General features: G+C 50.0%; 47 protein-coding genes and 1 CRISPR repeat array (2 of these 48 running past the window's edge). Of the genes, 27 read left to right on the top strand and 20 right to left on the bottom strand.

Features of this window, described 5'->3' with window-relative positions; all coding sequences use genetic code 11:
• The 6 genes from KEF85_RS04525 to KEF85_RS04500 form a co-directional block, all read left to right on the top strand.
• Positions 1-1,315, top strand: the end of a protein-coding gene (locus KEF85_RS04525) for an HD domain-containing protein (RefSeq protein ID WP_215583530.1). 2,279 nt of this gene lie to the left of the window's left edge; only the last 1,315 of its 3,594 coding nucleotides appear in the window; the start codon falls outside the window, past its left edge; the stop codon is at positions 1,313-1,315.
• 65 nt (positions 1,316-1,380) lie between these two features.
• Positions 1,381-1,521 carry a hypothetical protein gene (locus KEF85_RS04520; RefSeq protein WP_215583529.1) on the top strand — a complete coding sequence of 47 codons (141 nt, stop codon included), beginning with the start codon at positions 1,381-1,383 and terminating at the stop codon, positions 1,519-1,521.
• A 325-nt stretch (positions 1,522-1,846) separates the two neighbouring features.
• A complete protein-coding gene (locus KEF85_RS04515) occupies positions 1,847-3,262 on the top strand; it encodes a hypothetical protein (protein WP_215583528.1) in 1,416 nt (471 codons plus the stop codon).
• A gap of 11 nt (positions 3,263-3,273) precedes the next feature.
• Positions 3,274-4,182, top strand: a complete 909-nt coding sequence (locus tag KEF85_RS04510; RefSeq protein ID WP_215583527.1) for a type I-F CRISPR-associated protein Csy2 — start codon at positions 3,274-3,276, stop codon at positions 4,180-4,182.
• A gap of 25 nt (positions 4,183-4,207) precedes the next feature.
• Positions 4,208-5,380, top strand: a complete 1,173-nt coding sequence (csy3, locus tag KEF85_RS04505; protein ID WP_215583526.1) for a type I-F CRISPR-associated protein Csy3 — start codon at positions 4,208-4,210, stop codon at positions 5,378-5,380.
• Entirely contained in the window at positions 5,380-6,018 is a 639-nt protein-coding gene (locus KEF85_RS04500) for a type I-F CRISPR-associated endoribonuclease Cas6/Csy4 (RefSeq protein ID WP_215583525.1), read from the top strand. The genes csy3 and KEF85_RS04500 overlap by 1 nt, the downstream gene beginning before the upstream one ends.
• A 76-nt stretch (positions 6,019-6,094) precedes the next feature.
• Here KEF85_RS04500 and KEF85_RS04495 read toward each other — a convergent pair whose 3' ends face one another.
• On the bottom strand, positions 6,095-6,484 hold the full coding sequence (locus tag KEF85_RS04495; RefSeq protein WP_215583524.1) for a type II toxin-antitoxin system death-on-curing family toxin: 390 nt from the start codon (positions 6,482-6,484) through the stop codon (positions 6,095-6,097).
• Positions 6,485-6,899: 415 nt separating this feature from the next.
• A CRISPR array of direct repeats spans positions 6,900-11,849; the repeat unit is 28 nt; unit sequence GTTCACCGCCGCTCAGGCGGTTTAGAAA.
• A 543-nt stretch (positions 11,850-12,392) separates the two neighbouring features.
• Between KEF85_RS04495 and KEF85_RS04490 the strand changes: the two genes are divergently transcribed.
• The 4 genes from KEF85_RS04490 (at position 12,393) to KEF85_RS04475 (ending at position 18,674) form a co-directional block, all read left to right on the top strand.
• Positions 12,393-13,552, top strand: a protein-coding gene (locus tag KEF85_RS04490) for an IS3 family transposase (RefSeq protein WP_215583523.1) whose coding sequence is annotated in 2 segments (ribosomal slippage) — positions 12,393-12,663 and positions 12,663-13,552 — 1,161 coding nt in all. Because the reading frame shifts where the segments join, the coding sequence is not laid out codon by codon here.
• A 655-nt stretch (positions 13,553-14,207) separates the two neighbouring features.
• Positions 14,208-16,208: an Ig domain-containing protein gene (locus tag KEF85_RS04485; RefSeq protein ID WP_215583522.1), complete on the top strand. Its 2,001-nt coding sequence runs from the start codon at positions 14,208-14,210 to the stop codon at positions 16,206-16,208.
• Between the two features lie 534 nt (positions 16,209-16,742).
• Positions 16,743-17,774: an agmatine deiminase family protein gene (locus KEF85_RS04480; RefSeq protein ID WP_215583521.1), complete on the top strand. Its 1,032-nt coding sequence runs from the start codon at positions 16,743-16,745 to the stop codon at positions 17,772-17,774.
• 12 nt (positions 17,775-17,786) lie between these two features.
• Positions 17,787-18,674: a carbon-nitrogen hydrolase gene (locus KEF85_RS04475; RefSeq protein WP_215583520.1), complete on the top strand. Its 888-nt coding sequence runs from the start codon at positions 17,787-17,789 to the stop codon at positions 18,672-18,674.
• Between the two features lie 512 nt (positions 18,675-19,186).
• Here the strand turns inward: KEF85_RS04475 and KEF85_RS04470 are convergent.
• Positions 19,187-20,380, bottom strand: a complete 1,194-nt coding sequence (locus KEF85_RS04470; protein WP_246535036.1) for an acetyltransferase domain-containing protein — start codon at positions 20,378-20,380, stop codon at positions 19,187-19,189.
• Between the two features lie 313 nt (positions 20,381-20,693).
• Between KEF85_RS04470 and KEF85_RS04465 the strand changes: the two genes are divergently transcribed.
• The 3 genes from KEF85_RS04465 (at position 20,694) to KEF85_RS04455 (ending at position 23,617) form a co-directional block, all read left to right on the top strand.
• Entirely contained in the window at positions 20,694-22,022 is a 1,329-nt protein-coding gene (locus KEF85_RS04465; RefSeq protein ID WP_215585005.1) for an IS4 family transposase, read from the top strand.
• Between the two features lie 99 nt (positions 22,023-22,121).
• Positions 22,122-22,904 (top strand): GlcG/HbpS family heme-binding protein, encoded by a 783-nt coding sequence (locus KEF85_RS04460; RefSeq protein WP_215583519.1) that lies wholly within the window; start codon positions 22,122-22,124, stop codon positions 22,902-22,904.
• A gap of 59 nt (positions 22,905-22,963) precedes the next feature.
• Positions 22,964-23,617, top strand: coding sequence for a HEAT repeat domain-containing protein (locus tag KEF85_RS04455; RefSeq protein WP_215583518.1), 654 nt, complete (start codon positions 22,964-22,966; stop codon positions 23,615-23,617).
• Between the two features lie 860 nt (positions 23,618-24,477).
• Here the strand turns inward: KEF85_RS04455 and KEF85_RS04450 are convergent.
• The 5 genes from KEF85_RS04450 to KEF85_RS04430 all read right to left on the bottom strand — a co-directional run bounded on the left by KEF85_RS04450 (position 24,478) and on the right by KEF85_RS04430 (position 29,561).
• Entirely contained in the window at positions 24,478-26,298 is a 1,821-nt protein-coding gene (locus KEF85_RS04450) for a cytochrome c peroxidase (protein ID WP_215583517.1), read from the bottom strand.
• A 75-nt stretch (positions 26,299-26,373) separates the two neighbouring features.
• Positions 26,374-27,687: a methanethiol oxidase gene (gene mtoX, locus KEF85_RS04445; protein WP_215583516.1), complete on the bottom strand. Its 1,314-nt coding sequence runs from the start codon at positions 27,685-27,687 to the stop codon at positions 26,374-26,376.
• 59 nt (positions 27,688-27,746) lie between these two features.
• The gene (locus KEF85_RS04440) at positions 27,747-28,019 is read right to left on the bottom strand and encodes a DUF4242 domain-containing protein (protein WP_215583515.1); all 273 of its coding nucleotides are present in this window, start codon (positions 28,017-28,019) and stop codon (positions 27,747-27,749) included.
• A gap of 94 nt (positions 28,020-28,113) precedes the next feature.
• Positions 28,114-28,710 carry a TetR/AcrR family transcriptional regulator gene (locus tag KEF85_RS04435; RefSeq protein WP_215583514.1) on the bottom strand — a complete coding sequence of 199 codons (597 nt, stop codon included), beginning with the start codon at positions 28,708-28,710 and terminating at the stop codon, positions 28,114-28,116.
• 98 nt (positions 28,711-28,808) lie between these two features.
• On the bottom strand, positions 28,809-29,561 hold the full coding sequence (locus KEF85_RS04430) for a PGAP1-like alpha/beta domain-containing protein (protein WP_215583513.1): 753 nt from the start codon (positions 29,559-29,561) through the stop codon (positions 28,809-28,811).
• Between the two features lie 480 nt (positions 29,562-30,041).
• Here KEF85_RS04430 and KEF85_RS04425 point away from each other — a divergent pair, with 480 nt between their 5' ends.
• The gene (locus tag KEF85_RS04425) at positions 30,042-30,971 is read left to right on the top strand and encodes a ZIP family metal transporter (RefSeq protein ID WP_215583512.1); all 930 of its coding nucleotides are present in this window, start codon (positions 30,042-30,044) and stop codon (positions 30,969-30,971) included.
• A gap of 91 nt (positions 30,972-31,062) precedes the next feature.
• Here the strand turns inward: KEF85_RS04425 and KEF85_RS04420 are convergent, their stop codons facing one another.
• The 6 genes from KEF85_RS04420 to KEF85_RS04395 all read right to left on the bottom strand — a co-directional run bounded on the left by KEF85_RS04420 (position 31,063) and on the right by KEF85_RS04395 (position 39,660).
• A complete protein-coding gene (locus KEF85_RS04420; RefSeq protein ID WP_215583511.1) occupies positions 31,063-31,836 on the bottom strand; it encodes a VPLPA-CTERM sorting domain-containing protein in 774 nt (257 codons plus the stop codon).
• An 81-nt stretch (positions 31,837-31,917) separates the two neighbouring features.
• Complete coding sequence (locus KEF85_RS04415; protein WP_215583510.1) at positions 31,918-32,577, bottom strand: hypothetical protein; 660 nt, start codon at positions 32,575-32,577, stop codon at positions 31,918-31,920.
• Positions 32,578-33,443: 866 nt separating this feature from the next.
• A complete protein-coding gene (gene rnd, locus KEF85_RS04410) occupies positions 33,444-34,625 on the bottom strand; it encodes a ribonuclease D (protein ID WP_215583509.1) in 1,182 nt (393 codons plus the stop codon).
• Between the two features lie 299 nt (positions 34,626-34,924).
• Positions 34,925-35,419 (bottom strand): DbpA RNA binding domain-containing protein, encoded by a 495-nt coding sequence (locus tag KEF85_RS04405; RefSeq protein WP_215583508.1) that lies wholly within the window; start codon positions 35,417-35,419, stop codon positions 34,925-34,927.
• Positions 35,420-36,706: a peptidylprolyl isomerase gene (locus KEF85_RS04400; RefSeq protein ID WP_485020544.1), complete on the bottom strand. Its 1,287-nt coding sequence runs from the start codon at positions 36,704-36,706 to the stop codon at positions 35,420-35,422.
• 2 nt (positions 36,707-36,708) lie between these two features.
• Positions 36,709-39,660, bottom strand: a complete 2,952-nt coding sequence (locus tag KEF85_RS04395; RefSeq protein ID WP_215583507.1) for an LPS assembly protein LptD — start codon at positions 39,658-39,660, stop codon at positions 36,709-36,711.
• Between the two features lie 94 nt (positions 39,661-39,754).
• Between KEF85_RS04395 and KEF85_RS04390 the strand changes: the two genes are divergently transcribed.
• The 9 genes from KEF85_RS04390 to KEF85_RS04350 all read left to right on the top strand — a co-directional run bounded on the left by KEF85_RS04390 (position 39,755) and on the right by KEF85_RS04350 (position 46,863).
• Positions 39,755-40,756, top strand: a complete 1,002-nt coding sequence (locus KEF85_RS04390) for an aminoglycoside phosphotransferase family protein (RefSeq protein ID WP_215583506.1) — start codon at positions 39,755-39,757, stop codon at positions 40,754-40,756.
• Positions 40,753-41,427 (top strand): N-acetylmuramate alpha-1-phosphate uridylyltransferase MurU, encoded by a 675-nt coding sequence (murU, locus tag KEF85_RS04385; RefSeq protein WP_215583505.1) that lies wholly within the window; start codon positions 40,753-40,755, stop codon positions 41,425-41,427. The genes KEF85_RS04390 and murU overlap by 4 nt, the downstream gene beginning before the upstream one ends.
• Before the next feature lie 251 nt (positions 41,428-41,678).
• A complete protein-coding gene (locus tag KEF85_RS04380) occupies positions 41,679-42,239 on the top strand; it encodes a MarR family winged helix-turn-helix transcriptional regulator (RefSeq protein WP_215583504.1) in 561 nt (186 codons plus the stop codon).
• A 45-nt stretch (positions 42,240-42,284) separates the two neighbouring features.
• The gene (gene pdxA / locus KEF85_RS04375; protein WP_215583503.1) at positions 42,285-43,280 is read left to right on the top strand and encodes a 4-hydroxythreonine-4-phosphate dehydrogenase PdxA; all 996 of its coding nucleotides are present in this window, start codon (positions 42,285-42,287) and stop codon (positions 43,278-43,280) included.
• Positions 43,281-43,371: 91 nt separating this feature from the next.
• Complete coding sequence (gene rsmA, locus KEF85_RS04370; RefSeq protein ID WP_215583502.1) at positions 43,372-44,190, top strand: 16S rRNA (adenine(1518)-N(6)/adenine(1519)-N(6))-dimethyltransferase RsmA; 819 nt, start codon at positions 43,372-43,374, stop codon at positions 44,188-44,190.
• Positions 44,191-44,414: 224 nt separating this feature from the next.
• A complete protein-coding gene (locus KEF85_RS04365) occupies positions 44,415-45,281 on the top strand; it encodes a prepilin peptidase (protein ID WP_215583501.1) in 867 nt (288 codons plus the stop codon).
• Between the two features lie 3 nt (positions 45,282-45,284).
• Entirely contained in the window at positions 45,285-45,896 is a 612-nt protein-coding gene (gene coaE, locus KEF85_RS04360) for a dephospho-CoA kinase (protein WP_215583500.1), read from the top strand.
• On the top strand, positions 45,893-46,663 hold the full coding sequence (zapD, locus tag KEF85_RS04355) for a cell division protein ZapD (RefSeq protein WP_215583499.1): 771 nt from the start codon (positions 45,893-45,895) through the stop codon (positions 46,661-46,663). The genes coaE and zapD overlap by 4 nt, the downstream gene beginning before the upstream one ends.
• Positions 46,663-46,863, top strand: coding sequence for a DNA gyrase inhibitor YacG (locus tag KEF85_RS04350; RefSeq protein ID WP_215583498.1), 201 nt, complete (start codon positions 46,663-46,665; stop codon positions 46,861-46,863). The genes zapD and KEF85_RS04350 overlap by 1 nt, the downstream gene beginning before the upstream one ends.
• On the opposite strand, the gene KEF85_RS04345 is transcribed toward KEF85_RS04350, so the two are convergent.
• From KEF85_RS04345 to KEF85_RS04315, 7 genes are all read right to left on the bottom strand, one after another.
• Entirely contained in the window at positions 46,860-47,801 is a 942-nt protein-coding gene (locus tag KEF85_RS04345) for a Nudix family hydrolase (RefSeq protein WP_215583497.1), read from the bottom strand. The two genes, KEF85_RS04350 and KEF85_RS04345, sit on opposite strands and share 4 nt — an antisense overlap.
• A complete protein-coding gene (argJ, locus tag KEF85_RS04340; RefSeq protein ID WP_215583496.1) occupies positions 47,802-49,016 on the bottom strand; it encodes a bifunctional glutamate N-acetyltransferase/amino-acid acetyltransferase ArgJ in 1,215 nt (404 codons plus the stop codon). It lies immediately after the preceding gene.
• Positions 49,017-49,133: 117 nt separating this feature from the next.
• A complete protein-coding gene (locus KEF85_RS04335) occupies positions 49,134-49,358 on the bottom strand; it encodes a sulfurtransferase TusA family protein (protein WP_215583495.1) in 225 nt (74 codons plus the stop codon).
• On the bottom strand, positions 49,355-50,398 hold the full coding sequence (locus KEF85_RS04330) for a tRNA (5-methylaminomethyl-2-thiouridylate)-methyltransferase (protein WP_215583494.1): 1,044 nt from the start codon (positions 50,396-50,398) through the stop codon (positions 49,355-49,357). The genes KEF85_RS04335 and KEF85_RS04330 overlap by 4 nt, the downstream gene beginning before the upstream one ends.
• Positions 50,399-51,717: 1,319 nt before the next feature.
• Complete coding sequence (cysG, locus tag KEF85_RS04325; RefSeq protein ID WP_215583493.1) at positions 51,718-53,103, bottom strand: siroheme synthase CysG; 1,386 nt, start codon at positions 53,101-53,103, stop codon at positions 51,718-51,720.
• A 101-nt stretch (positions 53,104-53,204) separates the two neighbouring features.
• Positions 53,205-53,555 carry a hypothetical protein gene (locus tag KEF85_RS04320; RefSeq protein WP_215583492.1) on the bottom strand — a complete coding sequence of 117 codons (351 nt, stop codon included), beginning with the start codon at positions 53,553-53,555 and terminating at the stop codon, positions 53,205-53,207.
• Between the two features lie 2 nt (positions 53,556-53,557).
• Positions 53,558-53,749, bottom strand: coding sequence for a hypothetical protein (locus tag KEF85_RS04315; RefSeq protein WP_215583491.1), 192 nt, complete (start codon positions 53,747-53,749; stop codon positions 53,558-53,560).
• A gap of 324 nt (positions 53,750-54,073) precedes the next feature.
• Here KEF85_RS04315 and KEF85_RS04310 point away from each other — a divergent pair, with 324 nt between their 5' ends.
• From KEF85_RS04310 to KEF85_RS04295, 4 genes are all read left to right on the top strand, one after another.
• A complete protein-coding gene (locus KEF85_RS04310; RefSeq protein ID WP_215583490.1) occupies positions 54,074-55,648 on the top strand; it encodes a nitrite reductase in 1,575 nt (524 codons plus the stop codon).
• Positions 55,645-55,953: a c-type cytochrome gene (locus KEF85_RS04305; RefSeq protein ID WP_215583489.1), complete on the top strand. Its 309-nt coding sequence runs from the start codon at positions 55,645-55,647 to the stop codon at positions 55,951-55,953. The genes KEF85_RS04310 and KEF85_RS04305 overlap by 4 nt, the downstream gene beginning before the upstream one ends.
• Complete coding sequence (locus KEF85_RS04300) at positions 55,940-56,245, top strand: c-type cytochrome (protein ID WP_215583488.1); 306 nt, start codon at positions 55,940-55,942, stop codon at positions 56,243-56,245. Before KEF85_RS04305 ends, KEF85_RS04300 begins: the two co-directional genes overlap by 14 nt.
• 377 nt (positions 56,246-56,622) lie before the next feature.
• Positions 56,623-57,671, top strand: partial view of a cytochrome D1 domain-containing protein gene (locus tag KEF85_RS04295; RefSeq protein WP_215583487.1) — the 5' portion only. The gene runs 124 nt beyond the window's last position; the window shows 1,049 of its 1,173 coding nt (coding positions 1-1,049); its start codon is at positions 56,623-56,625; its stop codon lies off the right edge, out of view.

Below are 57,671 nucleotides of genomic sequence, written 5' to 3'. Positions count from 1 at the left end.
GCACTTAAAATCCCAAATTTACGCTGAAATTCTCCAGGGCTGTTACCAACTCCACCAAATTAACGCGCAGAAAATCGACAACATCAACGTTTCCATCGGTTTTATCCGCTTTAATACCGCCAAACAAGCCTGGCGCTACAGCCGATGGCTATTAGAACGCCAAAACCATCAGGACGCATACAACTATCAAGTAGTCTGTTACCACGCCAAACATCCGCGTCTGGTGCTGGGTTTAATGGATGCCAAGCTGAATCAGCTTAACAATCGCAAACACGACTCAAACTGGCAGGACTTGCCCGAATTACAGGCCGCACTGGCCCAAACTAAAACCAAGACCAAACAGGACTTAATGATCATAGTCGTTACCACCACTTTACAAGAAACCGGGCGCGACCACGATTACGACTGGGCCATTCTAGAACCGCGCTCAGTGCGCGGCGAAGTGCAAGCAGCCGGACGGGTACGCCGCCACCGCCCCCAGCCCTGGGATAAACTTAATATATTAATCCTGAGCCAGCCGTTACGAGCATTTTCAGCACAGTATGATGCTGACAAATATAAAACATTTGGCTTAGACAATGTATTTCTGTGGGGGAAACCTGGGATTGAGACTAAGGACAGATTAGTCTGCCTACCAGTTTTAAGTGAAATACCGGAATTTTTCCCCAATCTGGATATCAACTTTGGCAAAGGCAAAGCCCACCGTATCGACTTGGCTAAACAAGCCTTGCCTATTCAACTTTGGCAACAACAAGGCTTGAATTCCAGCTTATGCTTGTTAGCACCGGATAAAACTACTTATAGTTATGATGAAAACCCCATCGGCACACTGGAACATCTCGATGGTTATGAGAAACTTTGCGATCATTATGATGATAACTCTGAGTCTGGCAAACAATCGCTAAACGCCTATCTATCGCCAACAACAAACACGGGCAATCCAGCATTGGCTCTGACCAAAGCTCAATATTGTTTAAACCGCTTTCGAGAAAGCTTGACTAAAACCATTACCATTTACTGCTGCTATACCGATCTGGATAATCTATTTAAAAAATTCTATGTGCAGGACTGTGATGACAGGCTTTGCCCGGACAATAGCACGGTTGAACTGGTAAGTTCTGAGCAAACCAAAATGCTTGAGGAGAGGATATTTTTTAATGCTCTGGCCAATGATGTCCGCGCTCATTTTGCCGTAACCCCGCAACCGGCTTACGAAGCGTATCAGGCCTTATTTTGTGATCTCGATTACTATCAAAACCCAGCCTACTACTTTCATTGGGCTTTGGGTTATTGTCCACGCAGCCCTACCAACTAACACCAAATCTGCCGGGTAATAGCGCCCTGGACAATCATTCCTGCCCCCCGGCAAAATCAGTTAAAATGCAGAAGCGCCGCCTAGGCGATTTAGAAAAGATTGATGTTTTACTCACCGCCGCTCAGGCGGTATCCGGTCGCGTTCAACAGAGCGCGACTGTAACTCTCAGTCTGATTTTTAATGCTAAAAAAATCGCAATTATTTAGCGTAAATTTTTTATTATCCTTTTTAAATAGGTAGTTAGCTTCGAATGATGCGCTGCACTGCGTTTAGCACATCCTACAACTGCCTGTTTTTTAAAGTGATAATTGGACGCTGAATAGTTACAAAAAATAAACAAGATAAGATGGGTAGAGCGAGAGCGAAACCTATCCGCTTAATAGTTAGGCGCAGCTTACTAATAAAAAATCCAGATTAATGTTTTAAATATAGTTGACTTACTTCTAGCAGATATTCTAAGCTATTGCTTCGCTTTACCCATTCAAGGAGTAAAAAATGACCAGCCCAAATTGCATGACAGGAGGTGTTTAAATGGCAAGCCCATCCAAAAAACTCAAATCCGAACAACCCAAAGCCTTGCCTGCCCTATCCATATACCAACAGCAAGGCAACACCCTGGCAGCCTTAACCCTAGCCCTACAGCACGGCCTAGCCAACAAGGAAAAAGATCTGGCAAAAACCTTTCAAAAACAATTATTTCAGGCTGCCGGACAAGATCAGTATAGATTGCATTTGCATGATAACCAGGAATTGAACACTGCCTTGAGTCTGGCGCTGGCGCTGGTTAACAAGACCGATAACGTAACAGACTGGTTAGACATACTCCAGCAACCCGATTATTGGCATGCCATACGACTGAGCCGCATTACCCCGCTACTCAACAAGGCCGTAGCTCGTCTGGCAACTCACATCCCCAAAGTGCGCAATCCCGCCAACGAAGGCGCCCCCAAATTTGCCAAAACGCCCTGCCCTGATTTGTCTGTGATTCCCGCCAGCGCCGCCAGCCTGGCTACCAGCACAATTGAAGGTGATGCCACTTTAGTCGGCGCCCGGTTTTTCTTTGAGTTTGTGTTTTATCTCGCCGGCAAACCGGCATCGGTATTCAGCATGTTGCTGAACAAAGACCCAGTGCTAACTGATTTCCTCCAGCAAATTGGTCTGGACGAAATCATAGTTAAACAATGGCACAGTAAAGCAAGCCAACTACCCGCCGAGTTATCGCCCCTCCACGCCCAATTACTGTTTAAAACTACAGGCGATGAGCAAACCATTAGCATTACGCCCATGCTGAGTGTGGCGGCGGCGGCCTGGCTGGGACAATGGCGCAGAGAAGCACTTGTTCATACCGAAGAAAATCAGATCGGCAACCGTCCATTATTCAATATCGAAGCCGCCGAATACGGTGGCACCAACGCCCGTAATATCGCGGCGATACTAATGGATTTTTCCGGTAAACAACAACATCCTAAAATCCTGCCGCCGCCAGTCCGACGGGATACGCCGGACAGGTTGATACGTCTGATCCATCAGCCCCAATATTTGATCAATGCCAAGCCATTGAAAGGCAAAACCCTCAGCAAATTAGCCAGCCACTCCACCTTACCTACCAATGACCAGCTAACCCAACGGCTGACCAATATCATCCGGCAATTGCTGGATGAATTACTGGAAGACGTACTACTAATTAAAAGCCTGCTGGATAGCCAACATCCAGAAGCACTTAAATTCCAGGCCTTTTTTAGCGGCATAACCAAAACCCATCGTCATCTCCAGTTGGTAAGCGGCACAGCCAACCGCGCACAAATCAAAACTATTGCCATCCACATAGCAGAAGCCTGGTTAGGCATTAACCAAGACTTTAAAGGCGGCGGAGAACGTTACCAGCAAATAGTAGCCATTATTGATCAACAACTAAACGCATCCATACAGGGGGAGTTGAGCTTATGAGCAGCCGTTGCATGTTAGTGATCGGCGAGCTTGGCATCGCCCAAGCTAATGCCTTATCGGATGGGGTATTTTTAAGCGCCGTACCACCACTTACCGCCTGGGTGGGATTGGCAACCGCGTTAAATTTACGTTTGGGCGCAGATATAAGCATAAACGGCATCGCCCCGGTAATCGGCGAAGCCCAGTTGCACCGAGGCCATGCCAAATACGTGCGCTACCGTTCCGGTCAACTCAGTGATGTCAGCAGCCGTGGCGTACAACATCCCACCATAGACGACCGCCGCACCAGTTTAAATGCTTATCTAATGCTGGATGTCAGTTATAGCGATACTTTAGAGCTTGATCTGATCAGCCAGGCCTTGATCGGCTTGCGCCTAGCGGGCGGCGTTATTCAGCCGCTATCCGGACACCGGGATATTACCATTAAGGAGTTTCAACATGATGGACAGAACACAGCTCTGGCGCAAGCATTACAACGTTTACCGTCTTATTTTTACCTGCTTGAAGACGCCAGCCGTCTAGTCGAAGCCGCTCAGCAACAAACCGATGGCCCGCAAGGCTTTGCCATTCTCACCGCCTGCATGCAACGCTGGGCGGGTGATGAAACGCCCGAAGAGCGTAAAAAGCAGCTGACCCTACCAGAACGGCCTGAATGGCTACCAGAACGAGGCTATTACCGGCCAATGGCAGTGGGTTATCAATTATTGGAAGCCGCCAAACACCGCTCAGGAGCGCGGGATAACTTGCTTCACGCCTTTGCCGAACCGGTTTTTAGTCTGATTCGTTTCCGCAGCGTGGCGTCAGTGCGGAAAAATCATAACCCCAGAAATGACGGTAGTTATGTCTGGCGGCAAGGTGAACGCAGCACACACATCTATGGTGCTTGCGCCGTTAATTTAAACAAAAAAGCCAAACTTTAATAAATCATTTACTCAGGAACCGACCATGACCGAAAAATACAAACACCCATCCACCCTGGCTTTCACCCGTTCATTGGAACCCGGCATTTTTGCTTTTTTTGCTGAACGCAGCGAAAACCCCACAGACAAGCTACCCGTACTGGTCACGCTGGAAGCCTTGCGCGGCACCATCAGCAATTTTCTGGACGATGCCACCCTGAACACGCATTTAAGCAAATCCGCCGACGAAAAAAGCGAAAAAAATCCACGTAACGCTAATTTGCAAAGCGTGGAAAAAGCCACTTTGCCGATAGGCTACGATACCTTAATTGTAGAAGGCCACATCAGTTTTTTGGCCAACACTGCGCAATCCTGCATGAGCAACGATCCGGCTTTTATGGCCACTTACACCCCCTATCACCAACACTTTACCGAGCAAGGTGGGTGGCAGTTATTGGCGGAACGTTACGTCATGAACATGGTGAACGGGCGCTGGCTGTGGCGCAACCGCAGCCAGGTGGCCCAGGCTGACAACGGCAAGCTGAGTATTAACTTAAGCTATCAAGCCGGCAATACCAAGCAAACGGTCAGTATTACTGTGGATGCCCTGGGCATCCCTGCACGTGAATGCCTGAAAATCGACAGCATTGGCGATGCAGGCATACGCGCCAAGCTTGAAGAATTACGCGACCATATTGCCGCCGCGCTTAGCGCCCAGGGCGCCGACGCCTGGAAACAGGGTTTACGTGTCAATTTAAGCGCCAAAGCCGTTATCGGCGGCGGGGCGACCGTCTACCCCAGCCAGGAATTTGCCACCAACAAAGACAAAGATAGCGAAGGCCGTGAAATCAGCAAAATTCTGGCCAAACGCCGCATCAATACCGATCAATACCAGGCCATACTCCACGAGCAAAAAATCGGCAACGCCATCCGCACCATAGACACCTGGTACGATGCCGATTTAGGCGACAACCGCGCCATAGCCGCCGAACCCTACGGCGTGGTAACCACCGAAAGCATAGTGTATAGAGACAATAAAAAAGCCCGCCATTTTTACAACATTATCGACAAACTGGACAAGGAACTGATACGCCTGCAAAAAAACCCACAATTGACCGGCGATGATTATTTCTTTATGTCGATAATCGTGCGCGGCGGTGTATTGGGCGGCGAAGGCAAAAAGGCCAAAACTCAAAATGTCGTAGAAGGTGACGAATAATGTACTACACCGACATCCTGCTGTTTCAGGGGGCCGAGCCAGACGGCATCAGCGATGCCACCTCACGGTTGTTGGCGGTACTGCACGGCATCAACCGTGCACATGGCAGCGCTGAAGCCCCAGGCGGTTATCCCCTGGCAATTGCCTTTCCGCGCTGGCAAGCTCCAACTATCTCGGCAAACCGCACCCTAAGCAACGGCACAACCGGCCCCATCTTGCGGGTGTTTGGCCCGCAAGCCTTGTTGACGATGCTTAACACCCATAAACTAATGCACAGCCTGATGCTGGAAGGTCGGGCCGATCCCGGCAAAATTATCCCGGCACCGGAAAATGCAAGCTCATGGGTGGCTTATCGGCGTTATCACCATAAAGAAAAAACCAAGAGCGCCAGTTATCAGAAACGCCATCAGGCCTTTTTGGAAACCAAGCGCGCCAGCGCCGAAGCAAGTGTGTCACTCACAGAGCTACCCAAACCCAAAAACCAGCACCTGTCCTATATCTATTTAAAAATCCCCAGGGAAACTCATGTGGTAACGTTTCCGGTAGTTGAAAAATTGGCAAGCACTAACTCACCTGAGCAAGTTTTGCGCATTAATAGTTGGGGTCTTACTACCAACGGCTGGCTGCCATATTTTTAAACGCAAGTACAGGTGGGTATCATGGTGTACCCACCTGGTTGGTCTAAGTATGGCTTTGCCATTTGTCCGCTGCACCTTAAGAACCAGCCGGTTTGATATTGGTTCTTATCCAACTGGCACATTCATTTTCGGGCTGACTGCCTTCAGCCAATTTTAATACGGTGATAACGCATGAGGCATCATCGGCCAGCAATTCCTGTCCATTTAGAGCCAGGAACAGCTCCATTGTTGTAAATGCTGTTCTTTTGTTGCCATCAAAAAAAGGATGATTAGTGATAATACTATAGCCATAGGCAGCAGCAAGATCGGCAATATCGGTAGATTGGTAAGCAATTTTATTTTTTGGTTGAGACAATGCAGACTCCAACATGCTCTGGTCAAGTATGCCACTTGCCCCACCATGTTCTGCCAAATGCTCTTCGTGTAACGCCAGGATTACAGATTTTTCAACCCAAATGACAGGCACTATTTTGCCAGCTCATGCAAAACAGCACGACGATTTTTCATAATCTGCCTAGCCTCAATCATTTGCTTTTCAAATTCCGGATTGTAGGGTGTTAGTCGATAACCCTCGGGCTATTCAGTCAGATAGACAGTATCGCCTTTTGCAAGATGGCGTTTATCCAAGACTTTCTTGGACAATACGATGCCTACGGAATTTCCAACAGTTGTAAGCTTGAATGCAAAAAATAATATTGTGACCTTGATTCTATTTTGCCAGTATCGGGCAAATAAATCCGGCAGTAAAAAGGAATAATTTTTGATGAAAAAATTAACCAATACAAATCAATTGGTTAAGAAACAACCTAAAAACATTCGTTTTTGATGTGAAAAAGCCTGTAGCTCTTATATACTGTGGCTGCTGGGATATAACAGATCGGGTTCACCGCCGCTCAGGCGGTTTAGAAAGTCATCCGGCCATCTGCTGGCTGCCCGGAAATGTTCACCGCCGCTCAGGCGGTTTAGAAACAATTTCGGCGAGGCCGAATTCATGACGTAGAGTTCACCGCCGCTCAGGCGGTTTAGAAATAATTTGTATGCGGCTCAAATTGCTACGGGCCGTTCACCGCCGCTCAGGCGGTTTAGAAAATAATCAGCAGCCGTTTGTAAATTTGAATAGTGTTCACCGCCGCTCAGGCGGTTTAGAAACGTTTGCGCCTGTATTGACACCGGCGCAATAGGTTCACCGCCGCTCAGGCGGTTTAGAAAATAACTGTTGAGGGTTGGAGTAGATAATGAGTGTTCACCGCCGCTCAGGCGGTTTAGAAACCGCTGTGCCTGGCAGTAACTGCCCTATGCCAGTTCACCGCCGCTCAGGCGGTTTAGAAAGTTGTTATAAAAAATGCAATCAGACGTAGCTTGTTCACCGCCGCTCAGGCGGTTTAGAAAAGTGTCATTGATCGGTACAATAGCGCCATTTCGTTCACCGCCGCTCAGGCGGTTTAGAAATTACCATCACGCCAGAAATGCAGTGTTGGAAAGTTCACCGCCGCTCAGGCGGTTTAGAAAATAACTGTTGAGGGCTGGAGTAGATAATGAGTGTTCACCGCCGCTCAGGCGGTTTAGAAAGTAAACGCGGACGTACTCGCCTTTAACACCACGTTCACCGCCGCTCAGGCGGTTTAGAAATTAAACAACCGGGCCACCCCGATTCGTTGAGTGTTCACCGCCGCTCAGGCGGTTTAGAAAAAATTATATTTTATTAAGCAGCATTTTTAATGGTTCACCGCCGCTCAGGCGGTTTAGAAAATTATTAAATGGTGCCCTAGCAATTACTGATCGTTCACCGCCGCTCAGGCGGTTTAGAAAGTTTGCTGAAAAATTCTTCGCCAGTTTGCAAGGTTCACCGCCGCTCAGGCGGTTTAGAAAATCGACATCTGGACTGAGCGCTAATAACTGGGGTTCACCGCCGCTCAGGCGGTTTAGAAATTTAGTATCAAACACAAAAACCGGCGCGTTTGGTTCACCGCCGCTCAGGCGGTTTAGAAAGGTGGCAGTCAGTGACCCCAGCCCCGAACCGGGTTCACCGCCGCTCAGGCGGTTTAGAAAGGTGGTAGTATTCCCGCGTGGGTGGCTGATCAGTTCACCGCCGCTCAGGCGGTTTAGAAACCGTTGTTGAAAACCTGCGATTCATCACCCGCGTTCACCGCCGCTCAGGCGGTTTAGAAAAAATAAAAAATCATGGCGGCGATTCCGACAAAGTTCACCGCCGCTCAGGCGGTTTAGAAATAATAATCGCGCGGTTGAGAAATGTGTTGGACGTTCACCGCCGCTCAGGCGGTTTAGAAACTGGTTAGGAATAATAGAACCTAAATTACTTTGTTCACCGCCGCTCAGGCGGTTTAGAAATCTGGGAGTAAAAACCTAATGTCATTTGATTTGTTCACCGCCGCTCAGGCGGTTTAGAAAATATTGATTATGCTATGCAGGACACTAGAGCAGTTCACCGCCGCTCAGGCGGTTTAGAAAATCGCTCAGTTTGGGATTAACCTACGAAATTGGTTCACCGCCGCTCAGGCGGTTTAGAAAAATGGTGTCAATATTATTGATGTCCTGATAGCGTTCACCGCCGCTCAGGCGGTTTAGAAATAGACGACAACGAGACGATCATTAGCACAATGGTTCACCGCCGCTCAGGCGGTTTAGAAATTCTGGAGCCGCTCCGATTCCCGGCGGCGCAGGTTCACCGCCGCTCAGGCGGTTTAGAAAAACTCAGGTATAGACGCAAGCACAGCGGAAACGTTCACCGCCGCTCAGGCGGTTTAGAAAGCCTGCTCCGGCATACAGCCACGGGCAGATCAGTTCACCGCCGCTCAGGCGGTTTAGAAACGCTGGGAGAAATTCTTTGTTTTGTGCAGTATTGTTCACCGCCGCTCAGGCGGTTTAGAAATTGCCAACCCCTTGCCCACCGGCAATGAGCAAGTTCACCGCCGCTCAGGCGGTTTAGAAATAATGACGGTCCAGGCGGTGATTATTCAATGGGTTCACCGCCGCTCAGGCGGTTTAGAAACAATATCGGTTATATCCTGACTAGTTAAGGTGGTTCACCGCCGCTCAGGCGGTTTAGAAATGATAGTCTGGATTTTGGCTGTATAGGCTATCGGTTCACCGCCGCTCAGGCGGTTTAGAAACGTAAAATAGAGCCAGGTAGACCGGGCATTTAGTTCACCGCCGCTCAGGCGGTTTAGAAAGCTAGCGGGGCAAATATTGTGCCTAATGGCACGTTCACCGCCGCTCAGGCGGTTTAGAAATGGACGCAGTCGTACAACGGTTTATCAGCTATGTTCACCGCCGCTCAGGCGGTTTAGAAAAGCAAGCATTAACGCAATCTCTAGCAAATAGTGTTCACCGCCGCTCAGGCGGTTTAGAAACATTTAGGCGCGTCAGTTTGCAAATAAATAATGTTCACCGCCGCTCAGGCGGTTTAGAAACAACTCACTGCGCAAAAAAAATCAATCATCACGTTCACCGCCGCTCAGGCGGTTTAGAAAAAATTTATTTGTTCGGCTATAATCCTCTTTTTGTTCACCGCCGCTCAGGCGGTTTAGAAAAGCAGGCGCTAACGCAATCGCTAGCAAATAGTGTTCACCGCCGCTCAGGCGGTTTAGAAATGGTCAAAATGCCGATCAAGCCAGGCCCGGCCGTTCACCGCCGCTCAGGCGGTTTAGAAAGGAGGGAGAGGCACAATTAGGGCGGCGTCAATGTTCACCGCCGCTCAGGCGGTTTAGAAAATCATCCAGCAAAAACAACGCCGGATACGTAGGTTCACCGCCGCTCAGGCGGTTTAGAAACGCCGCACAAACCGGCGGCCTTCAGGGGTAGCGTTCACCGCCGCTCAGGCGGTTTAGAAAACCTAAAAAAAGCGAGACACCTGAGTAGGACAGTTCACCGCCGCTCAGGCGGTTTAGAAAACCAGATACGATGTCTCCCACGCTATTAAACAGTTCACCGCCGCTCAGGCGGTTTAGAAAACCATCAATCCAAATTGTAGGCGTATTCGTATGTTCACCGCCGCTCAGGCGGTTTAGAAAAACCACAGTTCCTGTTTGTGCACTGTCACCCCGTTCACCGCCGCTCAGGCGGTTTAGAAAGGTTTACCAATGGCCATATAACACGCCTCAACGTTCACCGCCGCTCAGGCGGTTTAGAAATCAAGCGCAATCCACCCATTATCCGTCATCAAGTTCACCGCCGCTCAGGCGGTTTAGAAAACGGTCTGGAATCTCAATAACGGGAGGGAGAGGTTCACCGCCGCTCAGGCGGTTTAGAAATGTTGGCCAATCTCGTCCAGCAGCTCACACGCGTTCACCGCCGCTCAGGCGGTTTAGAAAATGGATATTCGATATCAAAATATTAACGTAAAGTTCACCGCCGCTCAGGCGGTTTAGAAAAGGTAGATAATGTGATGTTTTGGTGGTTTGGGGTTCACCGCCGCTCAGGCGGTTTAGAAAAACCGTGGGCACGTTTTCCCCCGCTGCGTTAGGTTCACCGCCGCTCAGGCGGTTTAGAAATCACCACCGCGCTCGTATCTTGCAATTTTGTCGTTCACCGCCGCTCAGGCGGTTTAGAAATCCAACAGAACACGCAAATCCAGCTCCACATCGTTCACCGCCGCTCAGGCGGTTTAGAAAAATTAGGGGTTCACGGGTTCTTGGCATTTCAAGTTCACCGCCGCTCAGGCGGTTTAGAAAACATTAGCAATGTATACAGGCGCGGATGAAGAGTTCACCGCCGCTCAGGCGGTTTAGAAAGCAGATCCCGCTACCGTGGCAGCTGCCGCTATGTTCACCGCCGCTCAGGCGGTTTAGAAATTCGCTATTCTGGAAATGGCGCATCATGTTGAGTTCACCGCCGCTCAGGCGGTTTAGAAAAATAATCTCTGATGGCGCCATTAACCCTCTAAGTTCACCGCCGCTCAGGCGGTTTAGAAAGTTGCGTCATTGGCATTCATGTACGGCTGCACGTTCACCGCCGCTCAGGCGGTTTAGAAATCATACATGCCATGCAATACTTGATAGGCATTGTTCACCGCCGCTCAGGCGGTTTAGAAATAATTTTTCTCCAATTGAGCCGGCTTTCTTAAGTTCACCGCCGCTCAGGCGGTTTAGAAAATCAATCGGCAGCATAAATGGCCTAATTGCTCGTTCACCGCCGCTCAGGCGGTTTAGAAAACTCGTTACCGCAGACTGACCATTAACGGTATGTTCACCGCCGCTCAGGCGGTTTAGAAAGTTGGCTGGGATGATGCGCGGTAGCCACGCGGGTTCACCGCCGCTCAGGCGGTTTAGAAATGGTTGCACACTGGGGATTCATTTTCTCAAGGGTTCACCGCCGCTCAGGCGGTTTAGAAAAATGGTTAACATGTCTTGCTCCTTAATTGCCGGTTCACCGCCGCTCAGGCGGTTTAGAAAAAAACGATGCGCTCGATGTGTTGTCAGGCGGCGTTCACCGCCGCTCAGGCGGTTTAGAAAAATTGTTACAAAATTTACCGCATTGATATTTAGTTCACCGCCGCTCAGGCGGTTTAGAAAATCGAGGCGATGGCGGAGCGGTTGGCGGATGAGTTCACTGCCGCTCAGGCGGTTTAGAAACCAAGGCCAACAAATCCAAAACCTCAGTCTCTGTTCACCGCCGCTCAGGCGGTTTAGAAATATCTCGCCCAAATGAACGGTGGATTTAACGAGTTCACCGCCGCTCAGGCGGTTTAGAAATGAACCAAATCTACTGCGCCACCCTCAATCGCGTTCACCGCCGCTCAGGCGGTTTAGAAACATAGTGGTCGCCGTGATGGCGTTCCGCAAAAGTTCACCGCCGCTCAGGCAGTTTAGAAAGATTTGTTCAACATACAATCAAGAGCGAGCAACCTTTGATAAAGGCTACGCTGCGAATTCCTCGATTCCACTGCGTTGCATCGAGGCTACGGGTCGCGATGGTGCTGGGTGTTTTGCGATAGCTAAACACTCTGCACTCGCGAAGTTTTGGTGGCTTGCCTGGCGGCTAAGCCACCCTACTGGCGGTCGTTTTGATTAAGGTTATGTTGGTGTTTGCAGTTGATTTTGGTTGAAGCGGTGGTGGGTATTGGTGAATTCTGCTGACGCTGGTTTGATTTAGGTTGCGCTGCGAATTCCTCGATTCCACTGCGTTGCATCGAGGCTACGGGTGGCTTTGATTAAGGCTGTGTTTGTGTTGATAGCTGATTTTGGTTGAAGGGGTGGTGGGCATTGGTGAAGTCTACTGGCGCTGGTTTGATTTAGGTTGCGCTGCGAATTCCTCGATTCCACTGCGTTGCATCGAGGCTACGGTGTAGTGGTCTAATAAAAACGGACACATTGATAGGTTGTTAAAATAACTTTATCAAAACAGCAGGATTATCCATGAGTAAGAAACCACGTCGCAGCTACGATGCAGCGTTCAAACTCCAAGTTGTCAATATGATTACCACCCAGGGCCTAAGCATCAGCCAAGTGTGCCAAGATATGCGTCTTGGCGAGAGTATGGTTCGGCGCTGGTTGCAACAATTTAAGGCAGAGCAATCAGGTCTGCCAGGTATAGGTAAACCGTTAACCCCAGAACAGCAAAGGATTCGTCAATTGGAGGCCGAGGTTCGGCAACTGAAATCGGACAACGATCTACTAAAAAAGGCCTCCGCCTTCTTTGCCCGGGAGCTGAGGTAACTTATCAAGTTATCAAGCCGTTACAAGCAGAGAAGGCGCATTCTCTAAAACAATGTTGCCGTGTTTTGGAAGTGAGTCGTTCGGGTTACTACACTTCGGTCAAACGAGAACAGGACGTTAAACCAGTGAGCGAGGTGGCGGTGCAGCTCACAAGCGTATTTGAGGCCAGTGGGCGTTGCTATGGCAGTCGCCGGATACGGGCAGCCTTGGTAAATAAGGGGATACCGATTGGCCGGTATAAGGTTCGAAGCCTGATGCGTCAGCATCAACTCAGAACAGTCTGGAAGCGTAAATTTGTGCATACCACAGACAGTAACCACCCATTGCCGGTATACGACAACGTATTGAATCGTCAATTCAGGCCTGAGGCACCCAACCGGGCCTGGGTAGCGGATATAACATACATTCGTACCCTGGCAGGTTGGCTCTATTTGGCCGTGGTGTTGGACTTATATTCACGCAAAATAGTGGGCTGGGCGATGGCTCCCAGCATGCCGGCAGAGCTGGTCTGCAGCGCCTTAAAAATGGCCTTGATTCAACGGCAGCCACAGCCGGGCTTAATTGTGCATTCGGATCGAGGCAGCCAATATGCCAGTCACGAATACACGCAACTGATTGAGGATTATGGCTTGATTGGTAGTATGAGCCGCAAAGGTAATTGCTGGGATAACAGTGTGATGGAACGCTTCTTTCTGAATTTGAAAATGGAGCGTGTCTGGCGTCGACAATACGCTAATCATCCAGAAGCGGTCAAAGATATTACGGATTACATCGTTTGCTTTTACAACAGCCAGCGATTGCATTCCGGACTGGGCAACGTGCCTCCCAATGTCTACGAACAGGAAATGGCACGCGCATGACCTTATGATGTGTCCGAAAAAACTTGACCACTACACGGTTGATTAAGGCTGTGTTTGTGTTGATAGCTGATTTTGGTTGAAGCGGTGGGGGGTATTGGCAAAGTCTGCTGGCGCTGGTTTGATTTAGGTTGTGCTGCGAATTCCTCGATTCCACTGCGTTGCATCGAGGCTACGGGTGGCTTTGATTAAGGCTGTGTTTGTGTTGATAGCTGATTTTGGTTGAAGCGGTGGGGGGTATTGGTGAAGTCTGCTGACGCTGGTTTGATTGAGGTTGTGCTGCGAATTCCTCGATTCCTCTGCGTTGCATCGAGGCTACGGGTGGCTTTGATTAAGGCTGTGTTTGTGTTGATAGCTGATTTTGGTTGAAGGGGTGGGGGGCCATTGGTGAATTCTGCTGACGCTGGTTTGATTTAGGTTGCGCTGCGAATTCCTCGATTCCTCTGTGTTGCATCGAGGCTACGGGGGTTGCTTTGGACTGCGTTTCATTGGGCTGTGGGTTTAACTAGCAGTTTATTTCTTTGTGCGCTGTGTCACAGTTTAGTTTTTGCTATACGCAAATTGCCAACAAAGCCACATTTTTATTCAGGGCTTTCTTTTATAGTGCTAACCACTCAAGTGTTATTCCATTTTTTTTATAATAATAGAGGTTAGTTACATGACAAAACGTTCATCCTTACTTTTGCTGCTAGCCAGTATGGCAGCGCCGGCTTATGCCCAGGTGTTCGGCTCGTTGGCCAATTTTGATGTGGTCAATGATACCGGCAAAACCGCGCATGGTTTTGAAATTGATATCGAAGGTATCCATTCCAGCGACATCACTTCTTTGTTTGGCGCCGCCAATCGCTGGCCCAATATGGAGCGCTATGGCAATCCCACTGTGACCGATACCGGTACCGGGGTTAAAATTGTCTATGAAGCCACTTATAACGGCAGTTGGTCGGCAGGCACTCCGTCCGGCGGTTTGCCGGTCAGTCCATCAGACAGTTGCTGGCCGCTGGGTGCAAAGGCCTATGGCCCGCTTTACCCTTGCGACCATTTTGGGGTTAGTACTTCAGTATCGACGCCTAATGTCACTTATTCCTGGCTGGTGGAAACTTCGCCCGGCGCCAGCACTTTAACCCCGGTACAAGCGACTGTGCCCAATCCGGTGTGGACCGTAACCCCAGTGCCGCCGGTGGCCAATATACCGCAGCCACCTAAGGTTAATGTACTGATCGTGGCACCGCAGCCCAATACCTATGAATTTGGTGAGCCACGCTGGGTTAAAGTAACCGCTACCGGCACTTTGAAAAATGTCGCTGTTGAAGATTTAGTGGCCGAAAACGCTATTATCAAAAAAGCCAACACCCAGACTCAATTGGAATGGCAATTATTGCAGGTTGACTCCGGCGCTCCCGGTTCCGGTCAAATTGATTTGACCGGTGTAGCACTGGACCCAGGCGCCACGGGTGTGGTGTATCGTTTTGAATTTTATAAATACACCGGTCAGCGCGATCCGGCCACCAATGAAGCATTGGTTGGGCCGAACGGTGACACCCCCGGCGCCAGTGGCCCTAGTGCGGGTGATTTAGGCCAGTTTATTGTCGCCCAAAATGCGGGTATCAATTTTGACGGCAAAATACCTGCTGCACCGCCGATTCCTGTGGCACCCAGCCTGAATGCCAGTATTGCCGGTGCAGTGGTGGGTACACCTTATAGCCAGCTTATTACTGCCACGCCAGGCAATGCCGGCGACAGCCTGAGTTTTACGGTAACCGGTTTGCCGGCAGGTTTAAGTTTTAACACTTTGAGCAATACTATCGTTGGCACGCCAACCACGGTAGGGACTTATGCGTTGACTATTACTGTCACCGATAAAGTCAACGGCACCAGCACCACTGGAAAAACCCAGTTGCAAGTTGCCGATGCGCCTATCGTGTTTAATTTAAGTTTTAATCCGGCGGCGATTAACTGGCCATTTAGCCAGACTTTTAGCTCTAAAGGCGGCTATGGTGCCATTACTTACAGTATCTTCGGCAGCTTACCGGCCGGCCTGAAGTTGAGCGGCAATACCTTAAGCGGTAAGCCGACCAAACTGGGTACCTATCCGTTAACCGTAACTGCCAAAGACTCGCTGGGTTATTCGCAAGTAGCCAACGCTAATCTGGTGGTGGGTACCACGTGCGCCGCCAGCAATAAAATTATCAATAATGTTACGGCTCGCGCGCCGGTCTGGATTGATATCGACGGCGGTGTGGCAAATGGCGGGGAAAGTGTCATCATCCCTGCGGCTAATGCCACCACCATCAATAGTCCTTTGACAGCAGCAACGGCTTTTAAACCGGGCAATCTGGCCAGCTTTACCGGCACTTTGGATCAGGCACATACCTTCTGTGTGGCAAGTAAATTGACCTTGGCGCAAGGTTTGACCTTACCGGCCATCACTCTGGCTAACGGACAGGTGAATCACAGCTATCCAGCTGTGAGCGTGGCACCAACCGGGGGGATAAAACCTTATACCATTGCGGTTGCCAATCTGCCGGCCGGTTTGATATTTAGTGCCGGCAAAATCAGCGGTACCCCGACCAAAGCAGGTACCTATAGCGTAGGCTTCTCGGTTACCGACAGCAATGGTCAAAAAGTGTACTTTACTTCGAGCTTGCTGATTAAGCCATGATGATAGTTTATAAACAGTGGTAATGACTTTGTGTAACTTTGTATGATTCTGGTTAACAATTACTTGGCTTCGAATGATGCGCTGCACTGGGTTTAGCACAGCCTATAACCAGTAATGATAGCTTTGAAACACTGTTTATTGTTTTAGAGATTAGGGAGACGAAAGTCTCCCCTTTTTTTTGTGATCTGACCTATATCGTTTCTGGCCTTATCTATTTAGAAGCTTGGTAGTTATTCAGTGTAACTTTGTATGATTACTTTTTTAAGCAAGTAGTTAGCTTCAACTGATGCGCATGACTTCGTTCAGCACATCCTACGCCGTATCCGGCAAAATATGATTGGTGAACTAGTAGGATGTTTTCACTTCGTGCTCAAGCGAGTCGTGATAGCGAGTGGCTCGGCTAGCGGCGAAGCCACCCTATCCTCTAATGAGGGTCTAGCACCGGCCTGCCGGAGCAAAATTTTCACCGCTATCCCCTTTCAGCGACCGGCATTGATACAATAAGCCTATTTTGTTGAGCTATTGGAGTTGTTCATGATCCGTTTTCCAGCCGAATGGGAACCGCAATCTGCTGTTATTATTGCCTGGCCCCATGCCAGCGGCGACTTTAGTAATTTGTCTGCGGTGGAAGATACTTACCATTTTATTGCTACTACGATTACCCGCTTTGAGCCTTTGCTGATTTTATGCCGGGATGGCGAACATCAGGCGCATATTCAGGCCCAACTGTCTGGGGTGACTAATCTGCATTTTATTCAGACTACTTATAATGATATCTGGTTGCGCGATACGGTGTTTTTAAGTCTGGAATGGCAACATCCTAAGGTCCATACTCAATTGTTGAACTTTCGGTTTAACGGCTGGGGTAATAAATATGCCCATGAAGCTGATAATGCGCTGAATCTGCAGTTGTTCGCCCATCCGATTTTTGCCGGCCACCCTACTGCCACCTTGGATCTGGTGCTGGAAGGCGGCAGTATTGAATCTGATGGTCAGGGTACTTTGTTAACCACTAAGAACTGTTTGTTTAATCCTAACCGTAATCCGCATTTGTCGGCGGCGGCCATCGCCGGTGAGTTAAAGAATTATCTGGGCGTGCAGCGGATTTTATGGGTGGAACAGGATAATTTGGCCGGGGACGATACCGATGCCCATATTGATACTCTGGCGCGTTTTGTTGATGCTCAGACGATTGCTTACAGCAGTTGCGATAATCCGGAAGACCCGCATTATGCCGGTTTGAAAAACATGGAGGCCCAGTTACAAAGTTTTACCCAGCAAAATGGCGATCCTTACCAGCTGGTGGCGTTGCCTTTGCCGGAACCCATAGCGGACGAAGATGGCCGGCCTTTACCTGCCAATTACGCTAATTTTTTGATTATTAACGGCGCGGTGATGGTGCCGGTTTATGATGACCCTAAGGATGCGGTGGCGCTGGAGCGTCTGGCGGGGGTGTTCCCCGGTTTGGAAATTATTCCTACGCCTTGCCGGCCGCTGGTACAGCAATACGGCAGTCTGCATTGCGCCAGTATGCAAATTCCGGCGCTGGTTAAATTAAATCTGTAGTTTTAGTTATTTATGAAAAATAATCTGATAGCCTGCGCGGTGCAGCAAGGCTGTAATAGCGGACGCGAGACCAATTTGGCCTATTCTTTACAACAGATTGAGCAGGCTGCCGGCCGCAATGCCGATCTGGTGGTGTTGCCGGAATTGCATCTTGATCATTATTTTTGCCAGAACGAGGATACCGACTGGTTTGATCTGGCCCAGCCGATACCGGCTGGCCCTGCCTGTGTCAGCCTGAGTGCTGCTGCCAAGGCTCATCAGGTGGTGGTGGTGTCGACGATTTTTGAAAAACGCGCACCGGGGCTGTATCACAATACCGCGGTGGTGTTTGACAAAGACGGCAGCATCGCCGGCACGTTCCGGAAAATGCATATTCCTGATGATCCTGGTTTTTATGAGAAGTTTTATTTTACGCCGGGGGATTTGGGCTTTAAGCCGATTAATACCTCGATAGGGAAGTTGGGGGTGCTGATCTGTTGGGATCAATGGTATCCGGAAGCGGCACGGCTGATGGCGCTGGCCGGGGCGGAATTGTTGATTTATCCCACTGCTATCGGTTGGAATCCTGATGACGATGCCGGTGAAAAGCAGCGTCAGCTGGATGCCTGGATTACTATTCAGCGCAGTCATGCGGTTGCCAATGGTATTCCGCTGATTTCTTGTAATCGTATCGGTTTTGAAGCGGCGCCGGATCAGGGCAGCGGTATTGATTTTTGGGGGAATAGTTTTATTGCCGGGCCGCAGGGCGAAATAATTGCCAGCGCTGATCATGTTCAGGATACTTTGCTGTTTGCTGAGCTGAGCGCTGAGCGTAGTGAGCAAGTGCGTCGTATTTGGCCGTTTTTACGTGACAGGCGGATTGATGAATATGCCGGTTTGGTGAAACGTTATTTGGATTAGTTTTTGGTGTTGTTGAATTTCGCTGACCTTGGTTTGATTGAGGCTGCGCTGCGAAGTCCTCGATTCCACTGCGTTGCATCGAGGCTACGGGGGCGGGGTGCGATGCGTTGTTACCAAAGGGGATTTATTGTTTACGCCAATAAAAAATGGTGCTGAGAAACACTGTTTAGCTATCTCCCGACCTAAACAAAGCTTCGCCAACACCATTATTTAACCCCTCAAACCCAGTTCAAACACCTGTATTTAAGGTTTTTTGTCACTATTCACTGTAAGCAAGCCGGGATAGCTTGGCTAGCCTTGGTACATCAGGTTTGCTTAAGGCTACCCTAGCGGTTTTGTTTGCTTTGAATAGTGGCGTTTTTTCTATTAAAGAGCATGAGGTTGCCGGCGACTTTGTCTGATAACGTCTAAAAAAATGCTTCACCAACAAACTCATAGACAAAGTTTACCGCGCACTTTGTTTAAATCAAGTCCTATGCTAAATCGATTGCCCGACCCGCTGCTTCGCTAAATTATAGATAGTTAAGCCAGCTCCATTCCGGCTTGCTGATTTTCAACTGTTCAAAACTTCGGCACAGTGGGTAGAGTAGCGCTAATACGCTTAGCCAGAGTAGATAAACAATCGGTAGGCTATAGCCATAGTCCTGCGGCAATTCCGCTACCCAAATCCCGCCGGTCATTAAGGCCGAAACTGGTCCATCATCGGCCCAGGCTACGGTAAGTGCCAATAGATGAATCAGATATAAATGCAGTAAATAGAAAAACAGCGGTGTTCTGCCGAATAAGCCCAAAAACGCCGGCCCTAGCCTGGGTAGCGCTTCAAATAGGGCCAGAACCACAAGCGCCGGTCCCAGGGTCATTAATATATACAGTAATGATGGCGGGTATTTATGACAATTTAGGAATGATAGCAGGGTAAATTCTGGTGTGGGGTATGCTTGCCAGGGTTTTGGGTCACCGTACTGATTGCTGTAACGCAGTATGATAAACGTGCCCATCAGCGTTATTCCCAGGCTAAAAAGCCGTGCCGGGCTGCGCCAGTACGGTATGCTCAGCCACTTGCCAAACCCAAAACCGATTGCCATGACGCCCAGCCAGGGAATCAGCGGGTAGTAGGGGTGCAGCAGCCAGCCATCGGCCAGTCTGATTTTAGCGCCGGTATGCAATACCGACCACCACGGGCCAAACCAGCCCAGTTCACTAGCTGACAGTGAGTCTAAGCTGTTATGTCCAATAATCATCACGCTGCCGAAAGCAATTATCCAGCTGAGCGGCAATTTGACCAGGCCGGCCAGCACTAGCATGGACCAGGCGATTGCCCAAAGTACGCCACCGTCTATCTGGCGAAAATCATGGTGAAAATTCCAGGCCAGCGCTTCGACTGTGGCGGTCAACGCCAATATAATTAAACCGCGTTTGACTAGGAAGGTGCTGATAGCGGCCTCAGTACCGCGCTGTAACCACCACAGATAGCTGCCGGCACCAGCTAAAAATACGAATACCGGCGCACAAAAATGGGTGATCCAGCGCGTCATAAACAGGGCAACCGAGGTCTGATCCAGATCGGTGGGGCTGAAGTGGGCGTTACTGAAAAAATCACGGGTATGATCCAGTGTCATTAACACCATAACCAAGCCGCGCAAACTATCTATTGAGGATATCCGCGAACCGGAAGCCTGCATATGTAATTTAGTATCTTTATTCATCAGGCCTTTTCTTAGCAACTGGAATGCGCTTTTGCTTAATATTTTTGTGACGCTATTAACCTTATTGGTGATGCGGTTAGACAAGCCTAAATTACTTTGCTATAAATGCCGCGCCGGTCAGCTGGCCTGACGGGCCATTATAAAATAATAAATTGGGCAGGAGTTCTGATGAAAAATAATAATAAAATCGCAATGATATTAGGTGCAGGTGTTTTAATGCTGGGTACCCCATACGCATCAACTTAGTATAAATTAGGCGAAATATACTGTTTAACCATATGATAAAATAGATATTATTTACTTGTAAACTAATATTCGAAATGGAAATTTTTTTAGGCTGGCGCAAACCCTGCAGTTTGTTCTGACCACTAAGTCTAACGAACTCGCCAAAGAGGGATTCATCAAACGCCAGCGTAAAATCACGGGGTCTAATTTTGTGAAAACGTTGATCTTTGGTTGGATGCAGTACTTCACACCGTCAGTCGAAGGCTTGGCTAGAGCCGGCTATACTCATGGATTAAAGATCAGCGCTCAGGGGTTGGACAAGCGCTTCACCCAAGAGGCTTGCGAATTGATGAAACGTGTTTTGGAAACAGCTCTTGCCCAAGTTGTGACTGCGAGTGTGCAAGTGGACGCTGGTATTTTAAAACCCTTTCCGGCCATTTATCTTGCGGATTGCAGCACCGTTGCTTTACCCACTGAATTGGAGACGATTTGGCCCGGGGTCGGCGGTTCCGAGAATGCGAGCAAAGCTGCCATTAAGGTTGATACGAACTTGGAAATAAAAACCGGGCAAATCCATTTTAACTTGTTGCCGGGCCGCCATTCGGACAGCCGTAGCCCTGTCGCCGAGTCTGTTTACGAAAAAGGGAGTCTACGCATACAAGATTTGGGCTATTTCAATCTAGGACGCATGAAACAACAGGCTGAACGAGGTGAATATTGGATTTCTCGCCTGCAACCCGGTACGCAAGTTTTTTCAATGGCCGGTGACCCGATAAACTTGAGTAGTCACTGTCTAAACTTACTCAAACAAGGACTGATGCGAAATGAAATCGCGGTCAAAGTGGGCGTCAAGGAACAATTGACTGTACGAATGCTATTCTGGAAATTACCGGCGGAAGAGGCGGGTCGGCGACGGGCAAAAATGCTGAATAACGGCAGAAAGCACAGCAGAATGCCTAGCGAAGCGAACCTTGCCGGGTGTGATTGGAATATACTGATCACCAATGTCGAACCTGAAAAACTTAACCATGAAGACTGTTTTGTCATGTACGGTGTTCGTTGGCAAATTGAGCTGATTTTTAAATTGTGGAAATCCCATAGCGGCCTAGGACATTCGCGCAGTGAAAAACCGGAGCGTATACTCTGTGAAATCTATGCCAAATTACTAGCGATCATCTTTCAGCACTGGATTGTGTTGACCGGACTCTGGCAAAAGCCTGATCGTAGTCTAGTCAAAGGCAATCAAATGATTAAGGAGCAATCATCGGGTTTAGCCAAATGCATGAATGATCTGGAAACATTGGCTAACTTTCTAAAAGAACTGGCGGACAGGTTCGATCATGGCTGTTCAATGAATAAGCGAAAGAAAACGCTAAACACCTGTCAACGGATAGAACTTAGGTGCGCTTATGCATAAAGGGGGACGAGCACAGATCAAACGCATAGCGGGATTGAAAGGATGTAATTCATCAGCATTTATAACATACTAATAAATAACGATTGTTTTTTAAAGTTGATGCGTATGGTTTTAATGCTGGGTACCCAACCGGTATTGGCAAAATGTAGTGATATTACCGCATCCAAACTCAACAGCGCTATTTCTACCGCTTCGAGTAAAAACGCGGTGAAATCTCAGGGTGGTTATGGTCTGAAGATGTGGATTACGGTTGTGGATGAATCCGGCAAAATTTGTGAAGTTACCACCAATGGCGCAACGGGTGCCTTGGCCGGCAATTCCGAGTGGCTGGGCAGTCGGGTGATTTCCGCTCAAAAGGCCTTTACGGCTAATGCTTTCAGTCTGGACGGTTACGCGATATCTACCGCCAATCTGTATGCTGCGGTGCAACCCGGCGGCAGTTTGTTTGGCTTGCAACACAGCAATCCGGTTGACGCGACGCTGGCCTATAGCGGCAGCCCTAGCGCTTACGGCACTAAAAGCGATCCACTGGTGGGTAAACGCATCGGCGGTGTCAATGTGTTTGGCGGCGGTTTGGCTTTATATTCCGGCGGCAAAAAAATCGGCGCTATCGGCGTTTCCGGTGACACATCCTGCCGTGACCACGCTTTTGTCTGGCAAATCAGGGAAAACCTGGGCTTTGTTCCCGGCGGCACCGGCATTACCACCAGCAATTATGATGCTGCCGGCGCTAACCCTACGCCTTTGAGTGGCGCAACACGCGGTGATGAGCTGATTCTGCAATCCGGCAGTTCTAGTTATTGGGAAGCCTGGGCGCAACCCGCCTGCCCTAATTCGGCAGTTGCGGTTGGCGCAGCAAGTGGCACTTTGCAGGACAAATAAGCGCTATCCGGCAAAAAATTCCTCTGGAGCAGGGACGCTCCTTCCAAGTATTGTTGCCAATGAAACCAAGTCCGCAATTAAAATTAGCTCTGGGGCTAGTATTGGCCCTGCCCTGTGTGCTGTTAACCGGCATACCGATCTTGGCCGCTCGTTCACCTCATTGCCCCTCTCCTCCGACAGCCACTGCCTCAATAGCTGAGGTAAATCCACCGGATTTGCCGCAATTGGCTGCGCTGGCACTCAGCGGCGGCATGGTTGCGCCTGATCCTGAAACTTTGCAGGAGGAGCAGGACATGCTGAATAATCAAGTCGAACAGGCTAAAGCCTGGCTGGATGATAGCGATGAACAGCAACGCTTAATCGGTGCCGAGCAGTTTTCGGCTTTTCCCACCCCGGAGGCGGAATTGTATCTGCGCGAAGCCCTGCAACATGATCCTGCCGATGCGGTACGCGCTGCCGCAGCCGATAGTTTGGCGGCGTTTACCAGTATTAAGCCGGAAACGCTGGATGTGCTGTTGTCTGCGCTGCAGGATTTTAATGAAGAGGTGCAAGGCCGCGCCTTTAGCACCTTACAAATTTTATATAAGCGCACCAATCCGGAAACAACCCGCACTATCCATTTGCGCCTTAAACAGTTAGTTACTTCCGGTCAGTTGAATTACGATAATCGCGAAGCTATTAATGAGTTTTTACTGGATCAAACGGGTAGTTAAGCAGTATTTTGGCTGGGTTTTATGGTTTTAGTAGTTGATTTGGGCTGGGTATTGTTGCTTTCCGCTGATGCTGGTTTGATTAAGGTTGTGCTGCGAATTCCTCGATTCCACTGCGTTGCATCGAGGCTACGGGTGGCTTTGATTAAGGCTGTGTTTGTGTTGATAGTTGATTTTGGTTGAAGCGGTGGTGGGTATTGGTGAAGTCTGCTGACGCTGGTTTGATTTAGGTTGCGCTGCGAATTCCTCGATTCCACTGCGTTGCATCGAGGCTACGGGTGGCTTTGATTTAGGCTGTGTTTGTGTTGATAGTTAATTTTGGTTGAAGCGGTGGTGGGTATTGGTGAAGTCTGCTGACGCTGGTTTGATTTAGGTTATGCTGCGAATTCCTCGATTCCACTGCGTTGCATCGAGGCTACGGGTGGCTTTGATTTAGGCTGTGTTTGTGTTGATAGTTGATTTTGGTTGAAGCGGTGGTGGGAATTGGTGAAGTCTGCTGACGCTGGTTTGATTGAGGTTGTGCTGCGAATTCCTCGATTCCACTGCGTTGCATCGAGGCTACGGGTGGCTCAGTGAGTCGCTATTTTTGCGAAAGCTTGTTTAGGGGCATCCCAGCCCCAACAAGCGGCAAAAATTACGCGACCGCTAATGCCTCCGGCGGCCCCGATTCGTCCTCCTCACCTCGTTCCGACCCAACAAGGGGATCGGAACTTCGGCTCCAAGTGACTTGACGGCGTTTCGCGATGCCTTGCAGGTTTTCTCCGCTTCGCTTCGAAAACCCGCCCGGCGCTACGCCTATCGGGGACTAAAAATCTTCGCTCCACTTACGTTCCGCTTCCAAGATTTTCAGCGGATGAGGTTGGTTAGGGTTGGCCCACATCCCCTACCGGCGCGGCAAAGCCATCCTCTACCAGGGCTTGGATGTTGCTGCCGGTGAGTGTTTGTAAAAATGCGACCAGATCGGCGCATTCTGTGGTGTTCAAGCCTAGCGGTTTAATCAGTGGTGACAGGTTTTCATTGGCGATGCCGCCCTGGTTGTAAAAATTGACCACATCGGTGAGGCTGGCCAATGCGCCGTTGTGCATATAAGGTGCGGTCAGGGCGATGTTGCGCAAGGTGGGGGTTTTGTAGCGCCAGCGGTCTGCGGGGTTCTGGCTGATTTCGTAATAGCCGAGATCGGAGGGCGCTACGCTGCTCACTGCTTGTAAACCCGCGCTATCGGCATCGATAAATTGGCCGGGGGCAATTTGCAGATGCTGTTTAGCCGGGGTTGTGCCCATTGCTGCGCCATAGCCGATGCCGGTATTGTGGGCCAGTTGGTCGGTGAACAATGCTGAGTCGGCACTAAGCAGGTGGCATTGGTTGCAGCCGGCTTTGCCGGTAAACAGGGCAAAACCGCGCTGAGCCGCTGCCGAAATGGCCTGGGTTTGTTTGGCGTAATACCAGCGATCAAACCCGGAATCTGCTGAATTGAGTGTCCGCAGGTAACTGGCCAGGGCCGCACCGATATTCTGCATATTGGCCGGTTGCCGAAACGCGGTTTTAAATCGGCGTTGATAATCCGGGTTAGCGCTGATTTTGGCGACTACACTGGCAATGGCTGGATTAGCCATTTCATTGGCGGCCAGCAGCGGCCCCCATACTTGCTGTTCCAAACGATTTTCCCGGCCATCGTGAAATAGCTTTTCGGCATAGGCTACGTTGTATAAGGTCGGGCTGTTACGTCTGACACTTCGACCTTCAATGCCTACTGCGGTGGCCATTTCATTATTGGTAAAGCCTTGCTCGGGGATATGGCACATGGCGCAGGACATGGTGTTGTTGAGCGACAGGCGGCGATCGTAAAACAATAAGCGACCCAGCTCGATTTTAGCCGGGGTGAGCGGGTTATCGGCTGGTACCGGTAATTTTGGTAAGCCTAAGGGCGGATGTTGGGCATAACTGATCAGTTTGGCCGCTTGACCGTGGCGCTGGGCTAATGCCAGCGAATGGGTCTGATAATCATTATGCTGATAATTCTGGCGGTTATCACCGGCCTGCTGCCAGGCCTGGCTCGCTGCCGGGAGTGGCGCAGCGGGACTGGGGTTAAGCAGGGCCTGGAGATCGGCGCTGACCAAGTCTGCCCGCAAAAAATCCAGGCTGTAAATATTACGAATTTTGTGCTGGGCATCAATCAGATAGACCCGTAATAAATGTGTGTATGTGCCGGTAAAACGGCCTTGGCTGTCATAAATTTTTTGCACGCTTTGTCCATAGCCATCCAGTATCGGCTGTAAAGCTGCCTCGGATGCGGTGGTTAGAAATTGCCAGTCCAGTTGTTTGGTATTAAAGCCGGCGCCGTACTGGCGCATCACTTCCGGGCTGTCATGCTGTGGATTGAAGCTTAGGGTCAGCAAGCGTAATTTACCCGCCAGTTCCGGCTGACTTTGCAGTTGACTACCGATTTTGTGCAGGATTTGGGTCGCCAAGGGACAGCCGTTGACATCATTACAGGTGCTGTAAATAAAACTCAGTAACACCGGTTTGCCCGCCATCAAGTCGTGTAGCCGCACCGGCTGATGTTCGGCAGTTAATACTTCACCATCCGCCGCTTCTCCAAGCACCGGCAAGTTGTAGTTTTCAGCAGCCAGCGCTGTGCCTACGGCTAGACCCAGCGTTAAAATACAGGCATACACGATGTTCATAAAGGCGGTATCTGGGTTATAGAGGGCGGTGGATTGCCTGGCGGCGAATCCACCTTACCGGGTCAATCTGGGCAATTACGGGGCTGTTTGCCCATATAAGGCATAGGCGCCAAACCGCATCTGGTGGGCGCGGCCCAGTTTTTCTTTGGTAAAATCAATGGCGAATTGTTCGCTGAGTTTATGGCCATCCCATTGGTAGGCTTTGAAATATTGTTCGTTATCCAGGCCTTTTTTGTCCCAGTTTGCCAGTAATGATGAGGTGTAATACAGGCGTTTGCCGTCCCAGCTGGATGAGACCATATTGACTTGGGCGCCGATTTTTTGTTCGAACACTTGTTTGGGGTGGAACGGGTCGCTGATATCAAATGCCCTGGTTTTACCATCCATGAAGGTATTAACCCATAGAGTGTTGTCGTCGCTGGCGATGGAAATATCCACCGGCAACGGTATTTTGCTGGGATCACCGATATCGGCTACGGCTTTGGCCTGCCATTGTTTTTGCTCATCCAGATATATCAGCCAGATTTTTGAGGTTAGCGCTGTACTGGTAAAGCAATAGTTGTGGTTTTCTGCCCAGGCGCAACGGATTTCCAGTGGCGCACCGGGGACATCAAATACTTTTTTGGGCCGGCGGCTGTTTAAGTCCCATTGCACAACGGTGTTGCCGAAACGTTGCATGGCGGCGGGGTCGGCCAGCATTTTGCCGAAGTCCATCATGTAATTGGACCAACCGGTAAACGAGGATGTCAGCAGCAGATTTTGACGCGGTAAAGCCCGTACATCATAGTTGTAACCATCGGCATACTGGCCGGATTTGATGGCGCCTTGCAGATTGTCGTCGGTGGGTAGCCAGTAAGTGGCTATATAATCGCCGGCATTGCTGTATTCGACCAGTGCGGTACGGCCACCGTGATCTTTATGATTTGACAATCCGGTGATCAGCATCCGCCCCGGCAAGGCGTATAAGCTGTGCGGGCCGACCACGCCACCGGACTTGGCAACGAAGTCGTTGATGGTTTTTACCAGTTTGGGTTGGCCTGGATTGCTGTGTACATCAAATATAAAAATTTTGTTGGTATCCAGGCCACCGGCCCAGAGAAATTTGCGGTCGTCGGTAAAATCGGCATGATGGGCTTCGTTACGTCCACCCACTGAAACAGTGGCGGCCACTTTGCCATATTGGGCCGATTTGGGATTGACGGCGATGGTTACCAGTTTGTCCTGTTCGTCACCCACGCCTTCGGCACCCAGGGTCCAGACGTAAACAAAATCTTCCTGTCCGGTAATTTTGGGCATATAGGGTGATGCACAGGTTTCGTCGGCGTGGGCCGAAAATTGGACGGTGCCTAGCAGTAAGGCAGCGCCGATGGCGCTTAGTTTGTATTTCATGTTGGTTCTCCCCCGAGAATGATGTGTTGCATAAAAATGCTGATGGCAGCGCGGCGATTTTATTCGGCGCGGGTCGGATCGATTATGGTTTTAATTTCTTCGATACGATTGGCCGGAAACCCGCCTAATTCGGCATGTTCCCGTATCGCCTGTTCACTGGGCGCTATATAGATGCAATAAATCTTGTCTGCGGTGACGTAGCTTTCCAGCCACTGTACTTGCGCCCCCAACTGGCGCAACACGCCGCAGGATTTAGCCGAAATACCCTGCAGTTCGGCTGCGCTGAGTTGTCCGGCACCGGGTATATCTCGTTCGATAATGTATTTAGGCATAGCTGCCTCCTTATAATAAACGACCGGTCGTCTTTAATAAGACCCCATAAATACCGGACCAGTCAACTGACTCTATCCGGCTATCACTCCAGGCTCAGGCCCGGAAATACTGATCCAGCAATTCGTCGCATACTGCCTGTAAAGGTGCCAGCGACTGTTCTACTTTCATTCGCAATAAAGCGCCCTGCCAGGTATTGAACAGTAAATCAGCCATGTTTTGGGCATCGCGATCCTTGCGCACTTTACCCTGCAGCTGACCACGTTCCAGCGCGGCTTTTTGTAAGCGGCTGTATCGGGCCACGGCATCCAGTAAGGCCTGACGGCAGATTGGGCTAGTGTCGCCGATTTCGGCCATCAGATTACCCAATAGGCAACCGCCTTTAAACCCGCTTTGCGCCACTTCCGCCACCAAATCGTGGTAATAAGCCTGCAATGCTGCCAGGCCATCCCGCTCTGGATCTTGCAGATGCCCGGCCAAACGCTGGATAAATGGTTCGATGTAATGGCTGACGGCCTCGGCGGCAAATTGTTCTTTGCTGGCGAAATAACTGTAAAACGAACCTTTCGGAATGTTTACCGTGACCAGAATTTCTTGCAAGCCGCTACCGTGATAACCTTTTTCCAATAATAGGGTGACGCCTTGATCCAGCAGTCTGGTTTTTTTACTGTATTTGTCGGCAACTTTGCGCATGGCAATAATATACGACCGGTCGTCTACAAATGTCAAGCTATCTTATGATTACCAACTCGCCAGCTTGCTGCGATTGCTTATGGCGGCTTTATTAGTTGTTATAATATATCGGCGATAGCCCGATAGCGCGCCAGGTGACTGGGTTCGCGAAACGGCAGGAAGGCATCAAAACTCCAGCCGATTTCGCCAAAATGATCTACCGGCCAATCGGGCAAATGTTCGTGGCCGGGGCGTAAGGCTGATTGTCTGGTGACGACGCCGTCGTTTATTTCACCATAAATATCGCCTATATAGGCAGCCAGTTTGAACAGTAGTAATTCATGCCCGGCCAGCGCTGCGTTGCCGGCTACTTCGAGATAGCGGATGTTCGGCACATCGGCCACTGTGGCATTAAATTGCAGCGCTGCCGCACTGCTGAGATCATGCAATGCACCGGCATTGACTTGCAACCAATCCCGTATGATTTGGGGTATATGCTGAAACAGCGGTTCAGTTGGATTCAGAATGGCATCTGCCACTGGTGAACCTTGATGCGGGGTGCCGATTGTAACCAAGGTTTTGACTTGCGCCGCCAGTTGCGAATCTGCGGCTAAAGCTTGCCGGGCATCTAGTCCGCCCATACTATGGGCAATGATATGCACCGGCTGGTTTTCTGGCCAGGCATTTTTAATTGCCGTAGTTAATTGTGCGGCACGTTGTTGTACACTGCCAATTGGGTTGACCTGCGGCGCCAGTACCTGGTGACCTTGCCGGCGCAAATGTCCCAGCACGCCGTTAAAATAATCTATCGGCAAGCGGCCATTACCGCCAAACCCTAAAACTCCGTGTGCAAGTACTATATTTTTAGCCATAAAACATCCTCTGTCCAAAAGCGTTTACATGAATTGTTGCGCCTGTCTATTATAGAACATCAATAAACAAAGTTATTTTTCGCTGCTGAGCATTTTGCCTAGTTTTTAATTTAAGCCAATAATTAAAGCCATGTTTGGGTTAATTGCGATTTGGACAGCAGTAGAGGCCATTGTAAACCTCCCTTGCCTTTATTTGATAACGGCTACGCTGCGAATCCCTCGATTCCACTACCTTGCATCGAGGCTACGGGCCTGCTTAAATAGCCGATTTTTCTGGTAAAGAAAAAGCTGAACTTGTCGGCGCCAGGTTTTTTGCGGTAGCAAAATGCCAAACTGTCTGTGAAGTTTGGCGGCTTGCCTGATAGCGCAGCCAGCCTACCGGGTTGACGGGCAAATGCGTGAACTCAATTAATATTAGCTTGCTTGCAGTCAAGCTTGAGTATAATTCGCGCTGGCTTTTTATTGATTGGGAATTGCAAAATGTTACGCATTGAATCAACTATCTTACGGCTCTATTATCGTCTGGCTGCCTGGCCGCGCTATCAACAGGTGTTGGACTTGCCGCCTTTGCAGCGCTGGGGTACATTTGCCGGGGTATTCCTACTCCTGCAATTACTGGTGTTTGGTAGTTTATATCTGATTTTTGATGGCGTGGTTGTGCTTGGTTTTCTATGCAGTATTCTGGCCGGCTTAGGTACCGGGGTAGGTGCTTTACCAGCCTTGTACATGAAGGATATTTCCCAACGTCTGTTTAGCAGTATGCTGGGCGCTGCGGCCGGGGTTATGCTGGCAGCAACGGCGTTTTCGCTACTGATGCCGGGTATTGATTTTGGTAATCAGCTCTGGCCGGGACTGGGTATTTGGGTCGTTGCTGCCGGTATAGCGCTGGGCGCCTTGTTTATACATGTGGCTGATGAACGTCTGCCGCATTTGCATTTTGATACTGTTGCCGGTAACAGCCTGGATTCCATGGAAAAAATCTCGCTGTTCATTATTGCCATTACCATCCATAATTTTCCGGAAGGCTTGGCTGTGGGGGTGAGTTTTGGCAATGGCGATATGAAAAATGGCTTGGCGTTATCTATCGCTGTCGGTTTACAGAATATACCGGAAGGTCTGGCCGTTGCGCTGCCGCTGGTGGGCTTAGGCTTTAATAAATGGCGGGCTGTGGCGCTGGCAACATTGACCGGACTGGTGGAGCCGATCGGCGGTTTTCTGGGAATTACCATGGTATCGCTGTTTTCGGCCATTTTGCCGGTGGCGATGGGTTTTGCCGCTGGGGCGATGTTATTTGTGATTACTGAAGAGATTATTCCGGAAACCCACATCAACGGCAAATGCCGTTATGCCACTTTCGCTTTAATGTTGGGGTTTATTGTGATGATGTTGCTGGACACAGTTATGTTTTAAGCAGTTAAAACATAACTTCCGTCCCGTACGGCGTGTGGGCATTACAATATTTTGCTTGGCCCACCGACGTTTATTTTCAGCAAAAAAACGCTTATGCCTTATGTGTATTGTAACGGCGCCGCATCACTGTAAATGCTGCCAATCCGCTACCAAATAATAAGCTGCTCATGGGCAGCGGCACGGCTGATAATGAACTTAAACCCCGGACGGTCAAACCGCTAACTGAGCTTAAATCCTGATTGTTAAACGCATCAATCAACGGTTTAAGCCTGCCGGAATCGGGAACATTCAACACATTGCTGTATAAGTAAATCGATTCGCCAAGATTGCCGCCGGTAAAACGCACTTGATTCGACCATGAGGGTAAAAACTCTGTGGCAAAACCAAAGGTATTTTGTGCGGTACTGTAGCCAAAGTCGGTGACCGCTGCATCATACAATACCGCAGATGTCGTTGGTACTGACACTCCAGTATCTCCAGCCAGGACAACAGCAGCTTTTGGTGAAAACTCACCAATAATGCTGAAACGATCACTGTCACTGGCCACAAAATGCCCCGCCGCATCGAAATTTGCAGTTAAGGTAAACGTGGTGGCCTTTCCAGTATAAACACCAGAGTTATCCGGGGCGAAAAAGTTAAAGGCTGCACTACCGTTTACAGTGGCGCTAACCGTTAAGGTATAGCTATTGGCATTATTTTCAGTAACATGCAAGGTTTGGGCTCGGTTAAAAAAGCTCCAGTCATTGACATTTGGCACTTTACCCGAAGTTAAAACCGAGTTCAAATCCGGTATGACAATGGCGGCCTGCACCGGATGACCAATGCACAGCAATACCAACGGTAAACTAATTAATTTGGATTTCATAAACTATCCTCCTTATCCTTAGGGAATGAACCGAACCGATTAGATTAACTAATCCGGTTGCGGTTTTATAGCATGGAGCGCTTAGTTTAAGCCTGTTGATTTACGACGCTGAGCTGCGCTTAACAGAGCAAGCCCCGCCACCATCATCAGCCAGCTTTCTGTTTCAGGCACCGCTACAACAGCTGATTGCAATCCGGAAATCGATAATGCCGAACCGTAAGAGTTATCAAATTGATTGCTTACTACAAAATACAAAGGCCCATTGTAACCACTCCAAAAGATGTGGCTAAAGTGACCGGAAATTTCGCCAGCAACCGGCTCACCCAGAATAGAACCGGTGGCAGAAGGGTTGGCTGTGGTGACATCACCTAATTGATAGCTTGTGCCCCCAAACAAAACCTGTGAAAAATCGTTGGCAACTGTGTCAGTGGTTGAAAAAGTCCAGTCGAAACTCACCTCGGTGTGGGGTGCCAGGTTGATATTGCCGGAAAGCTCGGAACCGAATGTGCCTGGGTTACCAAAACCGTCAGTAAAACCTGAGGTATCGAAACTTGATGTATAGGTGGCACCGCTGTCATCGCCGGTATAAAGTGTCGCTGTGTTGCCGACAAAGCTAACCAGATTGCTGTCGCTGACGGTTGAGCCGGTCAGATCTATTACACCAGCAGATACATTACTGATACCACTCACTAATAGTTGGCTAACGAAAACCACGCTTGATAATAATTTAAATTTGTTCATCACTAACTCCTTAAATTTGTCCGGTTTATGCTAAATTAAAATTTGCCGCTCTTTAACAAAAAGCAAAAAATATACCAAATATTATATTCTTCCCTATTGCTTTATCTTTACACCAATAATACTTACATAACTGATGGTTAGGAATCGCCATAAACCACCAATGCAAAGTTTACCTGCTGCTCAGGGCCCGAATTTAATTGAGCTGTGTTATTTGACGCAATAAAATTAGGTCATTTACCACACTCAATACCATCCTCGCTGAGGAGTGATTCACTAACGCAATCGGGCGCGACGAACGGATAAATAACTGGCATAGACTGTTCGTATATCTATTTTAGCCAGCTAATGTGAAGATTGTGTTAAATGAAGATTTATTTTTACAAATAATTGATGGGGCCGCAATCAAAATACAATAAGCAATTAACATACCCAAATTTTTCAGCTTATGTTTTGTTTAAACTTAAAGACCTGCGGACAAGGTTTTTACGGTCAAAATAGATAGTAATCAGTTGATTTAAAACAATTTTAAATTTATTAATCAGACTAAATATTAAATTTTCCGGCCATGAAAATGGCTATTGTCCACCTAGTAAATCCTTGATTTTGCCAAAAAAGTGTTGGAATATCAGCAGCAAACAAGCAGCACCTGCTATAAAACCAACACTTCATCGGTTAGGTTTTAGTAGATAGTCGTTTTTGTTTCGCTAAACAAATCAAAAAACCAACTGAGCGCCGATTGCCGCAACGCGGAATAGCGGTTGTGGGCTACCAATTACCGCGACCACACAAACATAGTCTTGCAAAAGACCGGGGCCAGGGTTTGAACAAGTTTGGCTTGAACCGGCAAAACCAACGCCGATTATCAATTAAGCTTCTGTTATCTCAGTCAATTCGTAGTTACTGACTTTGGTAATGGAGACGCTGTTCGGGGTCAGGCTGAGGGCGTATTCACCGTTTAACAGCCCCTGCAATTCACGACCGGCCATATTATAACGCCATCCTTGCAGCAATAAACAGTCTTCTTCCTCGAACAAAAGCTGTTCCAGATCTTTACGGCTGGCGAGTATCACTGGATTTAGTGAGTTTTCCTCGGCACGCACCCTTACCACAGAGCTTAACACATCCAGAACTGCTTCATGTTGTTGGGTTTTTTTGATCGGCCGATCTTTTTCATTCAAAGGTTTGGGTGGCCGCTGCCGAGCAGCATCTATGAGTTCACAGACTATTTTGCCGTAGCGGCTGACTGTGCGTTCGTTGATATTGCGAATTTTTGCCAGTTCCGCCAAGGTCACCGGCTGTAATTTAGCTAATTCCAGCAGAAAATCATCTTGCAATAGCCAGTTGCGGGGTTTGTTTTCCGCTTGGGCGGTACGTTCACGCCATTCGCTGAGGGCTTGCAAGATGGAAAGTTGTTTGCCGGTAAGTTTGTTTTTACCGCGAATCCGCAACCAGGCATTTTCCGGAGACATTTGATAAAGCTCGGGATCGTTCAATAATTGAAAATCGCTGTTTAGCCAGTCACGCCGTCCCAGTTTTTCCAGTTGTTCGCTCATCAAGGTGTATATTTTGCACAAATAGATGACGTCATCGGCAGCATATTGAACTTGATCGGCACTGAGCGGGCGTTCTGACCAGTCAGTGCGGGTATGGGCTTTATTCAGGTTAACATTCAAAAAGCTGGAAACCAGCATGGCGTAACCAGGGTTTTCCTGAAATCCAAGTAAGGGCGCGGCGATCTGGGTATCGAATATCGGCCCGGGGATTTTGCCGGTTAGCTGGTAAAAAATCTCCAGATCCTGACGGCAGGCATGCAGCACTTTGACGATTTGGGGGTTATAGATGGCGTCTAGTAAAGGCTGTAAATCGGTTATCGCAATGGGATCGACACAAGCCACCCAATCCGGGCTGGCGATTTGCAACAGGCAAAACTTGGGATAATAGGTTTTTTCTCTTAAAAATTCGGTATCTAAAGCAATCCAGGGCTGCTGACTGATAGCCTCACAAAGTGCGGGGAGTTGGGCCGAGGTATTAATATATTGGATAGTCATGGTCTATGGCGATGTTCAAAGCGCAGCCGCTCAGTATGGCGGCTTAATATGGGCTTATTGTACTATTCTGAACTTTTAATTTATCAACTATTTAGGCTATTTCTGCGAAAATTGGCCTGGAATTTGTAAAAACTTGGCTTTTTTGCGGTGGAATTGGTCTGTTTGCGGACATAATCTCTGATTGGAGAGCAAATTTGCGGATATGTTCCGACTTGGCTGGGGCTGATGCGGCTTGGTAAGCTATGATTTGCCGGCATTATAATTCAGTGATTACCCTGATTTTTATCAGGTTTATGTGTTTAATTTTTAACTGGTTTGCGTTTATTTTTGATGCGTTTGATGGCCAGTTTGCGCTCATTGATGCTGGCTTCGGTCAATAATTGAAAAATATCGGCCGGCATACCGTCCGGTAGCTCAACCAGGGTATGATCGTGGCGGATTTCGATTTTGCCGATGCGTTTGATATCCACGCCCGCTTCGGAAATTAACACGGCTTGTATTTGCTCCCTGGCAACCTGATGCTGGCTGCCAATATCCAGCCGGTACCGCACAAAGCGGTAGTTGTTTTTGGCCGGTTTCGGCACCGGCAACTGATTACTGGTTTTGACTGGCGGTGGCTGTTGTTTATAGAGTAACGCGGCGGCACAATCCAGTACGCTGATGTTCAGGCGTTCCGCACTGCGCTGAATTAAGTGGCGCTGCTTATCCAGATTTTGTAAAACGATAATCTGCTCAAGACTGGCCGCCAGGGCTGCGGCCTGTTGTTCGGTATCGTCCGGTACTGTACTGACCATTTAGAGCCTGTCCATATCAACTTCAACAAAAGCTTCGTCCCGCAATCGCCTTAACCATAATTCGGTTTCTTCTTCGATTTTACGTTTGCGGATTTCGTCCCTGACCCGGTCTTTCTTGAATTGCTCACTATTGTCCTGACTTTCGCGGGCCATGACCTGAATGATGTGCCAGCCAAACTGGGTTTGTACCGGCGGGCTGGTTTCATTGATTTCCAGCTTGTTCATGGCTTCTTCAAAAGGCTGCACTAAGGCGCCGGGTACAACCCAATCCAGGCTGCCGCCGTTGATGGCAGAGCCTTTGTCGTCGGAATGGGTGCGGGCCAGGGTGGCAAAGTCTTCACCGGCTTTGAGGCGGTCGATGATGGTCAGCAAGCGTTTACGGGCTTCATTATCGTCGATCAATTCATTGGTTTTGATCAAGATATGCCGCACTTTGGTTTTGGTCACTATATGCTGGCCTGCGCCTTCAATTTCCAGGATTTTGATGATGTGAAAACCGCTGGGACTGCGAATCGGATCGGAAATTTCACCTTGATTCATGCCGATGACGCTGTCGGCAAACAGTGTGGGAATCTGGCTCAGGGTACGCCAGCCCAAATCTCCGCCTTTTAAGGCGTTATCGTCATTGGAAACACTGATTGCGGTTTGTTTGAAGTCTTTGCCGGCCCGCAGATCACTGACTACCTGATCGGCTTTTTCTTTGGCTTTTTGAATGGCACTGGCTGAGGCAGCTTCTGAGACGGCAATCAGAATGTGGCCAAGCCGATATTGGGAATTTGTCTGCCCGGCTCTGCTTTGGGTTTCCATGTAATGCGCAACTTCGGCATCGGTAACTTTGATGCGGGAACCGATTTCACGGCCACGCAGTTGATTGACGGCAATCTCATTGCGCAGATTGTCTTCAAATTTTTTAAATTCCAGGCCTTGCCGGCTCAGCTCCTGCTGAAAATCCTCGACTGACATGCCGTTACGGGCCGCAATGTCGGCAACGGAATTGCGCAGCATTTCATCACTGACCTGAATCCCGGAACGGGTGGCCAGTTGGCGCTGTAATTTATCGATGACCATGCGTTCCAATACTTGTTTGCGCAGCACAAAATCCGGCGGCATCATGACATTGCTGCTGCGCAGTTTGGCGCTGACGGCGGCGACTTCCTGATTAAGCTCACGCTCCAGTATTACATCATCTTCGACTACTGCCACGATTCTTTCCAAAGTTTCGGCCTGGGCAACCAGGCCCAATCCTTGCGCTAACAGCCATAGGCCAATAATAAATATCTTCATCATGCTTAGTTAAAGTATCCGGCTCGGTGATAACCGTTCAGGTTGGTTTGCAGGAAAGTATCGACGTCGTCGCCAAAACCGGACAAACCTTTTAACTCCAATTGGACGAAAAAGGCATTTTCCGGAGTCAGGTTGGAGGGTACATAGCTGGAGGTGGTGGCACCATTGATGTAACGTCTGCCGATCAGGCGCAGCCGCCAGCAACAGTTTTCTTTTTCCAGACCAATAAAGCTTTCGGTAGTTTTATCGAAATTTAAGGAATATTGCCAGCGCCCCAGAATAACCCACTCGTTAAATAAGGGCCAGCGGAATGAGGCATCGGCCAGCGAGATGGTGGCTAGGGCATTGGTGGAACCGGATACTATGCTGGGCGCCAGCAAGGGGTTGGCGGTGGCACTGCGGTAACGATAACCGATATCAAAAATTTTGTCCGGCTGATCGCGGTATTTCAATACCGCCTGGCCGCGGGCAAAGCGGTTATCCTGAGCATTCCACTGCGCCCCGGTCAGGTAGGACAGGTGTTCATCAATCTGGCCACTGACTTCGGTGATTATATTGGAGGTTTTACTGGTCTGGATCGGCACTGAGGTCAGATTGGTCTGGTTCAAGGATGTCAGGGTGACGGTACGATCCTGGAAGTAAAAAATCTGGCCTAGACTGACTTTTAACGGCTCTAAACCGGTTTTGTTGTTGATATATCGGCTGGTTCCGGCTACTGTCACCTGATTGGCGTCTTGTAAGCGGTCGTAGCCGCTATAGCTGTTTTCGCGGAATAAGCTGTTGAAGTTGGGATCATAAGCGGTGGTATCAAAAACCGGTATATCGCTTTGATTTTTGCGCGGGATATATAAATAAAATAAGCGCGGCTCAATAATGTTGTTATAAGCGCCATCGGTAAAATCCATCGATTTTTCCACCATTAAGCCACTATCCACCGAGAATATGGGTAAGGTGCGGTTGATGGATGCCGCCAAGCCGTTGACATTTTGATTGCTTAACTGGTATTGCGTGGATTGCACTGAAAACTTGGGTATAAAGAAGCCGGCACTGGACTCAAACGGTGTGGAAATCGACGGCTGCACCATCATCCGCTGACCGTTGACCAGGCTGGGATGGTAAAAGTCGCTATACTGAGTATCCATGCCTATCCGCAACGGCATACCTTCAAAATTGTGATTCATTTTCAGGCTTAATTTGGGCAAAACGTCGTAAGGCAGTGCGCTGCTTTGGATGGTGGGGTCGACCGATTGATAGTGCTGGATAGCGGTAGAAACACTCAGGTCTTGTATGCCGTAGTTAAGATTGGCCTGACTGTGCAGAAAGCTGTTTCTTTGCACGCCCAAGGCGTTGTTTAAATCGTTGAAATAGGTTTTGTCGGAAACAAAGTTTAAATCAACCATTGAGTTTAAATGATTGGTAAAATTGGTTTTGTCCTTGAGGCTGACCTGATAGCGCGAGGTATGCAGTTTTTGGTCATTGGGCATAAATTCGGCACCAAAACTACCTTGAGATATGCTGGTCAAATAACGCAGTTTGTTGCTTAGCATTTCCCCCCGTCCGGAGAAATAACGCGGGGTGATGATGGTATCGACATTGGGGGCAATATTCCAGTAGTAGGGGGCGGCGACATAAAAGCCGGAACGCTGAGTACTACCCCAGGTGGGCGCCATGAATCCGGACAGCCTGCGTTTGTCGGTTGGGAATGAGATGTAAGGGGTGTAGATCACCGGCGCGCCCTTAAACTCCAGCCAGGCATTTTTAGCCGTACCCTTGCCGCTGTCTTTGTCTATCTTCAGGCTGGAGGCGTGGATAATCCAGTCCTGATTGCCGGGCGCACAACTGGTAAATTCGGTTTGGGTGTAACGCGACTGGGATTTATTATCTCTGAACATGGCAGCGGCCCGCCCCCGTAATGGGCCGTCGCCGGAGATAAACAGCGCATTTCTCATCCGCGCTTCGTCGGTATTCATCCGTAATGCCATACTGTCGCTGGCCAAAGCCAACGTACTTTCCCGATAAGTGACATTACCCTGAGCATCCATGGTTTCGGCTACAGTATCATAACTGGCTTGATCGGCTTTAAGATGCTGGTCGGCACGTACCAAGTCGACATTACCGGCAAAATTAAGCACTTCACCCTGAAAAGCTTCGCTAAAATCGGCCGTGACATCGGTTACGGCATTGTCACGTGCTGCAGCGGATACGCCCACCATTTTGGGTTTTCTACCCGACCAGTTCTCGCAACCTTGCCAGGGATCCTGGTTAAATTCGCTACGCAGTTGCTGAAACTGCATTTCCTGACGATGGCTAAAAGTTGGTGTCAGTAATCTGAATGAGTTGGACTCATTGCTGATAGCCACCGGCTGAGCTTCACCGTGCTGGTCGGTGCCAACCAGATTACAATTCCAGGCTGACTTTTCGCTGCCGGACAAACAAGTCCAACCATCCGGCTGCCCTTCCGCTGCAACAGGCGGTGCCGCCGCAGGCTTTGGTTCAACTTTTTGCAATTGCGGTTTCTGGTTTTCGGTAATATGCACCCGATGCTTTGCCGGCGCTGGCTTGACTGTTTCGCTGACTGCTGCGGGTTGCGGTTGACTGGCCGGTAGGGGCTGTTGGGTTTTGGCGCTAGGCGCAGCTAAATTTGGGCCAGATCCGGCATCGGTTGCTCCGGCAATATCCGGGGCAGGTGCGGGTACGGCCACTGGCTTAGGGCCAGGACTGGACTCAAGCGGCACAGTTTGCGGCGCAGCTATTATTTCGGCTTGAGCCGCTTGCGGCTTTTTCTCGGTTTTGATGATCTGTGGTTTAGCAGGTTCCGGCGCAGGTGTACCCTGATTTAGACAGGTCCACTCGCCATTGCTGTTTTGCTCACAATCCCATGCTGAGTTGCCAACCGCCTGGACTAGTCCGGGGAACAATAGTAGCGTAAGCCAAAAATTAAAAAACCAATGATTCATGTATGAGGAAAAACGGCTAATTATACTTAGCAGAATAAAAATCGAATAAAATGCATATTCTATTTTACCCCAGGATGCCCTGCTTTATTAAATAATGTCTTTACTTGATCATGATGCACGCAGTTTAAGCCTGATAAATTGGCTGGAAAACAGTTTGGCTTTAGAGGTTATTGAGCTGACGGCGGCTTCCAGCGATGCTAGTTTTCGCCGCTATTTCCGGGTGATACATAGCGGCGGCCGGCATATTGTCATGGATGCGCCGCCCGAGCAGGAAAATACTGAACCGTTTATCCGGATTGCCCAGCTGTTTGGCAGTGCCGGTCTGCATGTTCCGCATATTTTCCAGCATGACAGCAAGCTGGGGTTTTTGCTGTTGGAGGATCTGGGCTCAGTCAATTTGCTTGATAGCCTGAACCCCGGCAATGCCGGCCGGCTTTACCGTCAGGCTCTGAGCAGTCTGCTGAAATTACAAACCGGTATCGATTGCGCGGTTTGTGGTCTGCCGGCTTACGATACAGCGCTGCTCAGCCGGGAATTGGCGATTTTTACTGACTGGTTTCTGGAAAAATGGCTGGGGGTGACTTTACCAATATCTATCAGGCAGCCTTTACAGCAGTTATTAATTGATTCGGCACTGGAGCAACCGCAAGTGTGTGTGCATCGGGATTTTCACAGCCGAAATTTGATGGTGCTGGATGGCGATGCCCCAGGGGTTATTGATTTTCAGGATGCGGTGATCGGGCCGATTAGTTACGATGTGGTATCGCTGCTACGCGATTGTTATATCCGCTGGCCGGAAACCAGAGTGGAGCAATGGGCTTATGATTATTATCAAAAACTAGGGCAAGCCGGGCTGGTCCAGGTTGATTTTGCTTTGTTTAAGCGCTGGTTTGATCTGATGGGTTTACAACGGCATCTGAAAGCGGTGGGGATTTTTGCCCGCCTGCATTTACGCGACGGTAAGTCCGGTTATCTGGCCGATATTCCCCGCACGATGGCGCATATCACCACAGTATGTGAGCTTTACCCGGAACTTGAGGCGTTTAAGGTATTTTTAACCCGTCAGGTATTACCGATTTATCGGACGGCGCTATGAAGGCTATGATACTGGCGGCGGGACGCGGCGAACGCATGCGGCCGTTGACGGACACCACCCCGAAACCGTTGTTGCAGGCCGGCACCAAGACCTTGATTGAATACAGCCTGGAAAATCTGGCCGGCGCCGGTTTTACCGATATTGTCATCAATCTGGCCCATCTGGGCGAACAAATCCGCAGGTTTTGCGGCAATGGCCAGCGCTGGGGTTTGCATATCGCTTACTCCGATGAAGGCGATACGGCTTTGGAAACAGCCGGCGGTATCCGCCACGCCCTGCCCTTGCTGGGTGATGCGCCGTTTCTGGTGGTAAATGCCGATGTGATTTGCGCTTATCCGCTGGCACAATTGCGGACTAAAACCATTGCACTTGCTCATTTGGTGCTCATCGATAACCCTGCCCATCATCCGCAAGGCGATTTTCAACTGAATGTTGACGGCAGCTTGACGGAAACTGGTGGGTCCAAACTGACTTTCAGCGGCATAGGCATTTATCACCCGGCCCTGTTTAGTGATATTCCGGCCGGCCCTTATAAGCTGCGCCCGGTTTTGGAGCAAGCCATGCGCCAGGCTCAGGTTAGCGGTGAGTATTATCAGGGCTTGTGGCTGGATATCGGTTCACCGCAACGGTTGGCTGAAGTCTCGGCAGCGGATTTGAAATTGCCGGATTAGTCTTTTTCAGCGCGGGTTTTTGGGCTATCTTCTACAATCTATAGCTGTTCAGTGTTATCGAATCCGCAGGAATTTTAAAAAACATATATATTTATCATAAACTTATTGCATAAAAATCAATTTATGCCGAAAATATATGAACCCCGACCGGCAACTATAATTTCTTCTGTTAATCTTATATTATAAATTTTGGCTTTTTTAGTCCGCTCGATGCGGCATTACTTGCAGCAAATCAGCACCCATTAATACCCATGCAAACTGATATTTATGAATTAATTGAATGCATGACCACGCTAATACGCTCTGAAGAGCGTAAGCGTTGTACTGAGCTGGGTTTGCAGGTCGTGCATTTCCAGGTACTTAATTATCTGGCGCGTTGCAACAAATACAGCAATACTCCGGCTGCGCTGGCTAATTATCTGGGCATGACGCGCGGCACAGTATCGCAATCCCTGATTATCCTGGAAAAAAAGGGCTATATCAGCAAAACCCCAGATGTTAGCGACAAGCGTGTGGTGCATTTGGCCTTGCTACCTGCCGGCGAATCGATTCTAAAACTTGCCAGACCTGCGCAATTGTTTGATAACGCCACCAGTATTTTACGAGGTGCCGAAATCAGCGATTCCGGGGCGAATGTGTTTGAACAGGCACTAACCGCTTTGCAAAAAGCCAATCAGTCGCAATCGTTTGGGGTGTGTAAAACCTGCCGTAATTTCAGTGCACAGAACGGCGGTTTTTTTTGCCAGCTGACTCAACAACCCTTGACCAACCCGGAAAGTGAGCTGATTTGCCAGGAACATATTCCTATCTAAGCCGACCCAGTCGCCGCCGCTCCCAACCCCTGTTATAAATAAACCATGTCCTTAGTCCTTGCCCTGCCTCGTATTGCCCTGACCCCTGGTGAACCGGCCGGGATAGGCCCGGATTTATGCGTCCAACTGGCGCAACTGGCACTACCCTGTCAGTTGATTGTGGTGGCCGACCCACAGTTATTGCGGGATAGAGCCAAGCAATTGAATTTGGAGCTGGAGATTGATGTATTTGACCCCACGGTTGACCGCATCCAGTCTGCGGGCCGTTTGACGGTAATGCCTGTAGCCCTGGCCGACTCGGTGCGCTGCGGTGAACTAAACCCGGCCAATAGCGCTTATGTACTGGACTGTATCTGTCAGGCGGTGATCGGCTGTCTGCACGGTCAGTTTGCCGCGCTGGTGACTGGGCCAGTGCATAAAGGTGTTATTAATGCCGCCGGCTTTAGCTTTAGCGGCCATACCGAATTTATTGCCGAGCTGAGCGGCGCTCATCCGGTGATGATGCTGGCTACACCCGGTTTGCGGGTAGCTCTGGTAACCACACATTTACCACTGGCCCAAGTGAGTGCGGCAATCACCCGGCAAACCCTGTCCGAGGTGATCAGGGTACTGGATAATGATTTGCGACTGCGTTTTGGGGTGTCCAAACCTAAAATACTGGTGTGCGGTCTGAACCCGCATGCCGGCGAAAACGGCTATTTGGGCCGGGAAGAGATTGATGTGATTGAACCAGTATTACAGGAATTACGCGCAGAAGGTATGGACTTGCGCGGTCCTTTACCGGCAGACACGCTGTTCACCCCCAAATATTTGGACCATGCCGATGCTGTGCTGGCCATGTATCATGATCAAGGCCTGCCGGTATTAAAGTACAAAGGATTTGGCGAAGCGGTTAATATCACTTTGGGTTTGCCTTTGATTCGTACTTCGGTTGATCATGGTACGGCGCTGGATCTGGCCGGTAGCGGTCTGGCCCATTTGGGCAGCCTGCAATATGCGTTGAAAGTTGCATTGGACATGGCCGCAGCCAAAACCATTTAGGCAAGTAGCAAAGCCTGACTGGGTTTTCCAGTATACTGGCCTTATTTAGTCTGGCTGAAAAGCCTTCCTTACGTCCGTTTTACATATAACCATGACCCATCAAGCCCGTAAACGTTTCGGCCAGAATTTTCTACAGGATCAACATATCATTCAGCAAATTCTGGCTCAGGCCCGGCCTTTGGCCGGTCAACACTGGCTGGAGATCGGCCCAGGCCTAGGCGCGTTGACCCGGCCATTGTTAAAGACGGGTATCAAACTGGATGTGGTAGAGTTGGATCGTGACTTGGTGAGTTATTTGCAAACTGAGTTTGCCGATCAGCCGCAATTAACGATACACAGCGCGGATGCGCTGAAATTTGATTTTTCCAGCCTGGTCAGCACTACCGAGAAACTGCGTATCATCGGCAATTTACCTTACAATATTTCTACACCTTTAATGTTTCATGTGCTGGAAAACTTTGCCTGTGTAGCCGATATGCACTTCATGCTGCAAAAAGAGGTAGTTGAACGTATCTGCGCTGAGCCGGGCAATAAGCAATATGGCCGACTCAGTGTGATGATGCAGTATTTCTGTGAAGTGGAATATTTGTTTGATGTGCCGCCGGAAAGTTTTCATCCTGCGCCTAAGGTCACATCGGCCATCGTCAGACTGACGCCACATCAGACTGCACCGGTTGAGATCAGAGATTTGCCAAGCTTTCAGCTCTTGGTTACCACAGCGTTTTCCCAGCGCCGGAAAACCATCCGTAATTCTTTGAAAAATCTAGTGTCCGATCAAGTCATGTCCAGTTTGGGCATAGACCCTAATCTACGTGCCGAAGCATTGAGTCTGCAACAGTTTGCCTTGTTGAACCGCCATATCAGTAGCATACCAGACACTATTATCAGTGCTGAAGATACGGTATTTTAACGCTTAGTTGTTGTACAATAGCCGCCAATTTGAGCTGATGATACTCATCGGCTAGTGGATCGGAGCATCCGGGATTGATGCGCTTCACTACGTTCAGCACATCCTACGGCCCTACTTAGTGTAGTGGATCAATCTGGCTTTGCCGTATCGGTCAAAATCTGATTGGTCGACTACCAGCCTGATTTTCCCATTAACCAGAAGCCGGCCTAAATCATATTATACTGATGCAATTGACACTTCTTGAAGACTCTCCGCTGCTGCTGATAGGCTTAACTGGGCTGCTGGGGGTGATGGTGGGCAGTTTCCTGAATGTGGTCATTTACCGACTGCCTGTCATGCTTCGATATGGTTGGCGTGTGGAATGCCTGGTGTTTTTGGGTTTACCAGCCGAAGCCGCACCTGCGCCGGTAAATTTGCTGTGGCCGGGTTCGCACTGCCCGGCTTGTCAAACCGTTATCAAAGCCTATGATAATATTCCGCTGCTAAGTTATTTGCTGCTCGGCGGGCGCTGCCGGGCTTGCGGTGAAAAGATCAGCCTACGTTATCCGCTAGTTGAGCTATTGGCAGGATTTAGTGCCGGACTATTGGCCTGGCGATTTGGCTGGAGTCCGGCATTGGGCTTTGCCCTGATTTTAAGCTGGGCACTACTTGCCCTCAGCGCGATTGATATAGACCAACAATTACTGCCCGACTCTATCTGTTTGCCGGTGTTGTGGCTGGGTTTACTGGTGAATGTATTTTCGGTGTTCAGTGACTGCCGCGATGCAATTATTGGTGCAATTGCCGGTTATTTGAGCCTGTGGATTATTTATCAACTGTTTAAACTGTTGACGGGCAAAGAAGGCATGGGTTACGGCGACTTTAAGCTGCTGGCCTTATGTGGAGCTTGGCTGGGCTGGCAGGTTTTACCGATAATTGTGTTGATGGCTTCATTATTCGGCACATTAGCGGGTATTTACCAGCTGTCACGGCATAAACTGGCACTGGGTCAGCCTATGGCATTCGGCCCTTATCTGGCAGCAGCAGGCTGGTTGGCATTAGTTTGGGGCCAAGAGTTGAATAGCCTGTATTTACAAGTGACAGGTTTATAATAGATGCTGAAAATCGGCCTTACCGGCGGCATCGGCAGTGGAAAATCGACAGTTTGCCGGCTGTTTGCAGAACAGGGGATAACGATTATCGATGCCGATCTGCTTGCCCGGCAGTTGGTGGAACCCGGTCAGCCGGCTCTAACTGTGTTGGCTGCTGAATTCGGCCCACAGATATTGCAATCCAACGGCAGCTTGGATCGGGCTGCGTTGCGTGACCTGGTGTTTACCAATGCCGAACGCAAACGACAATTGGAAAGCATACTGCACCCTTTGATTTATGCGAAAATTACCACCCAGTTAGCGGTTGCACAAGGCTTGTATTGTATTGCTGCCGTGCCGCTATTACTGGAAACCTGGCAACCCGGACTGGTTGACCGGGTGCTGGTGGTGGATTGCAGCCCCAGCCAGCAGATTGAGCGAGTTATGCAGCGCGATCAGTTGAGCCGGATGCAAGCCTTGGCGATCATGGACGGACAAATGTCACGCCTGCAACGGCTTGCCAGCGCGGATGATGTGCTTGACAACTCGACTACAGTGACACAACTTGCAGAACAGATTAAAAGACTGCACAATTCCTACATTTTATTAGCCTCTGTCAGGATATCTTCGGCTTGAATACACAAACCACCTACGAATTCCCGCTCAATGAACGAATCCGGGTTTTCATGCGACTGGAACAATTGTTCCATCAACTCAGCCATTTTATGGCGGGTTCTGCCATTTTTGATAAACGCGCCGCTATTGGAGTGTTACTGGATATTTTAACGATTTTCAGTCGCAGCGATTTAAAATCGGAACTGATCAAGGAGCTTGACAGACACACCAAGGTATTAAATCATCTGGTCAACAGTCAGAACATCGATACTCATAAGCTACAGGAAACCTTGGCTGAATTAAATCAAGCCAGCCGTAATCTGTATAGTGCCAACGGTAAAATCGGCATTAAAGTCATGGAAAGCGATCTGTTTCAGAGCATCTCGCAACGTAACTCTATTCCGGGCGGCAGTTGCTCATTTGATTTACCGGCATTCCATTATTGGCTGGAACAGGATCAAACCCAGCAGCAAATAGATTTGGAACGCTGGACTCAGCCGTTTAGCGACATCCGCACCGCGATTGATTTAATTATGGGCTTTATTCGGCAAAGTAATATGCCCAGCAAGGAAACCGCAAAAGCCGGTTTTTTTCAGCTGGCGCTAGATAAAACCCACCCGGTGCAATTGCTAAGAGTGAGTATCGCGGCTGAACAATTGTGTTTTGCCGAAATCAGCGGCGGTAAACACCGTTTTAGTGTGCGTTTCATGAAACCCTCCAGTGACGAAAACCGACCTAGTCAGGTGAGTGAGGACATCGAGTTTTGGTTAACCCGCTGTATGTTCTAATGACAGACTCAGCTATTATTACCACGGTTAAATGTCCTAGTTGCCATAAACCTGTCGCCTGGATCGCTGCCGAAGTTTTTAAACCATTCTGCTCGGAACGTTGTAAGTTAATTGATTTAGGTGACTGGGCAACCGAAGCCCATAAGATTCCCGGCCCGGCCGTGATTGATCTGGCAGACGAGGAATTGTTTCCGGATTAGCTTGCGGCTAAAAATGCGCTGATGCCGGCGATGCCCTGGGCTCCGGATTGGCTGGCTTGATCCAGATCGGCCAAGCCTAAACCGCCTAAGGCGTAAACCGGCAAATTAACCTGATCGGTCAATTGGCTAAACTCAGCCCAACCCAGTGCGGCTTGGCCGGGATGACTGGTAGTGGCTTGCACCGGGGCCAGCACCACAAAATCCACACCTAATTGCTCGGCTTGGCGTAATTCGGCCAGATTATGGCAGGATGCCGCCAGCCAAGTGGCACCTGAGGGTCGGGCACTACAGTTTTGCAAAGCCCGGCTGCTCAGATGCCAGCCGTCTGCAACAGCATCCGCCAAGGGTAAATCGGCGTTAATCAACAGTACGGCCTGATATTGACGGCAATAGTCCTGCACTGCCCTTAGTGCCGCCGGCAACAGCTCAACAGCCAAAGATTTAACCCGAAATTGCAACAACCTGATGCCTTGCTGCAAGATCCGCCGGCAGTTTGCCAACACTTCGTCGATATGCCGGCCTTCCAGGATGGCGTAATAAACCGGAAGTTGCGCGGCTTTGATGATAGGCTGATTGGCCGCCGGAAACTGATATTGGTTAAGTTGGCGGACGTTTACCCAGCGCATGGCCTGGCCTTCACGCGGGGTTTCCACCCCATTATAGGCATTGACCCGCCACACATCCAACAACACCCGGCGGTCGCCGTAATCATGCCTGACCTTGATCAACGGCGTAGCGGCTTGCACATCTATGCCGATTTCTTCCTGCAATTCTCGGCGCAAGGCTTGCGGCACTGTTTCACCGGCCTCCAGTTTACCGCCCGGAAACTCCCACAAGCCACCCAGATGAGTATGATTGGGGCGTAAGGTAATCAGGATATTACCTTGCCGGTCGTCTATGACGCCCACCGCTACATGCAATTCCACCCTGGCGTTCATTCAGGTGCGGTATTCGGCATTGATACGCACATAATCATAGGAAAAATCACAAGTCAGCACCTCTTCACTGACTGCACCGCGCCCCAGCCGCACCGTGATGGTAATTTCCGGCTGATTCATCACCCGTTGACCATCCTGTTCGGTATAACTGGGTGATCGGCCACCATTTTCAACGATGCAGACCGTACCCAGATAGATTTCGATTTTTTCCAGCTCCAGATTTTCTACACCGGCCCGGCCAACGGCAGCCAGAATTCTGCCCCAGTTAGGGTCACTGGCAAAAAAAGCAGTTTTAACCAAGGGTGAATGGGCGATGGTTTTAGCAACCAATACGGCTTCAGCTACGGTATCGGCCTGTTCCACCACAATTCGCATCAGCTTGGTCGCCCCTTCCCCGTCTCGAATGATCAGTTCGGCCAATCGCTTGCAGACTCTATGCAAGGCCGCATTGAAGACTTCATATTCGGGGGTATCGGCGCTAATTTCAGGGGCGGCAGCACCAGCACTGGCCAGCAATACACAGGCATCATTGGTGGAAGTGTCGCCATCCACACTAATTCGGTTAAAAGAGTGTTCCGCCGCTGCCGCCAAACTTTGCTGTAATAAGCCGGCTTCGATGCTGGCATCGGTGGCGATAAAACCGAGCATGGTGGCCATATTAGGCTGAATCATACCCGCGCCTTTGGAAATACCGGTAATGGTAACGGGCTGACCGGCTATGCTGATGATTTCGGATGCGCCCTTGGCAAAGGTATCGGTGGTCATGATGGCCTGGGCCGCTTGCGGCCAGTGATCTTCGGCCAGATTAGCCACTGCCGCCGCCAGACCGCTGGTCAATTTAGCCACCGGCAGCGGCTCACCAATAACGCCAGTCGAAAATGGCAGCACCTGCTGAGCCAGCCCATCCACCTCTCCAGCCAGACTGGCGCAGCAGGCAAAAGCATCCTGTAGACCTTGTTTGCCGGTACCGGCATTGGCATTGCCGGAATTGATCAGCAGCCAGCGCGGCTCCTGATTTAAATGCGATTTGGCCAGATGCACCGGGGCTGCACAAAACGCATTTTGGGTAAATACTGCGGCGCAGGAGCCCCCCGCCGCCATTTCGATAACTAAAATATCATCCCGTACGGTCTGTTTGATACCGACATTAGTGCTACCCAGCTTGATGCCTTTGACGCTATGCATTTCCGGGAAGGGATTGTGACCAACTGCCATAGTTTTTCCGCTTAAAAGTTAAATTATCTGTCGAGTTACATGATTCTAAACATATAACCGCGTCAGTTTCAATCACAACTGACCACTGTCGGTGCCCTACTCCGGCTCCACGCCAGCTTAGCCGACTTGCAGAACCACGATGTATTCACCCGCTTCCTGACGAGTTTCCAACACTAGATGGCCATTGATGCGGCACCAGGCCGGAATGTCCTGCATGACGCCGGGATCGGTGCATTCCACTGTCAACACTTCCCCGGCTTGCAGGGTTTTGACTTTATCCTGGGTACGAATGACCGGCAAGGGACATAACAGCCGCCGCACATTTAAAACATGACTACTCATACAAACCACTCGGGTGGAATTTGCTCGGCCAACAAAGGTTGCACGACTATATTGTGTTCCAGGCCGGACTGGTCGCGAATAGTGACCTCAACCTGGGAAGAATCACGCCCCTGGCCGTAACGGGCGATAATTTGCCCGGCCAGCTGTAAATCTTCGGCACTGACCCGGCCGTCAATCAGGCCCAGCGGACCGCGATGACTAGCGCAATTCAGACTGATAAATTCTTTTTTATAACCGCTCATAAATTGGGCTTCGCCGTCCTCACGAGCAACTATCAGTTTAAAATTGGGTCTGGGACGGATATGCCGCCCCACTTTCAACAGCATAACATCATCCAGTTCGTAATCACGCTCACCGCGCGCCTGCCATAGATCCACCAGTTTTTTGGAATAACTGGCATCGGTTAAAAAACAGCAACCACCCGCTGGTTGGGCATAATCACTGAAACCATAATCCTTGGCCAGATTCATTTGCGGCTTGCGAGATCGGCCAGTGAAATTGAATAGCCGGTCTCGGTCTACCCAACCTTCCCGCTCCGGCAAAGTGATAGGCAGATATTGAGCCGACAAGGGGCGTAATAATAAGTCATCAGCCCCGGATTGGGCTGCGACTATGGGCATGGTCTGCTTGCGTTGCGACATGGGGCGCTGCCCCATGACTTCACCGGTGATGATGAAGTCAAAACCGTTTTCCTGCATCCATTGCTTGGCTTTGTTGACCATGAAAATCTTGCAGTCCAGACACGGATTCATATTGGCGCCGTAACCGTGTCTGGGATTAAGCAACACCTGCTTGTATTCTTCGATAATATCGATGATATGCAGTTTGATGCCTAGCTGTTCAGCCACCCACAACGAGTTGTTGCGTTTGGGCTTATCGGTATCGCGCTTGCGGATGGCGTGGGTATGGCCTTCTACACAAAACCCGGTAAAGAAATTGATACCCTCAACATGTATGCCCTGATCCATCACGGCCTTGGCGGCCAACATGGAATCCAGACCACCGGAAATTAAGGCTACTGCTTTACGTTGTTGACTCATTGCGGCTAATTTATGTAATCAAGAAAAAGCCGTTTATTATAACCTGAGCGGCAAGTTATTGAAAAATTAGATCAAGATTGGCTATAGGCTGTAAGCGAAATCGAAATTTATTGTCATTACTCGGCATAAGCTAGCATTATGCTTTTTTAAAGGCTATTTTTTGGGTTAATAGTTGCTTTTGGGGCTAGCGGTACAGGGCATTGCTGAATTTCGCTGACGCTGGTTTGATTAAGGTTACGCTGCGAATTCCTCGATTCCACTACGTTGCATCGAGGCTACGGGTCGCGATAAAGCGGGCTATAGTCGCCCGTTGCGCACGGTTTTTTTGGGTTAATAGTTGCTTTTGGGTCTAGCGGTACAGGGCATTGCTGAATTTCGCTGACCTGCTTTGATTGAGGTTACGCTGCGAATTCCTCGATTCCACTACGTTGCATCGAGGCTACGGGTCGCGATAAAGCGGGCTATAGTCGCCCGTTGCGCACGGTTTTTTGGGTTAATAGTTGCTTTTGGGGCTAGCGGTACAGGGCATTGCTGAATTTCGCTGACCTGCTTTGATTGAGGTTACGCTGCGAATTCCTCGATTCCACTACGTTGCATCGCGGCTACGGGTCGCGATAAAGCGGGCTATAGCAACCCGTTGCGCACGGTTTTTTGGGTTAATAGTTGCTTTTGGGGCTAGCGGTACAAGGCATTGTTGAATTCCGCTGACGCTGGTTTGATTAAGGTTACGCTGCGAATTCCTCGATTCCACTACGTTGCATCGAGGCTACGGGTCGCGATAAAGCGGGCTATAGTCGCCCGTTGCGCACGGTTTTTTGGGTTAATAGTTGCTTTTGGGGCAGCGGTACAGGGCATTGTTGAATTCCGCTGACGCTGCTTTGATTGAGGTTGTGCTGCGAATTCCTCGATTCCACTACGTTGCATCGCGGCTACGGGTCGCGATAAAGCGGGCTATAGTCGCCCGTTGCGCACGGTTTTTGGGTTAATAGTTGCTTTTGGGGCTAGCGGTACAGGGCATTGCTGAATTTCGCTGACCTGCTTTGATTGAGGTTGTGCTGCGAATTCCTCGATTCCACTACGTTGCATCGAGGCTACGGGTCGCGATAAAGCGGGCTATAGCAACCCGTTGCGCACGGTTTTTTGGGTTAATAGTTGCTTTTGGGGCTAGCGGTACAGGGCATTGCTGAATTTCGTTGACGCTGCTTTGATTAAGGTTACGCTGCGAATTCCTCGATTCCACTACGTTGCATCGCGGCTACGGGTCGCGATAAAGCGGGCTGTAACGAGTCACTCTGTTCAGCCTGCACATCTGCATACAGTTAGGGATGAAACCAGGCTAATTGTTTGTGTAGAGTGACCACACTGCCGACAATTATCAGGGTGGGGGCTTTCAATCCGGCCTGAGTAACCCGTTCCGGCATATCGGTCAAAGTACCGATGATGATACGCTGATCTTTGGTGGTGCCCTGCTGGATAACGGCAATGGGATGGCCGGCGGCGCAGCCGTGGGCGATGAGTTGCCGGCAGATGATCTCCAGACCAACCAAGCCCATATAAATGACTACCGTTTGATTGGGAGCGGCCAGTTGCGGCCAGTTTTGGTTGATGATGCTGCCGTCGCGTAAATGGCCGGTGACAAATAAACAGGCCTGGGCATGATCGCGATGGGTCAACGGAATACCGGCATAGCTGGCACAACCGGAAGCGGCGGTAATCCCCGGCACCACCTGAAAGCGGATGCCTTGCTGCATCAGGGTTTCGATTTCTTCACCGCCTCGGCCAAAAATAAACGGGTCGCCGCCTTTTAGCCGTGCTACCCGCTTGCCGGCCTGAGCCAGCGTGATCAGCAAGGCGTTGATGGATTCCTGGGGCAGGCTGTGATTATTACGTTCTTTGCCGACATAGATTTTTTCGGAATCGCGCCGGGCCAGATTCATGATTTCGGCAGATACCAGCCGGTCGTAGACAATCACATCGGCCTGCTGCATCAGCCGTAAGGCTCGAAATGTCAATAAATCCGGGTCGCCGGGACCCGCGCCTATCAGATAAACCTCACCGTCTGCGGTGGGCTGCGGATCGACCGCCAGACTTTCCCGCAATAAAGCTTCGGCCTGAGTCTGATTACCGGTAAACACCTGTTCGGCGATATTACCCTGCAAGGTGTTTTCCCAAAAAATGCGCCGTTGCGGAGCTGATTTTAGATTTTGTTTGACCAAGGGTCTGAATTTTTCGGCAAACTCGGCCAGCTTGCCGTAAGCAGCCGGGATTACTGTTTCGATTTTAGCGCGCAGCAAGCGGGTCAGCACCGGCGCTGCGCCGCCTGAAGTTATGGCGATCAGCAAGGGTGAGCGGTCAACTATGGCCGGAAAGATAAAATTGCACAGTGCAGGGTTATCGACCACATTAACCAGTAGCCCGGCCTGCTGGGCGGCGGCGGCAATCGCTTTATTTAGCTCATGCTGATCCGTGGCGCACACCACCAGAAAGATGCCGGTTAAATCGACAGCTTCGAAAGTCTTTTGCTGGATATCCAGGTTATAGCGATTTTGTAAATCGGTAACAGCGGTGCTGATTTGCGGCGCCACCACCCGAATTTGCGCACCAGCGCCGGCCAGTGCTTCAATTTTACGGGCGGCGACCGGGCCGGCGCCGACAACTAGACAGTTTTTTTGTTTCAGGTCTAAAAAAAGGGGGAAGTAATCCATGCTCGATTTGCAGTTATGGGCTTAAGGCGATTTTGCTGACCGGAATAGTCGGGGCAGGCTGTTCCCGCCTGCCCCGTATTGGGCGGCAGTCGGGGGGTTTATCAACCCTTGCCTGGCAACATGCCCACCGATCCCGGTTTTACACGTTGACATGATACTACGACATCCTGCTGATGGCATTTCTGCAGCTCGGTTTGGTCGGCACAGGGCGTGCAAATGGTGGTGCCGGCGGTCTTGATTTGGTGCAGATGCCAACCGTAACCCTGGGTTTGGCAGAACTGTTTGCTGTAGCGTTCCAGGGTATAGGGTTTGCTGGCGGTTTCGCTGGCCTGGGCCGGGGTGCGGCATTGGGCTGACGGCAGGGTGTTGGCCATCAGGTCGCGGAAGATGTATTCGGTGGCCATGCTGGGCATGGTCAATACCATTAATGCGGCGGCGATGAGGATTTTCATGCTCAGGCTCCGGTTTCGTTGAGGACGCGGATGTTCATGAGCTTGGATTCTTCCTGGAGTTGGGCTTTGATGGGGGCGAACTTTTCGTTTTCGTTTAGTTTAACGGCCAGCAGTGCGCCAATAGCGAGGATGGCGGCCACCACAACATATCTGAGAATGTAATCGGTTTCTGGATGTTGAGGATGTGGGTTCATGATGTTCTCCTGAAAAACATGGGAAATAAGGGTGTTGTTTCGCTGTTCTTTTAGTTTTATAGCGAGTCGATACTATATGCCGATCAAATTTGCTTGTCAAACTATTATCGAATCAAAATTATCTGACTGTTTGGGCTAGGGCTTCGGGAAAACCTAGGGATGTGATAAAGTTGCCGCCAGCAGCTATGGGCCGGATTTAACACGGAACTTTATGCATTGACAGCGCTGAGCGGCGCAGGTAAAGTAATAGCGAGTCAATATCTTATGGCCTCAGCCCGGAATCAGGTTCGGGCTGGGTTTTTTATGCGGATGACAGGAATAATAATGAAACCAACAATAAAAAAACTGCATCATTCCCTGCTGGGCAGCGCTATCGCCCTGGGCATGTTCAGCGGCGGCGTTGCGGCCAAAACCGAGGATATGAACCAATTGTATCAAGACAATTGCGCCAGTTGTCACGGTGCGGATTACGGCGGCTATCTGGCGCCGGCGCTGAATGCCGATAAGCTGAAGGGCCGCAGCCCGACTGCTTTGCGCACTATCGTGATGACCGGCAGCTTTGACACCTTGATGCCGCCGTTTTACGGCAAGCTGTCCGATGATGAAATTCGCGGCGTGATCAAGCATTTACAGGCTACTCCGAAACAGCCTAATCCGGCCTGGACCCTGGAAGACACCCGCAAATCGCTGAAAGTTTATATTAAAGACGAAGCCAGTCTGCCCAGCAAACCCAGTTATCAGATTGACGATATGTCTAATCTGATCGGGGTGGCGGCGCGGGGTAAATATGGCCGGGGCGCGGGTTCCAAAGCCGTGTTTATCAATAGCGTCACCCAGCAGAAAGTTGGGGAAGTGGCGACCGGCACTGCCGCGCATATCATTGAATTCAATCCGGCCTTCCCGCGCTGGGCTTATGTGAAAACCGACACTGCAGAAATTTACAAGATTGATTTGTATTCCATGCAGGCGGTGCGTAGTGTCAAGACCGGTTTTAACGGCCCGTCCATAGGCATATCGCGCGACGGCAAGTATCTGATGGCCGGCTCTTTTGTGCCGCATAACGCCACTATCCTGGATGCCGACACGCTGGAGCCTTTGAAAACCCTGGAATTGGAAGGGATTGATCCGGACGGCAAACAAGTGTCTTCGGATTCCGGCATGATCATCGGCACACCTTATGCGGATATTTTTGCCATTGCTTTGGAAAACGCCGGCCAAGTCTGGGTGGTGGATTTGAAAGACGGTTTTCCGGTGACCCGGATCGAAAAAGTGGGCCGGCATCTGCATGATGCTTTCCTGACTCACGGCGGCAAAAAGCTGATGGTGGCATCTTATGATGACAGCATTGTGGCGGCGATTGATCTGGAAAAACGCGAAATCATCAAAAAACTGCCTGCCGGTTGCGTACCGCATGTCGGCGGTGGTTCGGCGGTGGTGGTGGATGGCCGCACCCTGGGCTTTGGCACCAATTTCGGCGACTGCGATAAAACTGTGGTCAGCGTCTGGGATCTGGACAAGATGGAAGTAGTGAAACAGGTGCCGGTATCCGGCGGTACTGAATCACCGGCGGCACATGCCAATGCGCCTTATGTGGCAGTGGACATTATCAGCAAGGACAGACGCGCCCGCACCGTGCAATTGATAGACAAGAAAACCCTGGAAGTGGTGAAAACCCTGGATGTGGGTGGCCATGCTTATTTCCCGGAATATAGCGCCGATGGTAAATTCCTATATATCAGCGCCGGTTACAGCGGTGATGAGGTGGTGGTTTATGATTCGGTGACCTTACAGAAAGTTGCCTCCTTCCCGATGGAAAGCCCGGCGGGGATATTTTCCAGGGGCCGGGTGAAGTATATGACCCGTGGTCTGTCGCCTGACGAACTGGAGTCTGCGAAATGAGAGCGCTGGCATGGATATTGGCAGGAGCCGGGCTGCTGACAGCCGGGGCAAGTCAGGCGGCCAGTCCGTATGCCGGTCAGGAAAAGGCGGCGGCGGTGTGTTCGCAATGTCACGGTATCCGAACTCCCAGTGCTGATGCGCCCTTCCCGCCGCTGGCCGGGCGTGATCCAGAGTATCTGAAGTCGGCGCTGAAGCAGTATCGCAACAAGACCCGAGTGTCTGACTTGATGAATGCGGTGGCCGGTTCGCTGAGCGATGAGGATATTAATAATATCGTTAGTTATTACGCGAATGTCCGGCCCTGAACGGCTGGGCTTGATCTTGCTGCTGGGCTGTAGTGTGGCGGTGGCCGAGCCGGATTTGGCCCGGCAACAGGAGTTGAGCAATCTGCTCAAGCATGATTGCGGGGCCTGTCATGGTTTGTCACGCAAGGGCGGCCTGGGGCCGTCTTTGCTGGCGGCGGATTTGGCCGGGAAAAGCGATGAGTTTTTAGTTGCGACGATTTTGCAGGGCCGGAAGGGTACGGCGATGCCGCCGTGGCGCTCGATGTTGAGTGAGGCGGATGCTTTGTGGCTGGTTAAGGCGTTGCGGGAGTAGTAGGGGTTTGTTGAATTTTGCTGGTGCTGGTTTGATTGAGGCTGTGCTGCGAATTCCTCGATTCCACTGCGTTGCATCGAGGCTACGGGGCTTTGTGGCTGATTAAGGCGTTGCGGCGGTGAGTGGTAGAGGGTTTTGTTGAATTTTGCTGATGCTGGTTTGGTTGAGGCTGTGCTGCGAATTCCTCGATTCCACTGCGTTGCATCGAGGCTACGGGGCTTTGTGGCTGATTAAGGCGTTGCGGCGGTGAGTGGTAGAGGGTTTTGTTGAATTTTGCTGCTGCTGGTTTGATTGAGGTTGTGCGGTGAATTCCTCGATTCCACTGCGTTGCATCGAGGCTACGGGTGGCTGTCCACTCTATTTTGATTATGGGTAATATGAAATTTTTGCTTGTACTGTGTGTGGTGTCGGCTGGACTGCTGGGTGGATGTGCGACTGCTGAGCTGCGCGGCAGCGGTGACCTGGGGGTGGTGATCGAGCGGGAAGCCGGTAGTGTGCTGATTGTGAATACTACCCGGATTGCGGTGCTGAGCCGGATTACCGAGCTGGGCGATTTGTCGCATGCTTCGGTGGTGTTTTCCAGGGATCAGCGCTATGCCTATGTGTTTGGCCGGGACGGCGGCTTGAGTAAAATCGATTTATTGCAGGACAAGCTGGAGAAACGCATAGTCCAGGCCGGTAACAGTATAGGCGGGGCGATTTCTCAGGATGGGCGTTGGATTGCGGTATCCAATTATACACCCGGCGGGGTGAAGATTTTTGCTGCAGACACCCTGGAGCAGATCGCCGATATTCCGGCCAGCTATGGCGAGGGTTTGCTGTCCAAGGTGGTGGGCCTGGCCGATGCCTCTGATCAGCGCTTTGTGTTCAGTCTGTTTGATGCCGATCAAATCTGGGTGGCGAATCTGCATAATCCGCAAGCGCCGCAAATTCAAAAATTCAGCCAAATCGGTAAACAGCCTTATGACGCTCTACTCACGCCGGATGGCCGTTATTATCTGGCCGGTCTGTTTGGCGAAACCGGGCTGGCCAAGCTGGATTTATGGCAGCCTGAGGCCGGAGTAAACCGGGTGTTGCCGGATTATGGCGCTCATGAAGAAAAGCTGCCGGTGTATAAAATGCCGCATTTGCAGGGCTGGACGGCCAGCGGCGACTGGCTGTTTGTGCCGGCGGTGGGTCAGCATGAGGTGCTGGTGATAGACAAGCATACCTGGCAATTGCTGAAGCGGATTCCGGTGGCCGGGCAACCGGTGTTTGTCACCGCCCGGCCGGATGGGCGTCAGGTGTGGGTAAATTTTGCCCTGCCGGATAATCAATTGGTACAGGTGATAGATGTTAAGGATTTGAGCGTGAGCAAAACGCTGCAGCCCGGCAAAGCTGTGCTGCATATGGAGTTTAGTCCGCGCGGTGAAACGGTGTGGTTGGC

The sequence above is a fragment of the Methylomonas paludis genome (assembly GCF_018734325.1).
Classification (GTDB): Bacteria; Pseudomonadota; Gammaproteobacteria; order Methylococcales; family Methylomonadaceae; genus Methylomonas; species Methylomonas paludis.
The sequence above is the reverse complement of the archived record's forward strand: the minus strand, read 5'-3'. Positions and strand labels throughout refer to the sequence as shown.

Coding starts and splice junctions, on each gene's coding strand:
- rnd (WP_215583509.1), bottom strand. CDS start 34,625: ATGACTATCCAATATATTAATACCTCGGCCCAACTCCCCGCACTTTGT.
- KEF85_RS04500 (WP_215583525.1), top strand. CDS start 5,380: ATGTACTACACCGACATCCTGCTGTTTCAGGGGGCCGAGCCAGACGGC.
- murU (WP_215583505.1), top strand. CDS start 40,753: ATGAAGGCTATGATACTGGCGGCGGGACGCGGCGAACGCATGCGGCCG.
- KEF85_RS04440 (WP_215583515.1), bottom strand. CDS start 28,019: ATGCCTAAATACATTATCGAACGAGATATACCCGGTGCCGGACAACTC.
- KEF85_RS04435 (WP_215583514.1), bottom strand. CDS start 28,710: ATGCGCAAAGTTGCCGACAAATACAGTAAAAAAACCAGACTGCTGGAT.
- KEF85_RS04305 (WP_215583489.1), top strand. CDS start 55,645: ATGAGAGCGCTGGCATGGATATTGGCAGGAGCCGGGCTGCTGACAGCC.
- KEF85_RS04335 (WP_215583495.1), bottom strand. CDS start 49,358: ATGAGTAGTCATGTTTTAAATGTGCGGCGGCTGTTATGTCCCTTGCCG.
- KEF85_RS04405 (WP_215583508.1), bottom strand. CDS start 35,419: ATGGTCAGTACAGTACCGGACGATACCGAACAACAGGCCGCAGCCCTG.
- coaE (WP_215583500.1), top strand. CDS start 45,285: ATGCTGAAAATCGGCCTTACCGGCGGCATCGGCAGTGGAAAATCGACA.
- KEF85_RS04430 (WP_215583513.1), bottom strand. CDS start 29,561: ATGGCTAAAAATATAGTACTTGCACACGGAGTTTTAGGGTTTGGCGGT.
- KEF85_RS04420 (WP_215583511.1), bottom strand. CDS start 31,836: ATGAAATCCAAATTAATTAGTTTACCGTTGGTATTGCTGTGCATTGGT.
- KEF85_RS04520 (WP_215583529.1), top strand. CDS start 1,381: ATGCAGAAGCGCCGCCTAGGCGATTTAGAAAAGATTGATGTTTTACTC.
- KEF85_RS04450 (WP_215583517.1), bottom strand. CDS start 26,298: ATGAACATCGTGTATGCCTGTATTTTAACGCTGGGTCTAGCCGTAGGC.
- csy3 (WP_215583526.1), top strand. CDS start 4,208: ATGACCGAAAAATACAAACACCCATCCACCCTGGCTTTCACCCGTTCA.
- KEF85_RS04460 (WP_215583519.1), top strand. CDS start 22,122: ATGCGTATGGTTTTAATGCTGGGTACCCAACCGGTATTGGCAAAATGT.
- KEF85_RS04380 (WP_215583504.1), top strand. CDS start 41,679: ATGCAAACTGATATTTATGAATTAATTGAATGCATGACCACGCTAATA.
- KEF85_RS04455 (WP_215583518.1), top strand. CDS start 22,964: ATGAAACCAAGTCCGCAATTAAAATTAGCTCTGGGGCTAGTATTGGCC.
- mtoX (WP_215583516.1), bottom strand. CDS start 27,687: ATGAAATACAAACTAAGCGCCATCGGCGCTGCCTTACTGCTAGGCACC.
- KEF85_RS04515 (WP_215583528.1), top strand. CDS start 1,847: ATGGCAAGCCCATCCAAAAAACTCAAATCCGAACAACCCAAAGCCTTG.
- KEF85_RS04475 (WP_215583520.1), top strand. CDS start 17,787: ATGAAAAATAATCTGATAGCCTGCGCGGTGCAGCAAGGCTGTAATAGC.
- KEF85_RS04470 (WP_246535036.1), bottom strand. CDS start 20,380: ATGAATAAAGATACTAAATTACATATGCAGGCTTCCGGTTCGCGGATA.
- KEF85_RS04300 (WP_215583488.1), top strand. CDS start 55,940: ATGTCCGGCCCTGAACGGCTGGGCTTGATCTTGCTGCTGGGCTGTAGT.
- KEF85_RS04315 (WP_215583491.1), bottom strand. CDS start 53,749: ATGAACCCACATCCTCAACATCCAGAAACCGATTACATTCTCAGATAT.
- KEF85_RS04350 (WP_215583498.1), top strand. CDS start 46,663: ATGACAGACTCAGCTATTATTACCACGGTTAAATGTCCTAGTTGCCAT.
- KEF85_RS04390 (WP_215583506.1), top strand. CDS start 39,755: ATGTCTTTACTTGATCATGATGCACGCAGTTTAAGCCTGATAAATTGG.
- KEF85_RS04400 (WP_485020544.1), bottom strand. CDS start 36,706: ATGATGAAGATATTTATTATTGGCCTATGGCTGTTAGCGCAAGGATTG.
- KEF85_RS04415 (WP_215583510.1), bottom strand. CDS start 32,577: ATGAACAAATTTAAATTATTATCAAGCGTGGTTTTCGTTAGCCAACTA.
- KEF85_RS04395 (WP_215583507.1), bottom strand. CDS start 39,660: ATGAATCATTGGTTTTTTAATTTTTGGCTTACGCTACTATTGTTCCCC.
- KEF85_RS04425 (WP_215583512.1), top strand. CDS start 30,042: ATGTTACGCATTGAATCAACTATCTTACGGCTCTATTATCGTCTGGCT.
- KEF85_RS04485 (WP_215583522.1), top strand. CDS start 14,208: ATGACAAAACGTTCATCCTTACTTTTGCTGCTAGCCAGTATGGCAGCG.
- KEF85_RS04330 (WP_215583494.1), bottom strand. CDS start 50,398: ATGAGTCAACAACGTAAAGCAGTAGCCTTAATTTCCGGTGGTCTGGAT.
- KEF85_RS04310 (WP_215583490.1), top strand. CDS start 54,074: ATGAAACCAACAATAAAAAAACTGCATCATTCCCTGCTGGGCAGCGCT.
- KEF85_RS04480 (WP_215583521.1), top strand. CDS start 16,743: ATGATCCGTTTTCCAGCCGAATGGGAACCGCAATCTGCTGTTATTATT.
- KEF85_RS04365 (WP_215583501.1), top strand. CDS start 44,415: ATGCAATTGACACTTCTTGAAGACTCTCCGCTGCTGCTGATAGGCTTA.
- KEF85_RS04345 (WP_215583497.1), bottom strand. CDS start 47,801: ATGAACGCCAGGGTGGAATTGCATGTAGCGGTGGGCGTCATAGACGAC.
- argJ (WP_215583496.1), bottom strand. CDS start 49,016: ATGGCAGTTGGTCACAATCCCTTCCCGGAAATGCATAGCGTCAAAGGC.
- rsmA (WP_215583502.1), top strand. CDS start 43,372: ATGACCCATCAAGCCCGTAAACGTTTCGGCCAGAATTTTCTACAGGAT.
- KEF85_RS04510 (WP_215583527.1), top strand. CDS start 3,274: ATGTTAGTGATCGGCGAGCTTGGCATCGCCCAAGCTAATGCCTTATCG.
- cysG (WP_215583493.1), bottom strand. CDS start 53,103: ATGGATTACTTCCCCCTTTTTTTAGACCTGAAACAAAAAAACTGTCTA.
- KEF85_RS04320 (WP_215583492.1), bottom strand. CDS start 53,555: ATGAAAATCCTCATCGCCGCCGCATTAATGGTATTGACCATGCCCAGC.
- pdxA (WP_215583503.1), top strand. CDS start 42,285: ATGTCCTTAGTCCTTGCCCTGCCTCGTATTGCCCTGACCCCTGGTGAA.